Consider the following 46790-nt stretch of genomic DNA (forward strand, 5'->3'; position numbering starts at 1 on the left):
TTCAGGCCCCGTTATGACATAGATTTTACGGTGCCCTTTTTCAATCAGATACTCCATAGCTAACGCGGCCCCCGCTTTATTATCGAGCAGTACTTGATTCACATTCGAATGGTTCAGCTCACGGTCGAGCACAACCAGCTTATGTCCAAGCTCCGCATATTGAAGCAGCTCATCGCTGGAGAAAGAAGAGTCGAGCACAATGGCGCCGTCAATATTCCGTTCTGGCAGCAGACGGTGGGATTGCGCGCCGCTGCATACGATTAAGTCATAACCCTTTTTATTCAATACTTCTTTGATCCCCTGCAGCAGTTCCCCGTAGAATGCTCCGTTAAAATCCGTAAGAAAAGCCCCGATAATCTTAGTTTCCCGCTTTTTCAGAGATCTGGCAGCTGCATTCGGCATGTAATTTAATTCCTTGGCCACGGCCAATATTCGGCTGCTCGTTTCCTTCGTCACTTTGGGGTTCCCGTTTAACGCATAGGATACCGTGGAGATCGAGACCCCCGCTTTTTTAGCGATATCTTTAATACTAACCACAATAATTCGCCCCTAACGATCGATGCATCATTTCCCTTTACTATACCAATTTATCGGTGCCGCCGAAAGATCGCTGATTCCATTAGATGTAAATCGCAATAACATTATCTTCACCGTTTAACAAAATCTCCAATTGCTCGTGCCGCACTCTTGTTCCGCCATGGCGATAACGGTTTGGCATGACTTCGGTCTCTGCGACATGGCCATTAATCTCGATACGGGATTCCAATGACCCGTTGATATGATATTCGAATCTTACGGCGCGATTATTCCAGGCAAATTCGAAATGAAGCCCATCCATTTCATGCGGAAGCACGGGATCAATGATCAGATCTCCTCCGTCTTGGCGAATGCCGAGACAGTTGGATATGAGCTGGTTCATGTAGATTCCTGGTCCGCTGGAGTAGATTCTCCAGCCGCCTTTGACCGGAACTGTTCCTTCGAACAGCTCTTGGAATCGTTCCCCAGCATCATAACGGGTATTAAATTTCCCGTCTGAGCTGCTGAAGTAGGCATTGCTTTGGCGCAATTCAGCGTTCGGCACCACTTCCCGTAAGCCGATCGGATTAATCATGGCAAGACCCTGCCAAGCCTCGTCCACCTTGCCGAGCTTCGCCATTGCCTCCACGAAGCGGATATGAGCGTGCACATACTGCAGTCCGATTTCACGGCCAAAGTTCGCCGCTTGCTCCGCACGTTTGAAGTGCGTACTTACGCCGCCGGCATATCGTGCCGGGCGGTTCATCAAGCGGACGCCATCAGGGCAGTATAGCTCCTGCTTGATAAGCCGGTAATGCGATTCAGCCTGCTCTTCAGTCAGCAGCTCGGCGATCATGCTGCGCGTCATCGGCAGCAGGCGATATTGAATGCCCGTCTTCGTATCGGTCGGGTGAAGCATAAGCTCCGCTTCCCCCGGTTTCTCCATATAGACGAAGCCGGGAATGACATCCTTCTGCAGCATATATCGATGGAAGTCGGCTTGAATGCCAGCTGCCAGTTCATGCAGCTCCGCTGACAGCTCTTGGTATTCATCCGCTAAAGCAGTGGATAATTGATTCAGCACTTGATAAGTCAAGGCTACCGTCCAGCTGCTGATCATATATTGCTTGAGCTGCGCATTGGCTGGCTGGAGCGTATCGTCCCAGTCCCCGTCGCCATAAGCGGACAAATGAGTATCGTGAAGAAAATGATTCTTCATGTACGTCAATTGCTTCTGCACATGCTCAAGCAGGGTGGAGCATTCCTCAGTGAACTCGAAGCCTTCCCGCTCCGTATAAGGAATTCGTTCCTGAAGAATGCTGTAATCGTACGTAGCCGAGATATAATCGGCGATGACCTTAAGCGGCCATACAATGATGTCGCCATGGCTTTCTTCTTGTTGGATGCGGTAATATTGATCGAACATAAACCATTGCGGCCAGTTCCCGTCATCCTCATACTGATGGGCATATACGGTTTTTATAATTTCGCGCACTTGATCGTATTTCTGCGTTGCCATGAAGTATTCCGTAGGCCCTTGGCATACGTCTCGCGTGCCCCAAGCCGCTCCGCCGTATTGCTCCAGCCCGTGCGGCACGGAATAATGGACCAGCATATTATGGGTGTACCACCAGGCAAGAGCATTAACCTTATTTAGCGATTCCGTCGCTTCACCGCTGTGCGATAATTGGAAGCCATTCATTACTTTTCTAAAATACTCGCGGTATCGCTCTATTTCTAGAGCCGTATTCGGCCTCTCGAACGGCAGCTCGCCGCTGCGAATAAGTCCTTGAACCGTCAGGCTCCATTCCGAGCTAGCACTTAATTCGAGCACAACGAGCGAAGAGGATCCCGAATCAGCATGATCGGCTAGAGCTGTTTCGTCGGTCACGGTCACATCCGCTCCTGTAAGCTTCATACGGTAACACAGGTCTGGAAGGGTTCCAGCGTTATCTGAACCTTCGCACGAACGGAACACCAGAACATCGCCTTCACGTTCCATGAGGAATGGCACTCCGTATTCATTGTTATTCATGGATACTTGATTCGTAATTACATAGCGGTAAGGTTTTCCGCTTACGGATTGTACAATCAGATGAACCTCCGGCGTGTCCATTGCTGTGAGGTTCGTGACGACAATCGTGTCTTCAGCCGTTTTGTAGGTCCAACGTGCATAGTTAAAGCCAATCTCGTACATCGATGGCATCGTGAGCATCCGGAATTCGCCGTGCATCTCAACAAAAATCCTTTGACCTGACGTCTTCAGCACATTCAGCGCATTGCGGGCATTGGTCAGCATCTTGTTGGAGGATGTATTTCCCACCACGAGCTGCGAGTTAAATATGCCGTACATATAGGATGTGGTAGTAAGCACTTGTTCGTTCATGCGAGCGTTATCCCCTGTCATGAGGATATGTCCATGCGGACGCTCCACGAGCAGCTCTTTCTCCTTTAATACCACATGCTCGTGCCCCTCTGTGAAGAAAGACAGCAGAACCCCGTTATCCCACTCTTCTTGATGACGGCTAGGAAAGTCGCGCCCGATCTCCTCCATTGTCATAGATTCAACCTGTAGAGGATCGCCGATTCTGGGCTGAAGACTGACCGAATCCAGATATTCATCCCACTTTGTATCCAGTGTCTCCGCATATGTCCATGCTTCCTGCACTTCATCCTTGTAGGCCAAGCTTACAACTGCATCCGGATGGTGAGGTTTGAACAGACCGTAAAAAACAAATCGCGCCATTCCATCGACTGTCACACGCTTTGATTGTAAAGCTGTATAAGCGAATTCATATTGATAGATCTCGCTAGCCAGCTTGGCCTTAGTCAACGCCTCAGGCTTGTTCGTTGCCTTATAGGATAAACCGAAGAATTGGAACCCGTCCGTTGCGTATTCCGCTGCATTGGTTAAAGAACCCTGCTGCAAGTACGGGAATTGTCCCTGCTGCGGCATATTTTGACGAGAACAGACGACCCAGCCTATGACAGGGTCATGAAAAACGGAATGATCCATATATTGAGACAGATAGGCTTCATTTGATCGAACAGCACCTTGATCCGCAATGCCCACATCTTGCCCATAGACAACATCGATGTCCGCTCCATGACCATGGACCCGTACGTCCCAGAACCAGATCAATTGAGGAGTGAGAGTAAATATGACCTCATATTCAAGCTCATCAACATGACCCTTCCAAGAGATCTGGCTGTCAGTGCGACTGATTCGACTTGCAGAACGGATGCCAAGCAGCGGTACAAAGGATATCGATGATTCCCGGTGGATACGCAAATAAATATTGTTCATTGAACCGTCAATGGGGTTAGTTATCAGCTGATTGATCATCGTCTGATTGTAGGTAATCTTCCTGATATCCCCGCTGTTCATAAAAGTGAACGCCAACGCTCCATTTCGGATGCTAAAGTCTGTATCATTAGGTCTTGTCATGTCCTTCACTCTCTTTCTTATTCGAACTATTTAGGTGGAAAATTGTAAATCGAAACGTTTCTATTGGTATTAAACCATTATAAATAGCATTAGTTTTGGAGTCAACAAACAATTAAATAACGATGAAATTACCTATATGACCACTTCCATTCACAAAAATGCGTTTATCATCGTGTTTTTATCGAAATTACAAATTGAATCGAAACGTTTCTATTATGTCGAAGCGTAAACAAAAAGACAGCCTGAGCCCATGGTTGAACGGTTACCCGAAAGAAGCAAAAAAAGATGACTCCCTGCGAATACCGAATACAGGAGCCATCTTTATCAATTTGATCGATTTATTCGGCAAAACCCAGCTTGTTCATCTTGTTGTACAGTGTTGCGCGTGACAGACCGAGCCTTTTGGCCGCCGCCAACTTATTGCCTTTTTCCAGTTCCAAAGCTTTGATAATGATCTGTTTCTCATGTACTTCCAACTCCACCTGCAAGGTTTGGATCACATTCGGAATTTCCTCTTGGAGAGGAGGACCATCCTTATGTTTACTGGTAGTACTGGCATAGATGGACAGCGGCAGGTCATCTCTTTTCACCGATCCGTCCGCAGCAAAAACGACCAATCGTTCAATCGTGTTCCGCAATTCTCGTATATTGCCGGGCCAACTGTAGTGAAACAGATCCAATAAGACCTCTTGCGGGATATGCTGAATGAGTCGGTTATAGCTAATTGAGAATTCATTCAAGAAACAATGCGTCAGTTCGATGATATCTTCTTTTCTCTCGCGAAGCGCGGGAATGTCAATCGTAACCACATTCAAGCGGTAGTAAAGGTCTTCTCGGAACGACCCGTTTTTGACTTGAGCGTTCAAATCGCGATTTGTGGCGGCAATGATTCGAAAATCGGCCTTCAACTGCTTGGTTCCGCCTACGGCGTAATAGGTTCTCTCCTGCAGCACACGCAGAAGCTTGACCTGCATATCGAGCGGCATTTCACCAATTTCATCCAAAAATAAGGTGCCGCCCGTCGCAAGTTGTATTTTTCCCTTTTTGCCATTGCTGTCAGCTCCAGAAAAGGCGCCTTTTTCATATCCGAACAATTCGCTTTCGAATAAGGAAGGAGAAATGGCACCGCAGTTGATCGCGATAAACGGAGCGTCTGATTTTTCTCGCACGTCATGGATGGCTTTGGCGAATAGCTCCTTGCCTACACCGGTTTCACCGAGAATGAGAACCGTTGCTTTGGTTGTGCCAACTTTTTTGCACATGTCTATCGTTCGCTTAATGGCGCTGCTCGTCCCTTTGATTGAGCTGAATGGATCGGTCGATGGTTGAAACTGGGCCATTTGCTGCTGCAGTTGATGGACCTTGGAATTGGCGTTGAATAGCTCTTGATTCAACCTGACCTCACTGGTAATGTCAGTTTCTGCAACGACAGAGCCGATGATTTGCCCATTTAGGCGAATAGGGTTCGAGTTAATCAAGACATATAAATCGGGTCGCGGTTGGTGAAGCTTACGAAATACAGAATCGCCGGTTTTATGGGTTTTTAAGATTTGCAGCATGTCAGCAGGAAAATAATCGGCCATTGATTGGTTAAGAATGTCTTCGGCTTTGATAGAAAAGATTCGCTCAGCCCCCTTGGTCCACACGACCGTTCGTTCTTGATCATCAATCATGGAGATGGAGGCATCCATCGTGGCGATCATCGACTCGAAATAAGCTTCCAAAATTTGGTGCGCTTGATGAAAGGCAGTAAGCATATCGGCAGCGGTCACATAACCGATCGGCTGGTTGTCAGCATTTTGCACAAGGATGTAATCGGTTTCGTGAAATAGCGGGATGACAGCGTCTATCGGCGTCTTTTGAGAGATGGATACGGCGGTTTGCCAAGGCACATTCATCAAGCTCAGCCCGTTAACTGGGCGTTCTCCGACATAATAATAAAGCTGCAAGCCGTCTTTATAAAAAAGAACCGTTTTTTGATTCGGCTGCAAGGAGGATGTATATTGCGCAAACCGTGCTTCCACGTCTCCGTCTTTTTCTATGAAACAATAATTGTTCCGAATCAAATCGTCTAGGATAGGGGCTTTGTGCTTCATTGTCATGACCTCGCCTTATATGGGTAGCTTTTTTGTTAAAATTATACGCCTCATGTGAATAAGTGTAAATTTTTTTAGACACATGCGGCTCTATAATTTGGCATGAAAATTGCTTATATAAAATGTATGAGTGATGAATCTACATGTTGGAAAGGGAATATGTCTATGGGTGTGAATCATGCGGAAGTTGTCATTATTGGAGGTGGAATCGTCGGTTCAGCCATTGCTTATTTTTTGAGTAAACAAGGGTTGGACGTAACCGTGCTTGAGAAAGGGGAAGTGGCGAGCGGTACGTCATCTCGTTGCGATGGCAACATTTTGGCTATCGATAAAGATCCAGGCTTTGATAGTCAAATGTCGCTGGTTAGTCAACAGATCATTGATGAACTGAGCCGGGAATTGGCATGTCCGTTCGAATATAGGGCGCCAGGCAGCATTCTCGTCTGTGAAACGGAGGAAGAAATGGAGGCGGCGCAGTTGTGGGTGAATCGGCAGAAGGCGTTAGGCCTTCCGTTTCGGATGCTGGACCGGCAGGACATTCGCCAAGAGTCTCCGTTCCTTGCCGACGATCTTCACGGCGGATTCGAGTGCGGCACGGATTCAACCGTCAATCCTTATCTGCTTACTTACTCCTTATTTGATGATGCTCAAAAAAAATATGGTACCCGTGTCTGTTTGAAAACGGAAGTTACTTCCATTAACAAAGATCATGTTACAGGAAATTTCAAGATCAGGACGAATCGGGGAGATTTTACTGCTAAAAAAATCGTGAATGCAGCAGGTGTATGGGCTCCGCATATCGGCCGCATGGTCGGCTTGGATATCCCGATCGTGCCCCGGAAAGGGCATCTGATCGTTGCTTCGCGCCAAGTCCCTGTCGGCTTGCGGAAAGTGATGGAGTTCGGTTATTTGATCTCCAAATTCGGCGGTCGGCGGAAAGTCGATCCGCTCACGGAAAAATACGGCGTTGCACTGGTATTCGAACCTACGGAAAGCCAAAACTTTTTGATTGGCAGCAGCCGGGAGTTTGTCGGTTTTGATACCCATGTGAATATGGAAGTTGTCCGTTGTATGGCGAGAAGAACGCTTCGTTTTTATCCCAAAATCGGAGATTTTCAAATCATTCGCACTTACACCGGGTTAAGGCCCTGGACGAAAGATCATTTGCCGATCGTTTCTGCAGTCCATGAGGTGCCAGGCTATTATATCGCGGCAGGCCATGAAGGAGACGGCATCAGCTTAGCTGCGGTGACAGGGAAACTGATGAGCCAAATCATAACGGAGCAGTCTGAGACGATCATTTCAACCGATCCGTTAAAGTTTGAGAGATTTCAGGAAAGGGTGGACCCTGCGTGAAGAGCAAAAAAGTGTTTACAACTGTAGATACGCATACCGGCGGAAATCCTACGAGAACGGTGATCAGTGGACTTCCCAAGTTGGTAGGGTCAACGATGTCGGAAAAAATGCTGCATATGAAAACGGAGTATGATTGGATCCGAAAAATATTAATGTACGAACCAAGAGGACATGGCGTCATGTCAGGCGCTCTACTCGTGGAACCTTGCCATCCGGAGGCGGATATCGGTGTGATCTATATTGAAACCGGCGGTTATTTGCCGATGTGCGGCCATGACACCATAGGCGTTTGTACGGCATTGGTCGAGACCGGAATGATCCCCGTCACAGAGCCCACGACGTATTTGAAGCTCGATACACCTGCGGGATTAGTTGAAGCAGAGCTTACGGTGCAGAACGGGAAGGTGCAAAAAGTAGCCTTTCAAAATGTACCCGCATTTTTGTATAAGCATGTAAAGATAGAAGTGGAAGGACTTGGAAGCGTCTACTGTGACATCGCATATGGCGGCAACTTTTACGCGATCACGGATGCCCGGGTGCTGGGGCTTGAGATTACGCCATCCAACGCAGATACCATTGTGAAAATGGCCGTAAACTTGCGCAAAGCGATTAACCAATCTGTCAACGTGGTGCATCCGGAGGCTCCGTATATAAGGGGATTAACTCACGTTGAATTTTATACAGACCCGACGCATCCGGACGCCCATGTGAAAAATACCGTGATCGTTCCTCCTGGCGGAATTGACCGCTCTCCTTGTGGCACAGGAACATCGGCTAAGCTTGCGGTGATGTTCGCCAAAGGGGAAATTCGCATGAACGAGGAGTTTGTACACGAGAGTATTGTTGGTTCGCTGTTCCGCGCCAGGGTCGTCGGCACGACACAGGTAGGTCGCTTCCCGGCTGTGGTGACCAGAATCGAAGGTTCGGCTTGGATGACGGGGATGCACACATTTTTTATGCACGAGGACGATGAGCTTAATGAGGGATTTTTATTGATTCCGCCTGCAGAAGATCACTAAGAAAGAAGGCTAAGCAATGGAACTGAAGCAGTATTATACAACGATTGATGCGCATACAGGAGGAGAGCCTTTGCGTATTATTACAGGGGGGATTCCACCTTTAAAAGGCGTTACCATGCTTGCGAGAAGGCACTACTTTCGCGAACACTATGATTACATTCGGAAAGTTCTCATGTTTGAACCTCGAGGGCATCATGGGATGTACGGTTGTGTAATCACATCGCCAGTAAGTCCAGATGCCGATTTCGGCGTACTCTTTATGCATAACGAAGGATTCAGCACGATGTGCGGGCACGGTATCATTGCAGTGGTAACGGCTGCCATCGAAATGGGCTTTCTTCCCGCAGCCGAGGAACGCTCTCAGATCATCATAGATACTCCGGCCGGTAAAGTGATTGCGAAAGCCGAATGTGAAGGCACAGAGGTGAAGTCAGTTTCGTTCCTGAACGTTCCATCGTTCGTTTTCGCTCAAGATGTGCGAGTAGAGGCTCTAGGCAAATCTTTCACGATAGACATCGCTTTTGGCGGCGCCTTCTATGCGATCGTCCAAGCAGAGGACCTTGGCATCTCTGTTGACATTGCTGAGTTATCAATACTCCAAGAGTGGGGCTCTGTGATTAAAGCCTATATCGAGAGCCATATGACGGTTAGCCATCCCTTAGAGCCGCAGCTGCAGGGCATTTATGGTGTGATTGTTTCCGATTCTCCCCAGAAGGAAGGCTCGCATTTGCGCAATGTGACGATATTCGCCGATGCGCAAATTGACCGTTCGCCTTGCGGAACGGGAACTTGTGCCCGTATGGCAGCCTTGCATGCCCGTGGCGAGTTAGAGATAGGTCAAAACTTTGTACACGAAAGCATTGTAGATAGCCAGTTTACGGGACGCATCATGGAAACGGTGAAAGTGGATGAATATGAAGCTATCATCCCTCTTATCCAAGGTAGAGCTTTCATCACGGGGACACACCAGTTTATTGTTGACCCCTCTGATCCGCTCGGGGAAGGTTTCCTTTTGGGTTAATGAGCAGGGGGACTAAGGAGGATGAAGCGCAAATGTATACATATAGCGTAACCCAATGGATTTACGGAACCGAAGATTTGGAAACGAGTCTAGTTCGATTGAAAAAGTACGGTTATGACGGAGTGGAGCTTGCAGGTGAACCGGATAAAATGGACCTGAGCGCTGTTCAATCACTATTAAGCAAGTACGGTTTGGCATGCACCTCCATATGTGGAATCTATAGAATGGATCGCGATCTCTCTAGTCCTAATGCAGAAATACGGAGTCATGCCGTTCAATATGAACATAGCTCCATATCTGGCTCATGTCCATATCGCTGACAACACGAGAGAAGCGGCTGGTTTAGGCCAAACCAACTTTGAGGATGTATTTGAACTTTGCAGGAGATCGGTTACCAAGGGTGCATTGCCATGGAATTTATGCCGCCGGTATCTAATCCATATATGGCGGCTCAACAAAGCGAATCGGGTGCACTTCATGATACCTATACACAACAATCCTATCAAAAACGATCGCAGCAGCGCTTGTGGAGGTTGAACCAGGTGCTATGAGAGAACTGCATTGGCATCCGAATAACGACGAGTGGCAGTATTACCTTACCGGACAAGGGCGCATGACGGTATTTGATGGTAATGGGATAGCCCGAACATTTGATTATAGAGCGGGTGATGTTGGCTATGTACCATTTGCTACGGGTCACTATATTCAAAATACCGGTAATCAACCGTTATGGTTTCTAGAAATGTTCAAGAGTGACCGATTTGTTGACATATCATTGAATCAATGGATGGCGCTTACCCCTCACGACCTGGTTAGAAACAATTTGCATGTTGGACCCGAATTATTGGATGCGCTTCGCAAAGAGAAATGGCCAGTTGTCAAATATCCTGGATTTTCCTATTACCCCAAGTAAGGGCGAAATGGGCGAAGTTATATTTGCGAAAAAGGCATGCTGCACACGAGCATGCCCACCTGCCATTTTCAAGTCTCAGTCATTACGCCGCCATTTACATGCAGTACCTGTCCGGTAACAAAAGAGGAATCATCCGATGCCAAGTAGATGTAGGTCGGAGCAAGCTCGAACGGCTGACCGGCACGTTTCATCGGTGTCTCTGTACCGAATGTTTTTACGTATTCTGCGGAGTAACTGGAAACGATTAACGGGGTCCAAATCGGGCCCGGAGCTACCGCATTCACCCGGATTCCTTGTTTCACTAGCTGAAGCGAAAGCGAACGGGTGAACGATACGATTGCCCCTTTGGTCGATGAGTAATCTACAAGCAACGGCGCCCCCGCGTATGCAGTAACAGAGGCCGTGCTGATGATCGAGCTTCCTGGCTGCAAATACGGAAGCGCGGCTTTGGTCATAAAGAACATCGGGAAAATATTCGTTCGGAACGTATCCTCGAGCTGCTGGGTACTTATATTCAGGATGCTTTCTTGAGGAAACTGAACGCCTTGATTCAGCACTAGAGTATCGATTCTCCCGAAGAATTCCAATGTTTTTCGCACGATTTCATTGGAGAACTCCTCGTCTCTTAAGTCCCCTGCAATCGGAAGGCAGCGTCGGCCATAGCGCGATACCATTTCCACGGTTGCATTAGCGTCTTCATGTTCGTAAAGGTAAGCAATAACTACATCCGCGCCCTCTTTGGCAAAGCCGATAGCCACGGCTCTCCCGATCCCGCTGTCTCCCCCCGTAATAATAGCGACCTTTCCTTGTAATTTCCCGCTTCCAACATAGTCTGGATTGTCTGATATAGGTGCTGGTACCATTAAGTACTCCAAACCTGGTTGTCTGTCTTGATGCTGCGGCGGAAAGGTAACGGGTTTATTTTCGCACTTTGTTTCATAACTGTAATAAGGATATTTCGGGTACATAGCCATCCTCCATTCATTTTTACAACAGCATGATATTCACCCAGATCATGTATGGTTCTGATCAGGTTCTGATTACTGGAAAACTTGTAGGAGTTTTGAAAATGATGTCGAAATATAGGTAAGGAAATAAATACCAACATAAAAGGGGTAGAACGGATGAATCGCAAAAAAACGCTTTGGACATTGATTGTGTCGCAAATCGTGTACGTCTTGTTTGTAATCGTATGGCTGTTTGTCGCCGGAATGTCGGTCATGATGTTCGACCATCCTGATGCGGCAAGGGATGTGACGACTTGGCTGATTTTTTCTTATATTGTCATTTATCCGTTAGGACTTCTGGCCGCGCTAATTGCAGGATGGATTCTCTTTTCCCGCCGGAGGTATAAGGCTGCGCTGATCTGGAACTGCATCCCGCTGCTCTGGATCGTGCCCTTGCTGGGCTTTTTAGCTTATGCGAATTTATAAACACATAAGTAAATAGATAAAAAGACACCGCGCAGGTGTCTTTTTGCATGCCAGCTCCTTCCGACAGAAGGTGAGCAAGGCGATAGTGAAGCATTTGCTTCCGTCAAGCATGGCCCGCTGTAAGTTTGAGCCGCTTGGCCAATCCGGTTAAAAAGTATAAAAGCACGTGCATGCTAATCCGTGTCGTCCGGTCTCGCGTATCACGGTTCGGGTCCACACAAACCATGTCCATCGCGATGACGCGGTCCCACGCGCCGAGAACCTCTGCGCAATAAAACAAGTCGAGCGGAGAAAGGCCTCCCGGTCCGATCGCCGGTACTCCAGGAACATCCGACTGATCGAGTACATCGATGTCGAACGTCGCATAGACCACATCGACGTTCATCTTAAGCCTGGCGATTGCTTCTCCTAGAATCGTCTGCATACCGCGTTCTCTGACCTGCTTCGCCGTATAGAGGGTAACACCCTGTTGTTCGGCGTAGGTGCGGTACTGCTTGGAGTTGGCGAAGCTGCGGAGGCCGATGGTCACGACATCCTCGCCCCGCAAGACTCCGGTTTCCATAAGGCTGCGAACGGGAGTCCCGTTCGATCTGCCCCCGGAAGCGGTGTCCCGTACATCGAGATGGGCGTCGAATTGGATCAACCCGATCCGTTCTCCGCGAACGCGTTGTAGGCCGGTTAACGCTGGAAACGTGATTGAATGGTCGCCGCCGATCAAACACGGAACGACAGTCGGTAACCGTCTAGCCACTTCGTCGAAAGCTTGTTCAATATGATGGTGGCATTGCGGAATATCAGTCGTATGCATGACGATGTCGCCGAGGTCGCGCACGCGCAGCGGCAGCAAATCCACATCGTCTTCGAAGTTATAAGTCGTGAACGCGCTGAACAACTGGCGGAATACGGTCGGATGCATATGAGCGCCAGAGAAGCTGATTGAGCTCTTCGAAAGCGGTGCCCCGATAAGAGCCGCGTGAAACCGTTCGGCGCCGTCCCATTCGGTGATCCAATCGCTTAGCCGGGTCACGTTAGGATCTCCTTGACCGGGCGTATAAACGAGACTAGGCCGCTGGATATAAGGTATTTGATTCATCATGAATGCCTCCTATCTGGAATCGAAGCCGCTACTTGCTTCGGATCATTTGTTTTGCAGCACCTGGCTCAAAAATGTTTGCGTTCGCGGATGCGACGGGTTCGTAAAAATGTCCGAAGGGACTCCTTCTTCGAGGATAACGCCGCCATCCATGACGACAACCCGATCGGCCACGTCGCGGGCGAATCCCATCTCGTGCGTGACGATGATCATCGTCATCCCTTCTTGCGCCAGATTGCGCATCACCTGAAGCACTTCTCCCACCGTTTCCGGATCGAGAGCGGATGTAGGTTCGTCGAACAGCATCACCTTCGGCTTCATCGCAAGTGCGCGGGCAATCGCGACGCGTTGCTTTTGGCCGCCGGAGAGACTCGATGGACGGGCATTCGCCTTTTCCTCCAAACCGACCTTGCGGAGCAGTTCGAGTGCCAGAAGTTCCGCTACCTCTTTGTGCATGCCGCGTAATGAAGTTGGGGCCAGCGTGATGTTCTGCAGCACTGTCATGTGCGGGTAAAGGTTGAATGATTGAAATACCATTCCTACTTCCTGCCTCATCGCATTCAGTTCGTTTTGCGGCATTTCCCGGGAATGTCCGCCGGCCGAAATGCGGCCGATTGCCTTTCCTTCGATGAACACGTTCCCTTCTTCGAACGTCTCCAAATAGTTGATGCAGCGCAGCAGCGTGCTTTTTCCCGAACCGGACGGTCCGAGGATGACCACGACTTCCCCGCGATTCACCTGAAGATCCACACCCCGCAGCACGCGGTTGCTGCCGAACCTTTTGTGTAAGTCGTTAATTCGTATCATCGCATGTCATCTCCTGTGCTCAGACGTTTCTCCAGCTTCATCCCAATAAGTCCGATAATGTTGTTGACCACGTAATAAAGAATGGCGACAGCAATCAAAAATTCCAGCGTCTTGTACGTATCGGCGATCAGGATGTTTGCCTGACGGAACAGCTCCACTACCGTGATCGTGGACAGCAGCGACGAGTTTTTGGTCAGCGAAATCAGCTCGTTGGTCATCGGTGCAAGCATTCGGATAACCGCTTGCGGAATGATGATCTTCCGCATCGTTTGCGCGTAGGAGAAGCCGATCGATCGTCCAGCCTCCATCTGTCCCCGGTCGATCGATTGGATGGTGCTGCGAATGATTTGCGACGAGTAGGCGCCGCCGTACATCGCAAGGGCGATGATGCCGGACACCCAAGGGACCGTATCGATACCGAACAGGATCGGCAAGCCGTAGTATAAGAGGAAAAGCTGGACAAGCAGCGGCGTTCCCCGGAACCAGGAAAGATAGGCGAGGGACAAGAACCTTATCGGTCTGTTTTTGGCCATCTGCCCAAACGAAATGATCGTTCCGACCAAGATGCTAAGCGTAAACCCTGCTAGCGTGTAAGCAACTGTATACCATAACGACTGCAAAAGGAGACGAATGTTTTGCCATTCCGCCAGGATGCTAAAATCAAGATGCTGCATGGTCAACCCTCATTTCCTGTTTATTCAAACCATTTTTTGACGATTTCGTTGTATTTGCCGTTCGCTTTAATTTTCGCGAGCGCTTCGTTAACGGCTCTCTGAAATTCCGGACTATCTTTGCGGATACCGTACCCGTAAAATTCTTGCGTCAGTTCTTTAGGCAGCACCTTCACAGTGCCTTTTTCTTTCGCATACGTCTTGGCAGCAGGTCCACCGGTTACGACAGCGTCGACTTTGCCGGTCTCAAGTTCTAGAAACATTTCGGTGTTCTTCTCGACCTTCACCAATGGAATGTCCTTGTGGTTCTCTTCTAAAAATTTGACGGATTTAGTCCCGATTTGCACAGCTACTTTTTTATTTTTCAAATCTTCGATGCCTTTGATCTTGTCATTGTCCTTTTTGAGCATAATCGTCAGACCGCCCGGGTAGTACGTTTCGGAGAAATCGATGGTCTGTTTGCGTTCGTCGGTAATGTACATGGCGGAAACGATTAAGTCGAATTTCTTGGCCTGTAAGCCTGGAATCAGTCCCTTGAATTCCGTATCGACGAATTCCACTTTATCCGCACCCATTTCTTTGGCAACCGCTTGAATGAGCTCGATGTCAAAACCATCATATTTGTCGCCCGATTTGTATTCAAACGGCTTGAAGGTCGCATCCGTTCCGACTGTCAGTGTTTTGTTCTTTGCGATTTTTTGCAGCACTTCGTCCGTGCTGACTTTCGCTGCTGCATTCGCCGTTTTGGCCTGTTCGCTCGGTGCCGGATTCGCTTTCCCGCCACCGCAAGCGGTTACAAGAATCGTTAGTCCGCATAGAATCGCGAGAAGATTTACTTTTTTCATTTGGTGAGCCATTTTTTTTCCCCCATTGTGATTTGATAGTTGCTGCATATCTCTTAATAAGCAAATATCATGCCAATCATTTAATAGAGAGAAAAATAGGTGTATTTGTAAGGGGTTTCACAAAAAGCTGGAGATAGCGAGAGGTTTCGTTAGGAGAGACAAAAGCGGCAGTTTTTGCCGCTGCGGTGGATTTCGCCGCCTTTTGATCTACCAGATTTCAGGTGAAACTTAAGTATCTGATTAGGTTTGAGACAGACAAGGTGGACAAAACAAGAGGCTCCACCTGCATATCACAGATAGAGCCGCCTGTTTAAATTTATAAAGGTATTTTTGGATTGGATATGAAAAAAGCTTTGGGTTGAGTCGGCTGCTGCCCGATACTCAGCGCTGAATCAGCTCAGCGTGGTAAGTGCCTCCCGCGTGAACGGCAGCAGCTCATCGGTGCGGTCGTCGCGGATCTTGGCCGCCCAGGCCGGGTCAGTCAGCAGCGCGCGACCAACGGCGACGAGGTCGAACTCTCCGCGCTCCAGACGCTCGATAATGTTGTCGATGCCGGCAGCCTGCCCGCCCTTGCCCTCCTCGAAAAGGCTGGTGAAAACGGAGTCAAGGCCGACGGAGCCGACGGTAATAGCCGGCTTCCCGGTCAGCTTGCGCGTCCAGCCCGCCAAGTTTAAGTCTGAGCCCTCGAACTCAGGCTCCCAGAAGCGCCGCGTGGAGGCATGGAAGATATCGACGCCTGCCGCAGACAGCGGTGCGAGGAAGCGCTCCAGCTCCTCTGGACTCGCTGCCAGCTTGGCGCCGTAATTAACCGGTTTCCATTGGGAGAAGCGGAAGATAATCGGGAAGTCGGGACCGACTGCGGCTCGCACTGCCTCGATGACCTCCACCGCGAATCTGGTGCGGCCAACCAGGTCGCCGCCATAATCATCCGTGCGCATGTTGGTGACGTCCCAGAAAAACTGGTCAATGAGGTAACCGTGCGCGCCGTGGATCTCCACCGCATCAAAGCCGATACGCTTAGCGTCGGCCGCGGCCTGGGCATAAGCCTGTATGAGACCGGAAATCTCCTCGACCGTTAGCGGCTCTGAGACCGGCTCGCCGGTCAGGCTCAGGCCAGAAGGCCCGATCGGGTCGACATTCGAATCCGGGAATTTCTTCCTCTCGCGGGCAGTGCCGGTATGCCAGATCTGCGGAGCGATTTTGCCGCCGGCTTCATGCACTTCGCGCACGACGCGCGACCATCCTTCAAGAGCGTCCTCCCCGTAAAAATGCGGCACGCCGTGGTCAGCAGCCGCAGCCGGATGGTTAATGACTGTTCCTTCAGTGATGATGAGACCGACGGCGTTTTCCGCCCTCCGGCGGTAATATCCGGCCACGTCGGGACCTGGAACGCCTGTCGGCGAAAAGCAGCGGGTCATCGGGGCCATGACAATACGATTTTCAAGCTTCAGTCGGCCATTTTCAAAAGGCTTGAACAGAGCCTCTGCTGTTTTGGATGTGGTCATCTTATTCTCTCCTTCTGTATAGAAAAGGTTTGTTTTTTGTTTATTAATCTACAAATACAAATATATAGATGAATATATGAAAGTGCAAGCACTTCAGAGAAAACTTTTGGGGCTACTTCTTCTTGACCTGCAGCCCGGCCGCAAAGTCCTCCAAAAAAGCGGCAATCGCCTCTTCATTGCGCCTGTAATAAGTCCATTGACCATAGCGTCGGGACTCCAGCAGTCCGGTTTTCTGCATGGAGGACAGGTACGAGGAGATGACCGACTGCGTCAGACCGGATTTTTCCTGAATGCTTCCCACGCAGACACCCCCAGGGAACTCTTCTTTGATAACGTTCGGCAGATTCTCGTTCATCTTTTCCGGCTCCCGCAGCCAGCAAAGGATGTTGAGGCGTGTCTCATTAGACAAGGCCTTCAGCACAGCAAGCATATCTTCATTTTTCAAATCCTCGACACCCATTCCTAGTTGGTTTGTTCCAAGTATACCAAAAGTACCGCTCATGAGAAATATGATAACCACATTAGTATTTATTCAGAGTGTGCAATCCGTGAAAAAGGTTTTTTCTGGAAAAAAGCGAATGTATTTAGCAGGATGTCTTCATCATGGATAATCGTGAAGGAGGAGAGTTTTTTTGCAAAAGACGATAGCTGTTGAGTTAGTTGAAGTGGCGCCTTTCAAGGCATTGGCAGTACGGACGGGGATGACACCTGACAAAAACGGGACGCGGGTGGCGTGGAACAAGCTTACAGCGCAGGTCCCCCTTAAGGATGAGAGACTCACTGATGGGCCCTCTGCGTATGTGTTCATTCAACAGGATCAATGGAGCAAGCAAGTCGATACGCTCTGGGTCGGACTGGCGGTTCGCGAGTTCGGAGATGTACCGGATGGCATTGAGACTCTGGAGGTAGGCGGAGGGCTCTGTGCGAGCGCCCGCGTATACGGGAATGAGGTGCACATGTGGCACGTATATGATGCGATATTTGCGTGGCTAGACCAGTCGCCCGATTATGAGCTCGATCGTCGTGAAGGAGTATTCGGGATGGAGACGGTTCCGCTTGAACCGTTGAACGCTCTCACAATCCCTTATACGGAAATTGAAACATTCGACTTTACGATGCTTTACCCGGTGCGCAAGAAGTCAAATGGGGCATAATATTATAGTTTCCCATTATGGGATTCGTAATTTAAAAAGCAAAACTCGCCAATACTGCGGTGAGTTTTGCTTTTTAATATGCTTTTTCGCAGGTATAGTTATTCAATTGTGTTTTTCATTGCCTTGTACATATTTGCTACATGTTCGTCGACTTCATCTCGTGACATGCGTAAGCGATTCACAGAAGTACCATATCCAATTTCCTGTTTACCTTCTTCTAATTCTTTGAAAATTCCATCTGCGAAGGCATCTAATGGTTCCGCATGCGTATGCAACCCCGCCCCACCTAAATCTGTATTCACGGCCGGAGGAGCAACTTCAATTACTTCTACAGACGTATCAGAAAGTTGATGTCTTAGACTTATCGTAAATGAATGGAGCGCCGCCTTTGTTGCTGAATAAATCGGAGCAATCGCAAACGGTGTAAAAGCTAGCCCAGATGTCACGTTAATAATAGTTGCCTCTTCTTTTGTTGCAAAAAATGGAGCGAACAGCATAGAGAGATGGAAAGGTGCTTCAATGTTGGTTGTGATTTCTTTATTGAAATAACTCCAATTGTTCTTCGGATCCGCTTTTAACACATTAAAGCGTTGTTGGATCCCTGCATTGTTAACTAACACATTCACTTCTGGATAGTTCGCTGTTACCCAGTCAAACAATGCTACACGCTCGGATTCAATATCCAAATTACTTACACGAGTAATAAGACTAGGGAATTTTTCTTTCGCATTTTGAAGTACAAGTTCACGTCGTCCGCAAATAATGACTTTATTTCCAGATTTTATAAAACGCTCAGCAAAAGCTAATCCTATTCCAGCATTTCCGCCTGTAATAAGTATTGTATTTCCTGAAAGTTTCATTATAGTTCCTCTTCTCCATTATTTTCTTCACTCTTTTCTTTCCTGAGTGCGTTTCGTGTAACGTGTAATTTTTACGTCAATTCCTTTTATGGATTCTGTCATCAACGAAATCTCAGCTAGCACAGCTTGCTTGTGATTCTTCATCATTTCAAGTCGGAGATGGGTGGTGTTGTCTCCTTCTACGATCCAGTCTATATATTGCTTGATATCACTTATTGGCATGTGCGTGTTTTTTAAACAAATAACGGTTTTAAGTAGCGCCATTTGATCTTCTGAAAATAACCGCCTACCAGCTTTATCACGCTCGATTAATGGTAGTAGTCCTTTTTTTTCATAAAAACGTAACGTGGATTCTGGAATATTGAATTTGTCAGAAGCTTCGCTAATGGAACAATACTTCATCTGGAGGCCTCCAAATTTTATCTTTCATTGTCGACAAGACTATCATACGTCTTAAACCAAGGTTTAAGTCAACACATTAACCAAAAAATATTTTAGTCTATCCCAAGAGCGGGACGAGCTATCCTTTGTATTGAGGGACCGGGCTGTAGTGGAGTGAATCGTGAAATTTCCCGAATTAAGATATAATACTGACTATCCATGATAGAGAGGGGATGAAAGGATAATGCGCAAAGAGGGTCTTGTGACTAGCATTCCGCTTCTTTGTATGGCTTTTGTCATGTTTGTAGCAACTTTCTGTTTCCCGTTACTCTCTTCTGCAGCTGAAGGTACACCATCCGAGATTCGTCAAGTGATTCGCGTTGCCGGCGATAACAGGTTTCCACCCTTCGAATTTGAGGCCAATGGTACGTTTCAAGGTTTTAACGTTGATATGATGAACGCGCTTTCCATCGAAACCGGGATCAAATTTGAGTTTTATCCGATGCCATGGAGTGAAGCGCTAAAGGCGTTGGAAGCGGGGCGGGTAGATGCCATTCAAGGGATGAAATACAGTAAGGAGCGTTCGTCTGTATACGCCTACTCCGAACCCTATTTCACAAGTACGCAGGCGATTTTCGTGTTGAAGGACAATTATTCTGTGTTCTCTCTGGGCGACTTGCAGCATCGGAAAACAGCCGTTCAGGAAGGCGATATTAGCGGCGAAGCGCTGCAACGGCTTCAAAATGCTGTTGTACTCGCGGAGGAAAATCAGGACAAGGCAATCAAGATGCTGCTGGATCACAAAGTGGACGCTTTTATCGGCAATCAAATTACCGGTCAGTATTTGCTGCAATCGAATGGCCAGCAGGACAAGGTGAAACTCGTCGGCGATCCGATCTCGCCTACCGACTATGGCATGGTTGTCCTGAAGCGGAACGAACAGCTGCTTGAGCCGATCAACGTTGGGCTGCGGAAAATCAAAACAAACGGAACTTACCCGAAAATCGAACGCAAATGGTTCGGCGAATATATTTATCCGTCACCTCGCAATATACGCGGCCTGCTTACTTATTTTATTATCGGCCTTTTCGCCATAACCTGCGTGCTGCTCATCATTTTATGGTGGAATTTTACGCTGAAGAAAGAATTGAAGAAGCGCGTCGACACGTACAAAAAAACGCTGGACGAGCTTGCGCGTAAAGATAGGATGCAATCGTTAGGCCAATTAGTCGCAGGGATTGCCCACGAAATCCGCAATCCGATTACGTCCATTTTATCCTATGCACAACTCCTGCCAACCAAATACGAAAACAAGGAATACCGCGAGTTTTTTGCGCAGCATGTGACTGGGGAAGTGATGCGGTTGAACCGGATCGTCGGCGAACTGCTGGACTTCTCCCGTGACAAACCGCCTGAGAAAGCGACTTTCCACATCGGTGAAACCATTCAAGCCGTTGTGCTGTTGTTCCAGCAGTTGTTTGAAAAACAACGGATCGTCGTCCGGCTTGAAGTGCCGGAGACTTGCGTTGCTTGGGCGGATGCCCAGCAGATCAAGCAGGTGCTGATCAATTTGTTCAAAAATGCAATCGATGCCATGGAGGACGGCGGACAGCTGCAAATAAAGGCTTACAGCGATAGTCCTCATGTCATGATGACGATAGAAGATACCGGCCAAGGCATCGATCCCCAGGATTTGGCGAACATTTACGAACCTTTTTTTACGCGAAAAACCGGAGGGGTCGGGCTTGGGCTGTCGATTTGCTACCAGCTGATGACCGAGAACAATGGGGGGATCGAAGTGGTGAGCAGGAAGGGAACCGGAACCAAGGTGACGTTGAAATTACCAGGTGAGCAGGAGGAAAACGAGCATGCATAAACCGAATTTGCTTATCATTGATGACGAAATCTCGATCTGCAAATCGTTGTCGTTTATTTTGGAAGACGAATATCAAGTGTATACATCCGTCGATCCTGACGAGGCGGTCGCTTTATTCGCACATCTTTCGTTTGCGATCGTGCTGCTGGATTTGCGGATCGGCATGAGGGACGGCATCGAGGTGCTGCGGACGATCAAGCAGCTGTCGCCTAAGACGGTCGTCATCATGATGACGGCGTACGGCAGCATCGCTTCCGCCGTTGAGGCGATGAAGCTCGGCGCTTTCTATTACGTGCAGAAGCCGATCGATATGGAGGAGCTCAAGGTGCTGAGCGGCAGAGCGCAGGAGCAGTATCACCTTCAATCAAGGGTGGAATGGTTGGACGGAGAAATCCGCAAAGCCTACGACGTGCACGGTTTGATTGGTGAAAGCGATCGGATGAAGCACGTGTTTACGCTTATCGATAAGGTGAAGAACATCGATTCTGGCGTACTGATCCTGGGGGAAAGCGGGACAGGAAAAGAACTGGTCGCTCGTGCCGTTCATTTTGCAGGAGAGCGGCGGGAGCAGGTGTTTTCCACGATTAATTGCGCCGCGATTCCCGCTAACTTGATGGAGTCCGAGCTGTTCGGCTATGAAAAAGGCGCGTTTACAGGCGCAAATGTACGTAAAGCGGGTATTTTCGAAACAGCAGATGGGGGCACCTTGTTTCTCGACGAAATTGGTGAGCTCGATATCGGATTGCAAAGCAAGCTGCTGCGGGTGCTGCAGGAGAAGACAGTGACGCCAATCGGAGGGCATAAGGAGAAACGGATCGATGTTCGGATTATTGCCGCAACGAACCGGGATTTGAAGAAAGAAGTGCAGCAGGGCAAGTTCAGGGAAGATTTGTATTACCGGTTGAACGTTATTCCGATCCAGGTTCCGCCGCTCCGCGAGCGCAAGCAAGATATCCCGCTGCTAATCCGTCATTTTATGGATAAAATCGGCGGAAAAATGTCCAAGCAAATAAAGGGCATCTCGCAGGAAGCGATCAACCTGCTGAATGACTATCCTTTTCCCGGCAACGTGCGGGAGCTTCAAAACATTATCGAACGTTCTATCGCACTCGCCGACGGCGAACATTTGACGATCCGAGATATGCCGATGGACCTTCAGCCCCAGCGCGGGCAAACGGCAGACGGTCGGCTCGTTCCTGTTTATGTGGGCGATACGGCCCTCGAAGCGGAGAGAAAGCTCATTTTGGCAACGCTTCGAGAGCTTGGCGGAAACCGCCGCAAAACGGCCGAAATGCTGGATATTGGCGAACGTACGCTGCGAGATAAGATGTCTAAATATAAAGAGGAAGGAGCATTCCCATAGGCTGTGGGATGGCCTCTTAAGGATAGCGCGTGGGAAAAAAAACGGATGAATCCACCTCTTCGGTCGAATGATGTTGTAGAATGTACAACAATTTTGCCTAGATCCGGCTTTTATCCCTCTGATGTTGCATTATGTACAACAATTCAGCCCCCTACAGGCCATTTCGCGACAAATGGGGTTCGAATTGTTGTACAAACTACAACTTCAGCATACAAAAAAGCCTTTGGGCGTGTGAATTGTTGTAGAAACTACAACATTGGCAATCATGGTAGCCCATCTAAGCTGCTGAACGACTCCAAAATCGAAATTTAGAGTCGTTCAGCAGCTTTTTGAGGCGGCACAATGAATGAAAAGTCAGACCTGAGAACGGCTTTAATCACAAACTTAACAAAAAAGGGATCGCCATATCCGCAATGCGTCGATGACCAGTCTCATTCGGATGCAAGCCATCTGAAGTAAAGTGGGGCAGCGTCAGCTTATTAAGCCCGCTTTGTTCATAGAGATTAAGGACAGGAAGAGCGTACTGACGACCAATATGCTGAATAGCTTCGACATAATCGGATAAACGGTGCCCGGCAGCGTTGATGTAAAAGATGTCATACCCATCTTTATCACGCTGCAGCGGTGTCCACAAACTAAGGCGGCAGCGCGGATTTTTCGTCAAAATATCTTCGATAAGGGTCGTGTAGGCTCCATAAAACGTATAAATATTGTTCGAACCGATATCGCCAATCGGTTTATCCAAACGAAAATCATTCACTCCCGCGAAGATGGTGACGCAATCCAAGGAAGCATCTATCGATTTGCCCACATGTGTCGTGGCTCCGTAATCGCGGTCGCCTCCAGCCGTCATCGAACAGCCGCTTTTCCCATAATTGATCACGCTCGAAAAGCCAAGAGCAGATTGAATGTGAGGCTGATAGCCTCCTGCTTCTGTAATGCTGTCACCGAGTGTTCCCCAGGTTTTTCCTACCCACTTACTTTGCATTTCATGAATACTCCCTACACTAACATTCTTCATCAAATGTAACGGCACCTACGGCAACGGGTTGATCCGAATCAGCTTTACCCGGCCGTTCACCGAGCCATGCACCCTGCGCGATCAGCTTGTTCTGCAGTTCTAAGATCGGAACCTCGCGGAAACCTAGGCCGGCGAAGCTTGCCATAGCTGCCGCGACACCTGCGGCCTCTCCCATCGCAAAGCAGTTAGGCATGACGCGAAGCGAGCCTTGCACAGGACGATCGGACGAGACGGAACGTCCGGCTACGATTAAATTCGATTTGCCTTTTGGAAGCATGCAGCGATAAGGTACGCCATGGGATTTGCCTTTTGGCAGATGCTTGATCGTCATCGTGCTGTTGGCGTTTGCCAAATGGATATCGATAAAGTAAGAATTGCGTGCGATATCGTCTTCGAATGTCCGCATCGATAAGAAGTCCTCGACTACGAGGGTATAGTCCCCCTGGATTCGGCGAGTTTCACGGATGCCGATTTGGTCGCCGGAATGAACGAGGAAGATATGCTCAAAGCCAGGCACATATTTACGTAAAAAGCGGATTTGCGTGTCAATTAGCTTCCGGCCCTCGATCGCGGCACGGGTCAAATCCTCCGCTTTCGTGCCGTCAATGTTGAAGATATGACCGAAATTAAAGCCGACGATTGAATCGGAAATCCAGGCCATGCCTGATATCCGCTTGCGTCCCTCCGGGAGGTCGCCATTTCGCTGCGCTTCAATGACGATGTTCTCCAGCTGACTATGCGCTCCTGTCTCCTGAAGGAACTGCTCATAGCGTGCCTTGTCTGCACCAGTAACCACATAGCACATGGTACCAGGTTGAAGCTCCCCTTGCTCTCCTCCAACTTGAAAAGGAACGCCTGCCAACGCAGCAAGATCCGCATCTCCGGAAGCATCGATGTATAGTTTGGCTTGGACGACGGACCGTCCGGATTTATTGCTTATGACTAGTCCTGTAATCCGATCACCGTCCAGCAGTACCTGATCCGCCACAGTATGGAACAATACCTGCGCTCCGCTTGACTGTACTTCTGCGTCATATACGCGCTTAAGCGTTTCCACATCGATAGGAACCCAGTCCAGCTGCTCCTTGTAACGTCGCATAAAGTCATCACTGGCAGCGTGTTTCATCTTCTCGAGCAGATCAAGCCCGATGCCGCGAATGACCGGCTTTTCCCCATCGGTATAAGGGCAGAAGGCAGGAACTAGTGCAGCTGTCCCCATCCCGCCTAAGTAGCCTCTTTGCTCAATTAATAACGTATTAGCGCCATTGCGGGCTGCAGCAATTGCTGCTGCGATGCCTGATGCGCCGCCTCCAACGACAACCACGTCCGGGGTATAGCTAACAGGTAGGTTTTGTGATGGGATCGTAACGGTTTGCATGTTCAACTTCGTCATGTGAATGTTCCTCCTAAGGTTTTGCTTCTGCAAAACTGCATTTGTACTCATTTGCATTTGAACTCATCTGCATTTCATTTGCAAAAGCTCAGTATTGAGTGTCATTGCTTTCATTATAGATTCCTAGCAGGGAGGAACTAGTTTAATTTTAGTTTAATCAAAAAAGAGGACGTGATATGATTACTAAACGAATAACAAATCCGGACTACTATAGGATCGAGGTGCAGTCTATATGCCTACCCGCAAGCAAGTAACACTAAAAACGATTGCCAAGGAGCTTGGGTTGACTGTACAGACCGTGTCGAAAGCGCTAAAAGGAAAACCCGGCATGTCGGAAGCCACCAGACAGCTTATTGTCCACACGGCCGAGAAGCTGGGCTATTATACAATGGATCAGATTCGCAGCCTTAGGCTTGATCGCATTGCTCCTTATCCGAACGAAAGGAAGCGCTTCCTTTTGGTACAGACCGCAGAATCCGTGGCCTACAATCGCCTTTTGCTTCAAGGACTTCAAGATCGTTTCTTTTCCTTCGGCCATCGAATCGAGCTGCTCATGCTCCCGCAAAAGATAAAGAAAGAACATATGAACGGTTGGATCGAAGAGAGCGGAATGGCCTATGCGGACGGCATTTTCATCGCTCCAAGCATTGTGCCTAAGGCGTGGGAGCTCGCTCTGTTTGGACTGCAGCTGCCACGAATATTGCTCAGCTTTCCTCCTCCAGGCGTGAAAATAGACAGCGTGATCTGGGATGTTTACGAAGCTACGTTTCAAGCAGTAACCTATCTGCGAAGCCTAGGGCATGAGCGAATTATGTACGTGGGAGATATCCATTTGCAGCGTGGCTTTATTTTGCGCTGGCAAGCTTTCTGTCACGCGATGAATATGCTCGGTGTCGAGATCGACCCTTCTATGCATTCCATCGGTGAACGGACCAACCAAGCGCAGTGGCGTGAAGAGCTGCTGCAACAAATGGAACACTTTACGCCTAGCGCCATCATCTGTGGAATTGACCATGAAGTTCCAGTCGTATTAGAGTTGTGTAACGAGCTGAAATGGCGTGTGCCTGAGGATGTGTCCTTGGTCGGATTTTTGAATGAACAAGCGGAATCTCTGCCAACGTTCACAAGGCCGCTTCTTTCGATCCGAGAGACCGGTTATCGTGCTGCCGACCGGATGCTGTGGCGAATTGCCAATCCGACGCTGCCATTTGAACACATTCGCATTCAAGGTGATTTTTTTGTTGGGCGTACAACTTCAATGCCAGCAAACAGCCGTGTTTTTTCTGAATTCAAGTAAATATAGCACCAGAAATCATAAGATTCTCATATGTCCTTGGCTTTTTTGCAAGATATAATAAGATGATCTGCAGCTAAAGGGAGGCCGACACGAGATGTATAAATTAGTCATTGTGGACGACGAGCCGACAGTTCGTTTTGGGCTAAGTACCTATTTTGACTGGAATGCTTATGGGATTGAAGTTGTGGGTGATGCGGATGACGGTGACGTTGCGTTGGAGCTTATTGAGCGAGTAAAGCCGGATTTAGTGTTAACGGATGTACGTATGCCCAATATGGATGGCATTCAGATGTCGAATAGACTCAGCGAGCGATTTCCTCATATCAAAATTGTTTTTGTGAGCGGCCATGATGATGCCGAATATTTGAAATCCGCGCTTCTAGTCAAAGCGGTCGATTATATGTTTAAGCCCGTCAATTTAGGGGAATTGAGCGTGGTAGTTGAACGATTAGTTCGTGCCTTGCAAACGGAAAAGCAGGAACGAAAACTGATTGAGGACATGCAGGTCAAGCTCATTCAGAGCATGCCTTTGCTGCGGGAGAAATTTCTCATGTCATTAATTAGGGAAGGGATCACTTTTCCTGCACGAATACAGGATCGCATAGAGTTCCTTGGGCTTAATCTTCCGCTTGACGCAACATACTGGGTGATCGCGATTCGCATAGATGATGCGTCTGAAATTGCACAGAACCGTTCCGAGAGGGATCAGCAATTGTTATCCTACTCTGTCCTTAATATCGTGCAAGAGCTTATTGAGAAAGAGATTGGTGGATATGTCTTTGAAAATCAAATAGGCGAGTTCGTAGGCATTCTTCGACTAGTGGAGCAGGAAGATCAGGAAAATCTGCTGTTTACATTAGCCGAAGAAGTTCGCGAAAGCCTCTACAGCTATTTGAAAATTAGTGTGACCATCGGCGTGGGCGAGCGAATTTCAAGTCTTGCCAGCTTGCCGCAGTCATATTCGCAAGCAAGAGAAGCCGCCGATCAAAGATGGTATCTCGGTAAGAATCAGGTGATCTCCATGGATAACCTGGAACAAGGCAACGACAGCATGTACCGCTTTGATCCTGCGCAGAATGAGAGATTGATCTCTTCTCTGAAAGCTGCGGAAGCCGGCAAGGTGCAGGAGGAGCTTCACATGATTTATAGCGCTCTTTCACGCAATCGCGCGGAAGGCATGCCGTATGGGCGCAACTTAAGCTTGCAGCTGCTGCTGCTTGCAGGCCGGATTATGATTGAACTAAATGTTCACAGGCAGGGGCTGGAGGAGAAAGAGAACGAGCTGCTGGCTAAGGTTTTTCAGCAAGAAACATTAGGTGATTTAAGACGGCTTGTGGAATCCCATCTCATCGAAGTATGTGAGCGAATCGGTGAAAAGCGCAGCGGCAAAGCTAAAAATGTCATTGAACGTATTCGTTCCCTCATCGATAAACGATTCGCAGAAAACCTGCAGGTTGGGGATATTGCGAAGGAAGTGTACTTATCTACAACCTATCTATGCCTGCTCTTCAAACAGGAAACGGGCGAAACTATCAACGAATATATGACGAAAGTTCGGGTAGACAAAGCGAAGGAGCTCTTGAAAGATCCAGCCAACAAATTTTATGAGGTCTGCTATGCCGTTGGTTACTCAGATCCTAGTTATTTCAGCAAAATATTTAAGAAACACACGGGACATACGCCGAGCTCATTTCGTGATCATTTCATGTAAAGTCGGTAGAGGGGAATGAAGCATCTCATGAGTAGAGGTTGGAACTACCTATCGATGATCTTCAAGGGCGTTGTTGCAGCAAGGGTATGGCTGATCGCTTACATTGTGTTGATCCTGATTCCAGCTTCTGTATTACTATATGCTTACTCGCAAAGGTACTCCCGCATTTTGGAAGAAGAAGTGACTAGAACAATGCTTCAGACGCTGAAGCAGGCTGAAATCAATTTGAATCACCAATTTGATTCTGCCCGAGATATTTCAAATACGATTCTCATGAATCCTAAGCTGCATCAGTATTTAAGCACCTCATCATCGGATAGCGATCAGCTCGATGCTTTGAAGGAACTGCGCATTTTGGTTGATAATGCCAAAACGAATCCGATTGTGTTTCGCGTTCGATTGTATGTAAACGAATCCAAGCTTTTTTCCCATGAGAGAGTGAATTTCTTTCCGTGGGAAAGCATCAAAAACCGTCCTTGGTACACAGAGGTAGTGAATGCTAATGGCAATCTCGTGTGGACGGGAGCTTACTTGGAAAACTTTCTTGACGATGTGCAGAGCGCCCGTTATATTTTCTCGGGTATTAGAGTACTGCGGGATCCGGATAATTACGATCATTTGTCAGGTGTTTTATCTATTGAAGTCGCTGCTAAAACCATAGATAATATCCTATCCAATATCGAGTTGAACAAAGAGCAAAATGTATTCATGGTCGCACCGAGTGGCACCGTTGTCCTGCATAACGACAAATCCTTGCTTGGGACGAAGCTGAAATCAAGTAGCGTGCTTAGTGCTATAGAACAAAAGGATGAGGGTGTATCTGCCATTACGGAGGACAACACCCAGCAATATGTTGTCTATACGACGATTGGGTCGACGGGCTGGAAGTTGGTTGCGGAAGTGCCGAAGAATGGCATTAGCTCCCGTGCGGCCTCGTTGAATCAATTTTCAAGTGTGGCTACTTTGTCCGGTGTAACGATACTTTTCCTCCTCCTTGTTTTTATTCTGATTGCTTTTATCGTGCGCGGAATGAATCGCAAAGTGCAGACGGTGATAAGAGCCATAAAACGAGAAGGCATGGAGGGGCTGGATGAACGGAGCGGAACGTCGGAAGGCGATTTTAACCTGCTAGAAAAGAGCGTCGACCATCTGATCCATAGGGTCCGAGATTTAATGGAAGAGACTTATAAATCGAAGGTGCAGGAGCGTGAAGCGCAGCTTCGGGCTTTGCAAGCGCAGATTAATCCTCACTTCTTGTACAATACCCTAGATACGATCAATTGGATTGCAATTGGACATAATGCTCACGATATTAGCCAGATGATCGATGGTTTGGCCAAATATTTCAGGCTAAGCTTAAACAAGGGCAGAGATTTGGTCAGTGTGACCGATGAGCTTAATTTAGCGAAGGTTTACTTGGAAATTCAACAAACACGGTTTCCGAAGAGTTTTGAGGTTCATTTTGACATCGAAGAAGGCCTGGATGATATTGAAATGCCTAAGCTGACACTGCAGCCCATTGTGGAAAATGCCCTTTTGCACGGGATAAGGAAATCAAAGGGCAAGACAGGATCTATTATGATCAAGGCCAGGCAAGAAGAGGGAGTTCTGATCATATCCGTCACGGACGACGGCATCGGCATGGAGCCAGAGCTTATGCAAAGTCTGCTGACAGAGCCGCGTCCCTCCATGAAATCTGACGGTTCCGGAAGCTCGTATGGGTTGTACAATGTGAATGAAAGGATCAAGCTGTTCGCAGGAGATGCCTACGGACTAGAGCTTCTCTCCACGATTGGAGAGGGGACTATAGTTACGGTTCGAATGACTTATAAGCATTCATCAGATAAGCCGCCTCTATAAGAAAGAGGTGGTTTTTTGTTTGCTTAAATACCATAAGATTGCACCAGAAACAGAAATATTACCATCTACAAGTCGTTTCAGGGCACCTATATAATGAACCTATAAGAACACGGAGGTGAGCCTTACATGAGTGTTACACTAACAGAGCTTGAACAACAAAAAGCTCACGCCAAGCCCAAAACAAAAGGTAGTGGCCGTTGGAAGCTGATTCTAACCAATTATGATTTATATCTATTATTAGCGCCGGGATTACTTGTTCTGTTTTTATTCAAATATGCGCCTATGTATGGGATTATTATCGCTTTTCAAGACTTCAACATTTTTGATGGATTTGCCGGAAGTAAATGGGTAGGGCTGGATCAATTCGAGAAGCTCATACACTCCGAAGAGTTTTATCAGGTTTTCATGAATACCTTGTTGATCAGCGTTTACAAGATTGTGCTTCTTTTTCCGGTACCGATCATCATCGCGCTATTCTTGAATGAGGTTCGGAAGGCTTTTTTCAAGAAGACGATTCAAACCATTATATTTCTACCGCATTTCTTATCGTGGGTGATCATTTCCGGATTGTTTATTAATATCCTGTCCCCATCAGGCGGTCTAGTGAACAATGTGATTCAGTGGTTCGGCGGGACGCCGATTTCCTTCTTTCTGGACAACCAATTCTTCCGAAGTGTAGTGGTATTTACGGCAGGTTGGAAGGAATCAGGCTGGAATGCGATTATCTTTATCGCAGCCATTGCAGGTATCGAGCAGGAACAATATGAAGCCGCTTCCATCGATGGAGCAGGGAGAATAAAACAAATGTTCCACATTACATTGCCAGGTATTATGCCAACGATCATTCTGATCTTAATTTTACGCATGGGGTACTTGCTTGAAGCGGGTACGGAGCAAATTTTGACCATGTACAATTCGGTCGTGTATCAGTCCGGCGATGTCATCGGTACATTCGTGTATCGTCAAGGTCTTGGCCAACAGGATTATAGCTTTAGTACAGCGGTCGGATTGTTCAATTCTCTTGTTGGGTTCATCCTGATCATAGCTGGTAATGAGCTTAGCAAGAAGCTGATCAAGCGAAGCATATGGTAGGGGGTGGAAAACATGCATAAGAAAACGCTTAGTGATTGGTCATTAGACTTCTGTGTTTATCTTGTATTGCTGCTTTGCGGCTTAGCTACACTGCTGCCTTTGGCCAATATATTATCGAAATCGATTAGTGATGAGTCAGCAGTAGTTTCTGGTAAAGTTGGCATTTTTCCAGTAGGCTTCCAGCTAGATACGATGAAATATGTGGTGTCCTCCAGCCAATTTCTTCACTCGATAGAGATTTCGCTGCTCATCACAGTTGTTGGCACAGTGCTAGCGATTCTGGTAACGGCAATAACGGCTTATCCATTGTCCAAGAGGCATCTTCCAGGCATTTCGATGATTATGCTGCTGTTTATTTTCACGATGATGTTTAATGGCGGTATTATTCCAAATTACCTGCTAATGAAACAACTGCATTTAATTAATAGCTTATGGTCGCTAATGCTTCCAGCCCTCATTAGTGTGTTTAATATGCTGGTTATCAAAAGTTATTATGAATCCTTGCCTGAGGCTCTTGAAGAATCCGCCAAAATGGATGGCGCTCGTAACTTTACGATTCTTTTTCGCATCATTCTTCCTTTAAGTGTACCCGTTATTGCAACGATTGCTCTTTTCTACGCCGTGTACTTCTGGAATGACTACTTCCACCCCATGCTCTACATTAATGACGCAGGCCTTAAGCCTTTGCAGTTGTACTTGCGCGACATTGTTTTGAATGCCGACAGTTCCAACGCTTTGAACAAAAGTACGGACGACTTGATGAATACATCACCGGAGGGGGTTCGTTCCGCAACCGTAATTGCCTCCATTATTCCGATGCTGCTCGTTTATCCTTATTTGCAAAAGCATTTTGTCAAAGGCGTACTCATTGGCTCTGTGAAAGGGTAATTGTGCATTAACGCTCTGGATTTAAGCATCTAGGGTTTAATGATATAGTAAACACATACATTTAGGGAGGTCTACCCATGCTCAAAAAACACAACAAAGCTATGCTTCTAACTGTTGCAGCATGCTTGTCCATTTCGTCTCTTGTCGCCTGCGCTTCCAAAAATACGACCACAGGCGGCAGTGCATCCCCAGCCAGCACAGCAGCGGCAATTGCGACAACTGCTGGACCGAAGGCCGAGTTAAGATCATTGCAAATTTGGCAGCAAGAGGACTACAATACGTATCCGGTAGCTAAGTTCCTAGAAGAGAAAACGGGCTACAAAGTGAAATATGATATGCTTCCTCAGGATAAGCCCCAGGATAAGCTGAACATTCTCATTGCCTCCGGAGAGTCTTATGACGTGATCACTTCTCTTGGTGGGACAGAATTCAAAGCTTTATATGCAGACTATGCGAAAAAAGGCGCTTTAGTAGATTTAGGGCCGCTGATCGATAAATTTGGACCCAACATTAAATCGGCTGTAGACCCTGATGCTCTCGAAGCCGCTAAAGTGGATGGAAAATTGTACGCAATCCCTACCAAAAGTATACCGACCGCCTCTACTAGCCTATACATTCGGCAGGATTGGCTTGACAAAGTAGGAATGAAAGCGCCTACTACGTTGGATGAGTTGGTGGCTGTTCTCAAAGCTTTTAAAGAGAAGGATCCAGGTGGTAACGGAGATAAAAATATTCCATTAACGGTGAGAGGCGATTCGCCGTTCATTGACAACATTGTCGGTGCCTTTGGTATGCCGAACTTTTGGAATAATGTGAATGGGAAGTTAACACCGCGAATTCTAGACCCAGCTTACAAAGACTATATCAATTTTGCCCAAGATCTCTTTAAACAAGGCTTGATTGATAAAGAATTTGCTGCCAATAAAGATGCTACCGCGAAAGAAAAATTCACAAGCGGAAGAGCAGGAATCATTCTGATGAACTGGTCTGATGTGCCTGTTATTGCAGATGCATTAGTGAAAAACGTACCTACAGCTAAGGCGACATTTCTTCCAGCATTAAAAGGTAAGGATGGCAAAATAGGCCTATCTGCAAACCAAGGCTTTGATCGTATTTCTTTCATTCCTAAAGCATCCAAGCATCCTGAGGATGCTATCAAATGGATGAATGCTAAACTTGAAAAGGAAACGTTTAAAGGGATGGCCATTGGTGAAGAGAATAAGCACTTTACATTCAAGGATGGCACGTATACACCGATTCAACCTATCTTTACAGATGAGCGCAATAGAGCAAATAATTTCTTAATGGGCTCTGATGACAAAAATTATCCAACTTATTGGCAAGCACGTGTGCGTAAGGATTTACGCTTGTTTGAAGCTTGGAAGTTTATGAATGTGACGGAAGCGAATGTAAGAGTACTTGATCCATTGGGCTTCGCTCCTTACTTACCTGATTTCTCGAAAAACTTTCAGCAGTTGAACGTGATGGTGGGAGATTATACGACGAAGTTGATTTTTGGCGCGGAGCCATTAAGCGGTTTGGATGCGTTCCAACAGAAATTCAAAGCTTCCGGCGGAGACGCAAGCTTCAAAGAAGTCAACGATTGGTATGCAACTGCAAAGAAATAAGTATAAAATTCATTTAACTTAATCAGTTTGATTAGCAAATAGACCGCTATTGCGGTTTATTTGCTTTTTTCAATGTAGACCCCGTAAAGAAGTAATGCTAAGTTTAAAACAACGCCAACTCAACTATTGTCAATTACGTGAGGAGATAACTTCCATGAATACAGCGATCCGCCGCATGCAATCCTTGTTTTTCTACCCAAAAAGAAACCTCCGCGCGAAGCTGTTTCTATTTTTTCTAATTGTTGCCATTATTCCACTTAACATTCTCGGTTACTTGTCTTACGCCAAATCGTCGCAAATCGTACAGGCACAAATCGGTCAGTACGGGCAGTCCGCCGTCAATCAGCTGCAAGCACAGCTCGACACATACGCCAGCCAAATGCAAATGACCTCGCGCTATATTTATTCCTATTTGCTCGATCCGCTCAACAACACACTCCACGAAGAGGAGTCCAGCAGCTACGCGAGCTTTCTCGATCAAAAAAATTTCGAGCGGTTTCTCGATGCTCATAAGACGATGGAATCGACGGGCATATATCTCATCACGCAGTCGGGCTATTATTACGGCTCTCCGCAAATTAATGTCGACCGGCTTCGTCAGTCAGACTGGTGGAAGGCGATACCTAGCGGGCTGCACGGCGAATATTGGACGGGCTTCCACGCGCCGGATTATTATATCGCCCGTAATTTAAATTTGCCGGATCAGGTCATGGGATTCGTCTTTCCGCTAAGCAGTCAGTATGGGACATTTACAAACGGATTTATTTTCATCGAGGTTGATGCAACGAAAGTGCTCGATTCGTTTCGGATGCTGGAAGGGGAGCTGCATTCGTTCGTAACCATCCGTGATGCGTCCGGACGAGCAATCTACGATACCCCGCAAGCGGCAATGTCCAAAGCCGATGATCTTGTCTGGATGAAAACGCTCGAATCGAATAAATGGACGGTGGAAGTTCGAACGCCTTATGAGCAGGTGTACCGCTCCGTTAATGTCATTCAGCCGCTAACGGCGGCTGTTATAGCAGGAACACTTTTACTGGCTCTCATCGTATCTTTTCTATTTTCCTCGCAAATTACGAAGCGGATCAAGCGGCTCAAAAACAAAATGGAGCTCGTCGGCATCGGTAAGCTGCATTCGCGAATCGATCTCGGATCCGAAGATGAGCTTGGACGGCTAGGTAATAGTTTCAACAGCATGGTCGAGCAAATTCAGACACTTATTCAAGAGGTAACGAAGAAAGAACAGTTGAAGAAGGAAGCCGAGCTGCGAGCGTTTCATTACCAGATCAATCCCCACCTGCTTTTAAACACGCTGAACTCGATCCAATGGCAGGCCAAGCTCAAAGGGGACGATGAAATCAGACAAACGATTTATCATCTGACGAAGGTGCTGGAAGGCAGTCTCATTACGACTCAAGAGCTAGTCCCTCTGCATAAGGAGCTGCGTACGGTCGAGCATTATTTGAAAATACAAGAGGTGCGCTACGGAGGCGCGTTCGAATTTCAATCGAGCGTTGAGGAGGAACTGAACCATTATTTGATACCGCGCATGACACTGCAGCCCTTGCTCGAAAACTGTTTTTTTCATGGATTTGAGGATGGGGAGGGTACGATCAAGTTAACGGTCGCCAAACATAAAGGCGAGCTGATGCTCGTCCTTGCCGATAATGGTGAAGGGATACCGGAACAACGACTGGCGACGCTGCTTGACGAACAGATGCCGAGGTCGGGTCGAGGAGGACTAGGCTGTTTCAACGTGGATCAGAAGTTTAAGCTGCATTTTGGCGAGCAATATGGGATGAAGATCGAATCGCAGGAAGGGAAAGGGACTACGATTACGATTCGTTGGCCAATGAAAGAAGAAATCAAGGAAACCCCATAAATCACTTTCAAACAAAATGCCAGATGGGTCGGACAAAATGACACATGGCCCTGAAAAGTTCGAATAAGTTGGCACTACATTCCGAACAAACCGCCATTTTGAAACGCTTACAATCCTCGTATAATGAGAGCACAGGCAAGGGACATAAACAGGGGGAATGTAAAGTGAAGAGAAATAAACAACTCACGCTCGCAGCTCTTTGCACGGTGGTTGGGCTAACGACTGTGCTTTCCGGCTGTACCAGCTCGAAGCAGCAAGTTGAAGTAGGCGGTTCCGGTGAGAAGACGAAAGTTGTTGTCTGGATTTGGGAAGATGCCAAGAACGTGATCGATTTGAACATGCCTGCCTTCAAGCTTAAGTACCCGAATATCGATGTCGATCTACATGTGCTGGCACAGGCGGACGTATATCAGAACTTCTTGATCGCAGCGAGCTCCGGCGACGCCGTTCCGGACGTTGTGAATTTGGAAACGCTGCGTTTGTCACAAATGGTGCAAACGGGCGGACTGCTCGATATCAGCAGCAAAGTAGCGCCGTATAAGGATAAAATGAACGCCTACAAGTGGGCGGATGCAACGAAAGACAATAAAGTTTACGCGATGCCGTGGGACAGCGGCCCGGTCGTCATGTTCTACAGGAGCGATATGTTCAAGATGGCGGGACTGCCGTCCGATCCGAAGGAAGTTGCGTCGCAACTGCAGACGTGGGACGACTACATGCGGTTTGCCAAACAGCTGAAGGAAAAAACAGGCTATGCGATGATGGCCGATTCCAAGACGAAGACTGACGCCACGTTCTTCGGGCAAATGCTCTGGCAGCACGGACTCTGGTATTTTGGACAAGACGGTTCGGTACAGCTCGACAATCCGGAAGTCATCAAGATGGGGCAATATTTCGTCGATATGGTGAAACAAGGGTACGTGTATGAAGCGAAACCGTGGAGCGATGCTTGGTACAACTCGTTTAAGGAAAACAAATTCGCCACAGTTGTAGGCGCTTCTTGGTACGATGCTCTGCTTCCGACGCAGATCGATCCGGACGGCAAAGGCAATTGGTCGGTCGCTCCGATGCCGAAATGGTCGAAAGACGACAAATACGCAAGTGCCATCGACGGCGGCTCGAACTTAGCCATCAACAAAAACTCCAAGCACCCGGAAGAAGCCTGGAAGTTTATCGAATTTATGCTCGGGAGTTCGGACTCTCAGCTGAAAATGATGAAGGAAGGCGGACTGTTCCCTTCGCTTGAAACAACGTACAGCGATCCTATTTTCCAGGAAAAAGTACCGTATTTCAACAATCAGCCGGTCCGTCAGCTTTATGTAGACGCGGTGAAAAAGGTAGCGCCGATCGTATACACCAAAGATTATCCACTAGCTAATGAAATGGTCATCAACGCCTTTGCTGAAATATTCCTCGACAACAAATCGGTGGAAAGTGTCTTTCAGAAAACGGCTACGCAGCTTAGGCAAAAAACAGGCCGTAAGTAATTCGGCGGCAGCATAGTATATCGCAAAAAAATGTATAAGCATCAGCCTTCGCTCCGTGAAAGACATCATGACATACGACAAATAAACGGAGATGAAGGCTCTTTGTTGTACAAAGATAAACGCTTTCAATTAAATGCTTGCGAAGTCAGTTTGGCTGCGTAACGCAAAACGCTTAGGAGGAGGCACGATGCAAAGTCCGTATTGGAAATGGCAATTGAAAACCGCGCCATACGCGTTCGTCGCTCCGTTCGTGGTCAGTTTTTTGCTATTTACACTATCGCCGTTTGTGTATTCGATTTACTTAAGCTTTACGAAATGGCACGGCCAAGCAGAGAAGGAGTTCGTCGGCTGGACGAATTATATCAACGTGCTGCAAAGCGGCGATTTTTGGTATTCCGTGTTCAACAGCGTGATCATTTTCATGCTTTACGTCCCGATCATGCTGCTGCTTGCGCTCGTTTTTGCCGTATGTCTCAGCAGCGGTTTGATGAAAGCAAAGGGTTTTTTTCGCACTGTCTTTTTCATTCCGAATATTACTTCGGTCGTCGCCATCTCGTTTGTCTTCCTGCTTATTTTCAACACGAACAATGGTGTGCTTAACCAACTGCTGCTATCGGCTGGACTGATCGATTCACCGATTCCATTTCTGGAGACACCGGGGTGGGCTCGGATTTCAGTCGCTTTGCTCGTCATTTATCGTTGGACGGGGTACAACATGATTCTACTGCTTGGCGGCTTGCAAAATATCCCGAAATCACTCTATGAGTCGGCGAAGGTGGATGGAGCGAACGCGCTGCAATCGTTCATCTACTTGACAGTGCCGATGATGAGAAAGCTGCTCGCCTTCTGTACCGTTCTTTCAACACTTGGGACGTTCTCGCTGTTTACGGAGCCGTTCATCTTAACGAACGGAGGACCGGCCAAAGCGACAACAACACCCGTCGTGTTGATTTACAAGGAAAGCTTCCAAAATTTGAATTTTGGATACGCATCAACATTAGCGATGTTTTTCTTTATTCTAATGTTGATTATTTCGGTGGTTCAGCTGCGGCTGTTCCGCGATAACGATTAAGAGGGGAGGGTGCATGACATGAACAAAAGGCAAACGGCCCTCTCTGGCCTCTTGTTTGTGCTGTTTCTAGCGATAGCGGCTTTGTTTCTATTTCCGTTTGTATGGATGCTCAGCTCGTCACTCAAGGCGAGGAGCGATATTTTCGTTACACCTCCGGTGTGGATTCCTAGTGTTCTGCATTGGGAAAACTACACGCAACTTTTTACGGAAAAACATTTCGGAAATGTCATCCTGAACAGCTTGTTTACGGCGATGACGGGAACGGCGGGCGCGCTCTTGTTTTGCTCGCTGGCGGGATTCGCATTTGCCAAATATAAGTTTCACGGCAAGGGTCTGCTGTTCGGCCTGGTGCTAGCTTCGCTGATGGTGCCGATGGAGTCGGCGATGATTCCCCTGTTTATGATTTACCGTAAGCTGGGACTAATCGACAGCCTTTGGGGCGTTCTTTTGCCCAGACTGACGAGTGCATTCGGTATTTTTTACATGCGGCAGTACTGTGCTTCTATCGAAAACGAGCTGTTGGAAGCAGGCAGGATCGACGGTTGCTCCGAGGTGCGGATGTACTTCCGCCTCATCGTTCCGATCCTTATACCTGCGTTCGCATCGCTTGGCATCATTTTTTTCGTGGAAGAATGGAACAATTTTCTGTGGCCGACGGTTTTACTGCGCTGGCCTGAGCATTTGACGATCGCCGTTGCGATCCGCTCTTTGGAGGCGGGTGTACGCACCCCGTACAACCTGATCATGGCAGGCTCGGTCATCAGCATCTTGCCGATGCTTGCGATTATATTCATTTTCCAGAAGCAGCTTATCTCAGGACTTATGGACGGCTCCGTGAAAGGTTAAAATAGTGGTAGCAATCCGTTTGGACTGTATAGGAGGCGACACTATTGGCAGATAAATCGATCAAGGTGCTTATTGTAGACGACGAACTTATTGTTCGCAAGGGGCTTCGCGCAACAATCCCTTGGGAACGTTTCGATATGGAAGTGGTGGCGGATGCAGCTAACGGCCTGAAAGGTTGGGAGGCGTTCGTGGCGTATAAGCCAGATGTCGTGATTACGGATATCGTGATGCCCAAGCTGAATGGGTTGGAGCTGGCATTGAAGGTGAAGGAGGTCGCTCCTGAGACAAGTGTGCTGCTGCTCAGTTGCCACGAGGACTTTGCTTATGCGAAACAGGGACTCAAGCTCGGCGCATCTGGTTATGTGCTGAAGACAGACATGGACGAAGAGGAAATGGAGTCATACCTGAGACAGTTTCAGGAGCTTTTTCACAAGAGGCAGCGACAGCAGGGTGAACAGTCCGAAGATGCCGCCTTGGATGCGAAGGACCAGATCGCCTATATTGGTGCGTGGCTTGGCGGTTTTTATTCTGCCGAGGAGATGGAGAAGCAGCTGCGAAAGTGGCTTGATGGCGACTGGGCCTGGATGAAAACAGGCTGCGTGGTTTATGGGGTTGTCGGCGAATTAGAACGGATGCAGGACAATGAATGGGAACCAGCGCCGGGACAAAGGCACATCCGCATCCCATGCGGCTCGGAAAAGCAGTTGTTCGTTTGCAAGGAAGATACGCACGGTGCACTAGAACTGAAATGGAAGGAAGCGAAAAGTCGGATCGGATCACTTAGCTGGACGCGAAGTGGTCCGGTTACCGATTCGCACAGTTGGATGAAGGCTGTAAGCGAGACGTATGCGGATATGCAGTCAAATTCGCTGTACGATCAAGCGGCAGGGAGCTGGCCCGAGCCGATCGCCAAGGCGGTACAGCTTCTTACGTCCGGGGAATCCGTAACCTGGTCGGTTGCTGAGCTGGCATACCGGGTTGGGCTTAGTCGGAGTCATTTTAGCACGCTGTTCAAAAAGTCGGTAGGTGAAAATTTCATCGACTTTCAAGCCAAATACAAGCTGCAGAAGGCAGATGAGCTGTTACTTAACACCGGGCTTACGGTGAACGATATTTCCGATCAGCTCGGAATGATCGACGCAAATTATTTTAGCAAATGGTTCAAACGGTGTACAGGTATGACGCCGAGCCAATACCGAGCGAACAAAAAGACGAATTTGACAGGACAAAAAGGCACCTAAAGGGCGAGACCAAGTTCTTGTGAACGACATTTTGACACATAAATGGCGTTAGAATTCCGTTCTTTTACTTGCTGATTCCCTTTATACTAACAGCAAATCTAAGCGCAACATAGATAGAATACCATCATGACAGGGGGCGAGGACGTTGAAAACCGGAATTCGAGCGTTAACGAACGATTGGGAGAACTTGCAGGTACTGCAGCGAAATAGGATGAAGGCGCGCAGCTACTTTCAATCTTATACGACAAGAGAAAGCGCTCTCACCTATGAGAGAGGGAATTCTCCCTGGTATCGTTTGTTGAACGGGACGTGGAAATTTGCGTACGCGGAAAGCCCGGCGAGCGCGTCGGAGTACTTTTATACGGAGCATTACGAGGATGACGCCTGGGATCGGGTGGAAGTACCGGGCATGTGGCAGCTGCAAGGCTATGGCAAACCGCATTACACGGATTTGCATTATCCGTTCCCCGTAGACCCGCCATATGTGCCTTCGGATAATCCGACAGGCTGTTATCGCAAGTCTTTTCATGTTCCGCAGATGTGGGACGGCAGGCAAATCGTGCTCCGATTTGAGGGCGTGGACAGCGCGTTTCATCTTTGGGTGAACGGGCAGGAGGTCGGCTACAGTCAAGGAAGCCGTTTACCGTCGGAATTTGATATTACGTCGTTTGTACATTCCGGCTCGAATACGCTTGCGGTGCGGGTCGTTCAATGGTCAGACGGCAGTTACATGGAAGATCAAGATATGTGGTGGCTAAGCGGAATTTTTCGCGATGTTAGTTTGTTTGCAAGACCGCAAGTGCAGATTCGGGATTTTACGATTCGGACGGATTTGACGGAAGGGTATTCGCACGGTTTGTTAGCCATCAAGGCAAGTATCGCGAATTTACTTGAAACAGAGCTGGCTGGATACATGCTGAGTGCGCAGCTATTGGACGCATCGGGCGCTGCTCAGATTGGCGCTGTGCGGACGAACAGCGTAACGGTGCCCGGCGGGGCAGAGCAAGTCGTGGAGCTTCAACTGGATGTGGCGAATCCACACCTGTGGTCGGCGGAGGATCCGCAGCTGTACAATCTGTTGCTCACGCTGACTAATGCGGACGGACAGGACATAGAAATCGTTCCGCAGCGCGTCGGTTTCCGTCAGGTTGAGCTGAAGGACGGCAACTTTTATGTAAACGGCGTTGTCATCATGCTTAATGGGGTGAATCGACACGACCATCACCCGGAGCTCGGACGCATCACGCCTTACGAGACGATGCTGCAGGACGTGCTTCTGATGAAGCAGCATAACATCAATGCGGTACGGACAGCGCATTATCCGAACGATCCGCGCTTTTACGACCTGTGCGATGAGTACGGCTTGTACGTAATGGATGAGGCAGATCTGGAGACACATGGATTCGAACCGCTGGGCAACATTAGCCGCATTAGTGACGATCCGGCATGGAAGGAAGCCTACGTGGATCGGGTGCAGCGGATGGTGGAGCGGGATAAGAATCACGCCTGCATCATCTTCTGGTCGCTCGGCAACGAATCCGGCTTTGGCTGCAATTTCATGGCGATGGCCGATTGGTGCAGGGCGAACGATCCGACGAGGCTGATTCATTATGAAGAAGATCGAGAGCTGAAAGCCGTTGATGTCAGCAGCACGATGTATTCATCGGTCGAAAAGCTGACCGCACTTGCCGAGGAAGAAGGCTATGCCCTGCCGCATGTTATTTGCGAATATGCACATGCGATGGGCAACGGTCCAGGGGGACTGATGGAATACCAAGAAACGTTCCGTAAGCATAAGCGCCTGCAGGGTGGCTTCGTGTGGGAATGGATCGATCATGGACTGAAGCAGACTACGGAAGACGGCAAAACGTATTATGCGTGTGGCGGCAATTTCGGTGATGTGCCGAACAATGCTAACTTTTGTTTGGATGGACTTATTTTCCCTGATCGTACGCCTTCGCCTGGCCTGCTTGAATACAAGAAAGTCATTGAACCGGTACAAGTAAAAGAGGTCGATTTGAGCCTCGGTTTGTTGGAAATTACGAACTTATACGATTTTATATCTCTAAATGGACTTGAACTGTTCTGGTCGGTGTACGGGGATGGCAAGCTGCTGGACAGCGGTTCCCGCGAATTGCCGCACATTCCGGCGCAAGGGAAAGCAACGATTGAACTGCCGATTGCTAATGGATCGCGGACTTCGGAGGCGCACGCGGATTGTCAGCTTACACTGAGTTTTTGCTTGAACAAGGATGTCTCCTGGGCGAAAAGGGGTCACGAAGTGGCGACAGCGCAATTTCAATTGACGACAGGGACGCAATTAAACCGTCAGCAGGATGTGTTCGATAGCACCGAGCTTATGGCGTATGATGCCGAGCCGTTAATGTGTACGACATCAGGACACTTGCTGGCGATTACTGGACCGCAGTTCGAGCTCGTATTCGACCTGCTGAAAGGGACGATTCAGGCGTGGAAGCACGAAGGTACGGACGTTATCGCGACAGGAAAAGGCCCTGTTCTAAGTTTCTGGCGGGCGCCGATCGACAACGATATGTACATCGTGGAGGAATGGCGCAAAGCGCATCTCGACAGACTGCAGCATCGCGTAGAGCGGGTGGAATGGGAGCAATCAGGAGCTTCGACGGCCATGGTTCGAACATACGTTCGAATTGCTCCGCCGGTTCATGATTATGGGTTCCGCTGCACGTATCGTTATACGGTTTCCAGCAGCGGTGAAGTCCGCATTGAGGTGGAAGGGGAGCCCGACGGACCTGGGAAGCTGCCGAGCATGCTGCCGAGAATCGGCCTTCGGTTGGAGCTGCCAGGTAATCTCGACTGCGTGAACTGGTACGGCAGGGGACCTGGCGAATGCTATAGCGACAGTAAGCGGGCCAATTTGATTGGGCTCTATCAAGCTTCCGTTGATGAACTGTATACGCCCTACGTATTTCCACAGGATAACGGCAACCGGACGGATGCTGCTTGGGTGTCGATTACTAACGTTCGCGGCATTGGGCTGCTTGCAGTCGGACAGCCGCAGCTTGAGTTTTCCGCTCATCGTTATAGGGCCGAAGACTTCGAACAGGCCAAGCACAGCACGGAGTTGGCGCCGAGAGATACGATTACACTGAACCTGGACTACCGGCAAAATGGACTCGGCAGCAACAGCTGCGGTCCTGCCCAGCTACCTGATTATGCATTGAAGGCTGAGAAGTTCCGATTCGAACTGGCGATCACGCCTTATCATAAAGAAATGATATCACCAACCGCTTTAGCGAAAAAAGGAGCCACGACAAAATGAACAAAACATGGGACGCACTCAATTTGACAGGGAAAGTAGCGGTCGTGACGGGAGGTGCTTCGGGAATCGGATTAGCAACAGCCACCATGCTCGCCGAGTTCGGTGCGAATGTCATGCTTCTGGACATTAATGAGTCGCAAGGACAGGCCGCCGCGGCAAGTATCGCGGAAGGCGGCGGGAAAGCTGCGTTCTATTCGTGTAACGTGACCTCTGGGGAAGACTGCAAGCGAACAGCCGAAGCCATTATGCGCGACCACGGCCATATCGACATTTTGTTCAACAATGCGGGTGTCATTCGCCGAAAAACGGTCGTTGAGTTAGAGGAAAAGGATTGGGATCTTGTGATTGATGTCTCACTCAAGGGAGTGTATCTGCTCTCTAAATATATGATCCCGTTCATGGCGCAAAGCGGCGGCGGAAGTATCGTAAACACCGGCTCCGGCTGGGGGCTCAAAGGTGGAGATAAGGCGGCCGCCTATTGCGCTGCAAAAGCTGGCGTCGTTAATCTGACGAAGGCGATGGCCATCGACCATGGCCAAGACAACATTCGTGTGAATTGCGTCTGCCCAGGAGATACAGATACGCCACTCTTACGGGATGAAGCGAAGCAGCTCGGACAAGAGGAAGGCTCGTTTCTCGTATCGTCAGCGTCGGGACGCCCGCTTGAACGGCTCGGAACCCCGCGCGATATCGCAAGTTCCGTGCTTTTCTTAGCTAGCGACTTATCCACATGGGTAACGGGGAGCGTGCTTGTTGTTGATGGCGGCGGTTTGGCGTAATACAAACTCAAAAGGAGGCAGCTATAGATGAGTACGAACGATAGAAAGCAAGTACATCCTTATATTCCTAACACAGTACCTGACGTGCAGCGGCAAATGTTGGATGAAATAGGTGTACAACGTATCGAAGATTTATACGATATCATACCAGATTCGCTGAAATTGAACCGAATGATGGACCTGCCCCCGGCTCTAGGGGAATATGAGCTGCAGCGCTACGTGGAAGGATTATTGGCTAAAAATAAAAGTGTCAAAGATGTCGTCAGCTTTCTTGGCGCTGGCTGCTGGCCGCATTTTATCCCAGCGGTTTGCAATGAGATCAATCAGCGTTCCGAATTCGTGACGGCCTATGCGGGTGAACCGTACGAAGATCATGGCCGTTTTCAGGCGCTGTTTGAATACCAAAGCTTAGTTGCGGAGCTAGTTGATATGGACGTCGTTAACGTTCCAACGTTTGACTGGCCGCAAGCGGCTTCGACTTCCTTGCGGATGGCTGGTCGAATTACGGGCAGGAAGCACGTTTTGATGCCGCGTAATATGGATGCTGAGAAGCTGATGGTGATTGCGAATTACATTCATCCTGATTTGTCCTACAGCTTCGTAGATTACGTCGGCGAGACAAGCGAGCTGGATTTGGCCGATCTGCAAAGCAAACTGAACGAAGACGTAGCAGCTGTATACTTTGAAAATCCAACCTTCTTTGGCGTTATTGAGTCACAAGGGCAGCAGATTGCAGACCTGGCGCATAGCGTAGGCGCGCTGTGTGTCGTCGGTGTTGACCCCAGCTCGCTCGGCGTGCTAAAGCCGCCAAGTGGGTACGGCGCGGACATCGTCTGTGGGGAATTGCAGCCGCTCGGTATGCATATGAACTATGGCGGCGGTCAAGCCGGGTTTATCGCGACACGTGATGAAGAAAAATTCGTTATGGAATATCCCTCCCGCTTGTTCGGGATAGCTCCGACGATCGTTGAAGGTGAATACGGCTTCGGGGACGTAGCTTACGACCGTACTTCTTTTGCCTTGCGCGAAAAAGGAAAAGAATCGGTTGGTACGCAAACCGCGTTGTGGGGCATTACCGCAGGCGTCTATCTGGCGCTGCTCGGACCTCACGGCATGCAGGAGCTTGGCCAGACGATTATGCAAAAGTCGCAGTACGCGGCAAAGCTGCTCTCGGAGATCGAAGGAGTTGCGGGGCGTTTTGGGTCACCGTTCTTTAAAGAATTCGTCGTTGATTTTACGGAAACGGGCAAGAAGGTTGAAGATATTCATCGCGCTCTGCTAGCACTAGGCATACAAGGCGGCAAAGACTTGTCGGGCGATTTTCCCGCGCTTGGCCAGTGCGCCCTTTACTGTGTGACCGAGGTGCACACGCAAGAAGAGATTGAACAGTTAGTTAGCGCGATTTCTGCTTGTGTAGCATGTCCGGTTGAAGGAGTGATGTCCGTATGAAACGTATACGCAGAGAAAGTAAGGTAAGAAACTTTCATCAGGCTAAATGGGATGAACCTGTTATTTTCGAGCTCCATAAAGAAGGCGAGCGCGGGGTACAAGTGCCGCAAATCGAAGCGGCGATTGCCTCGGCGGTAGGTGACGGAGTCTCGTCTATCCCTGCGTCGATGCGCAGGACGGAGCTGCCGAAGCTGCCGGAAATCGGTCAAGCGAAGGTGCTTCGCCACTATTTGCGGCTTTCGCAGGAAACGATGGGCTCCGACTTTAACGTGGAAATCGGGCAGGGCACATGCACGATGAAATACATCCCGCGCATCAACGAGATGATGATCCGCACGCCGAAGCTGGCGGAGCTGCATCCGCTGCAGGATGTTAGTAACGTTCAGGGTATTCTGGAAGTGTTCTACAAGTTGGATCTCGCCATGCGCGAAATTTCCGGCATGGACAAATTCTCATTCCAGCCGAGCAGCGGCACGCAGGCGCTGCTAGCGATGGCTTCCATCGTCCGCAATTATCACGAGTCTCGTGGTGAAGGAGATCAGCGTGACGAAATCATTACAACGATCTTCTCTCACCCGTCGCAGGCGGCAACCGCTGCGGTGAAAGGTTACAAAATCATCACGCTTTACCCTGACGCGGACGGCTTCCCAGATATCGAGGCGCTCAAGAAGGTCGTTTCTGATCGAACGGCGGGCTTTGTCGTTGCCAATCCGGAGGACACCGGTATTTTCAATCCGAGAATCAGAGAGTTTACGGATATCGCTCATGCCGCAGGTGGTATTTGCTATTACGACCAAGCGAATGCGAACGGGCTGCTCGGCGTGACACGGGCGAAGGAAGCGGGTTTCGACATGTGCTTCTTTAACCTGCACAAAACGTTTGCGGCACCGCATATGTGCGGAGGTCCAGCGACGGGAGCGCTTGGCGTCGTGAGCGAGTTGATTCCTTTTATGCCAGGTCCTGTTGTGGAGAAGGAGGACGGCGCGTATGTGCTGAACCGGACGGGCGACAACAGCATCGGCAAAGTGCGTATTTTTCATGGCGTCTCACAGACTGTGCTAAGAGCCTATGCATGGATTCGCGCTCTCGGAGCGGAAGGCTTGCTGAACGTGGCGCAGACGGCTGTCCTCAATAACAACTATTTGTGGCTCAACCTCAAAATCAGTGCTTGAATATTTAGCTTGAAAGTCGATGAAGATTACATTCAACTAAAATGCCCGCTTTGTATCGATCTGGGTTACGCAAGAAATAATGACGTCGTTGAAATGCTTTAATACGGTTATGACGACCTTCTACAGTAGCATTTGTCCAACGGCAATGGTGGTAATTGAGGATTTCGTCCTGCCAGTTACGCATCGTTTTCAGCGCACTTTTGACAGCTGTGTGAGCGATTTGTTCACCCTGCTCAAGCCAACGATTAAAACCATGCGTTGCGACTTCGACATTCGGAGAATAATCATACCAAGCGGTAAAGGTTTCTTTCCAT

38 protein-coding genes and 2 pseudogenes (1 of these 40 cut by a window edge) are annotated in these 46790 nt (G+C 48.5%); 25 read left to right on the forward strand and 15 right to left on the reverse strand.

Features of this window, described 5'->3' with window-relative positions; genetic code table 11:
* The 3 genes from G519_RS0105725 to G519_RS0105735 all read right to left on the reverse strand — a co-directional run.
* A protein-coding gene (locus G519_RS0105725) for a LacI family DNA-binding transcriptional regulator (protein ID WP_029193867.1) crosses the window boundary here: on the reverse strand, window positions 1–537 show its 5' portion. The gene continues 429 nt to the left of window position 1, outside the view; only the first 537 of its 966 coding nucleotides appear in the window; its start codon is at window positions 535–537; its stop codon lies off the left edge, out of view.
* A gap of 82 nt (window positions 538–619) precedes the next feature.
* Window positions 620–3964: a GH36-type glycosyl hydrolase domain-containing protein gene (locus G519_RS0105730; protein WP_029193868.1), complete on the reverse strand. Its 3345-nt coding sequence runs from the start codon at window positions 3962–3964 to the stop codon at window positions 620–622.
* Between the two features lie 338 nt (window positions 3965–4302).
* A complete protein-coding gene (locus G519_RS0105735; protein ID WP_029193869.1) occupies window positions 4303–6060 on the reverse strand; it encodes a sigma-54 interaction domain-containing protein in 1758 nt (585 codons plus the stop codon).
* 171 nt (window positions 6061–6231) lie between these two features.
* On the opposite strand from G519_RS0105735, the gene G519_RS0105740 reads away from it, so the two are divergent.
* From G519_RS0105740 to G519_RS41895, 6 genes and pseudogenes are all read left to right on the forward strand, one after another.
* A complete protein-coding gene (locus tag G519_RS0105740; protein ID WP_029193870.1) occupies window positions 6232–7416 on the forward strand; it encodes an NAD(P)/FAD-dependent oxidoreductase in 1185 nt (394 codons plus the stop codon).
* Window positions 7413–8435: a proline racemase family protein gene (locus G519_RS0105745; RefSeq protein ID WP_029193871.1), complete on the forward strand. Its 1023-nt coding sequence runs from the start codon at window positions 7413–7415 to the stop codon at window positions 8433–8435. Before G519_RS0105740 ends, G519_RS0105745 begins: the two co-directional genes overlap by 4 nt.
* Window positions 8436–8451: 16 nt before the next feature.
* The gene (locus G519_RS0105750; RefSeq protein WP_029193872.1) at window positions 8452–9456 is read left to right on the forward strand and encodes a proline racemase family protein; all 1005 of its coding nucleotides are present in this window, start codon (window positions 8452–8454) and stop codon (window positions 9454–9456) included.
* Window positions 9457–9488: 32 nt separating this feature from the next.
* Window positions 9489–9776: an apurinic/apyrimidinic endonuclease family protein gene (locus tag G519_RS0105755; protein ID WP_029193873.1), complete on the forward strand. Its 288-nt coding sequence runs from the start codon at window positions 9489–9491 to the stop codon at window positions 9774–9776.
* A 90-nt stretch (window positions 9777–9866) separates the two neighbouring features.
* Window positions 9867–10007, forward strand: coding sequence for a hypothetical protein (locus G519_RS49950; protein ID WP_154669541.1), 141 nt, complete (start codon window positions 9867–9869; stop codon window positions 10005–10007).
* A pseudogene (locus G519_RS41895) lies at window positions 9956–10369 on the forward strand (cupin domain-containing protein); the annotation flags it as partial. The gene G519_RS49950 and the pseudogene G519_RS41895, both read left to right, overlap by 52 nt.
* Before the next feature lie 68 nt (window positions 10370–10437).
* On the opposite strand, the gene G519_RS0105765 reads toward G519_RS41895, so the two are convergent.
* On the reverse strand, window positions 10438–11337 hold the full coding sequence (locus tag G519_RS0105765) for an SDR family oxidoreductase (RefSeq protein WP_029193874.1): 900 nt from the start codon (window positions 11335–11337) through the stop codon (window positions 10438–10440).
* 156 nt (window positions 11338–11493) lie between these two features.
* On the opposite strand from G519_RS0105765, the gene G519_RS0105770 reads away from it, so the two are divergent.
* Complete coding sequence (locus tag G519_RS0105770; RefSeq protein ID WP_029193875.1) at window positions 11494–11802, forward strand: hypothetical protein; 309 nt, start codon at window positions 11494–11496, stop codon at window positions 11800–11802.
* A gap of 103 nt (window positions 11803–11905) precedes the next feature.
* On the opposite strand, the gene G519_RS41900 is transcribed toward G519_RS0105770, so the two are convergent.
* The 6 genes from G519_RS41900 to G519_RS41905 form a co-directional block, all read right to left on the reverse strand.
* Window positions 11906–12898 (reverse strand): agmatinase family protein, encoded by a 993-nt coding sequence (locus tag G519_RS41900; protein ID WP_244280026.1) that lies wholly within the window; start codon window positions 12896–12898, stop codon window positions 11906–11908.
* A gap of 42 nt (window positions 12899–12940) precedes the next feature.
* Window positions 12941–13702 (reverse strand): amino acid ABC transporter ATP-binding protein, encoded by a 762-nt coding sequence (locus G519_RS0105780; RefSeq protein ID WP_029193876.1) that lies wholly within the window; start codon window positions 13700–13702, stop codon window positions 12941–12943.
* Entirely contained in the window at window positions 13699–14376 is a 678-nt protein-coding gene (locus tag G519_RS0105785) for an amino acid ABC transporter permease (RefSeq protein ID WP_029193877.1), read from the reverse strand. Before G519_RS0105785 ends, G519_RS0105780 begins: the two co-directional genes overlap by 4 nt.
* 20 nt (window positions 14377–14396) lie before the next feature.
* Window positions 14397–15230: a transporter substrate-binding domain-containing protein gene (locus tag G519_RS0105790; RefSeq protein WP_029193878.1), complete on the reverse strand. Its 834-nt coding sequence runs from the start codon at window positions 15228–15230 to the stop codon at window positions 14397–14399.
* A 380-nt stretch (window positions 15231–15610) separates the two neighbouring features.
* Window positions 15611–16723 carry an NADH:flavin oxidoreductase gene (locus G519_RS0105795; RefSeq protein WP_029193879.1) on the reverse strand — a complete coding sequence of 371 codons (1113 nt, stop codon included), beginning with the start codon at window positions 16721–16723 and terminating at the stop codon, window positions 15611–15613.
* A 112-nt stretch (window positions 16724–16835) separates the two neighbouring features.
* Window positions 16836–17153: an ArsR/SmtB family transcription factor gene (locus G519_RS41905; protein ID WP_127527744.1), complete on the reverse strand. Its 318-nt coding sequence runs from the start codon at window positions 17151–17153 to the stop codon at window positions 16836–16838.
* A 202-nt stretch (window positions 17154–17355) separates the two neighbouring features.
* Between G519_RS41905 and G519_RS0105805 the strand changes: the two genes are divergently transcribed.
* Complete coding sequence (locus G519_RS0105805) at window positions 17356–17877, forward strand: GyrI-like domain-containing protein (RefSeq protein WP_029193880.1); 522 nt, start codon at window positions 17356–17358, stop codon at window positions 17875–17877.
* A gap of 98 nt (window positions 17878–17975) precedes the next feature.
* On the opposite strand, the gene G519_RS0105810 is transcribed toward G519_RS0105805, so the two are convergent.
* Together G519_RS0105810 and G519_RS0105815 are read right to left on the reverse strand one after the other, a co-directional pair.
* Window positions 17976–18737, reverse strand: coding sequence for an SDR family oxidoreductase (locus G519_RS0105810; RefSeq protein WP_029193881.1), 762 nt, complete (start codon window positions 18735–18737; stop codon window positions 17976–17978).
* A 27-nt stretch (window positions 18738–18764) separates the two neighbouring features.
* On the reverse strand, window positions 18765–19139 hold the full coding sequence (locus tag G519_RS0105815) for a MerR family transcriptional regulator (protein ID WP_029193882.1): 375 nt from the start codon (window positions 19137–19139) through the stop codon (window positions 18765–18767).
* A 223-nt stretch (window positions 19140–19362) separates the two neighbouring features.
* Between G519_RS0105815 and G519_RS41910 the strand changes: the two genes are divergently transcribed.
* Both G519_RS41910 and G519_RS0105825 read left to right on the forward strand, forming a co-directional pair.
* A complete protein-coding gene (locus G519_RS41910; RefSeq protein WP_051253123.1) occupies window positions 19363–20994 on the forward strand; it encodes a transporter substrate-binding domain-containing protein in 1632 nt (543 codons plus the stop codon).
* The gene (locus G519_RS0105825) at window positions 20987–22357 is read left to right on the forward strand and encodes a sigma-54-dependent transcriptional regulator (RefSeq protein WP_029193883.1); all 1371 of its coding nucleotides are present in this window, start codon (window positions 20987–20989) and stop codon (window positions 22355–22357) included. The genes G519_RS41910 and G519_RS0105825 overlap by 8 nt, the downstream gene beginning before the upstream one ends.
* Before the next feature lie 376 nt (window positions 22358–22733).
* Here G519_RS0105825 and G519_RS0105830 read toward each other — a convergent pair whose 3' ends face one another.
* Complete coding sequence (locus tag G519_RS0105830) at window positions 22734–23345, reverse strand: SGNH/GDSL hydrolase family protein (RefSeq protein ID WP_161632904.1); 612 nt, start codon at window positions 23343–23345, stop codon at window positions 22734–22736.
* 19 nt (window positions 23346–23364) lie between these two features.
* Window positions 23365–24771, reverse strand: coding sequence for an FAD-dependent oxidoreductase (locus G519_RS41915; protein ID WP_051253125.1), 1407 nt, complete (start codon window positions 24769–24771; stop codon window positions 23365–23367).
* Between the two features lie 232 nt (window positions 24772–25003).
* Between G519_RS41915 and G519_RS0105840 the strand changes: the two genes are divergently transcribed.
* The 15 genes and pseudogenes from G519_RS0105840 to gcvPB form a co-directional block, all read left to right on the forward strand.
* Window positions 25004–26068 carry a LacI family DNA-binding transcriptional regulator gene (locus G519_RS0105840; RefSeq protein ID WP_029193885.1) on the forward strand — a complete coding sequence of 355 codons (1065 nt, stop codon included), beginning with the start codon at window positions 25004–25006 and terminating at the stop codon, window positions 26066–26068.
* A gap of 94 nt (window positions 26069–26162) precedes the next feature.
* Complete coding sequence (locus tag G519_RS0105845) at window positions 26163–27779, forward strand: response regulator (RefSeq protein ID WP_029193886.1); 1617 nt, start codon at window positions 26163–26165, stop codon at window positions 27777–27779.
* 27 nt (window positions 27780–27806) lie between these two features.
* Window positions 27807–29639 (forward strand): sensor histidine kinase, encoded by a 1833-nt coding sequence (locus G519_RS41920; protein ID WP_051253127.1) that lies wholly within the window; start codon window positions 27807–27809, stop codon window positions 29637–29639.
* A gap of 126 nt (window positions 29640–29765) precedes the next feature.
* A complete protein-coding gene (locus G519_RS0105855; protein ID WP_084160041.1) occupies window positions 29766–30731 on the forward strand; it encodes an ABC transporter permease in 966 nt (321 codons plus the stop codon).
* 12 nt (window positions 30732–30743) lie between these two features.
* Window positions 30744–31619: a carbohydrate ABC transporter permease gene (locus G519_RS0105860; protein ID WP_029193888.1), complete on the forward strand. Its 876-nt coding sequence runs from the start codon at window positions 30744–30746 to the stop codon at window positions 31617–31619.
* Between the two features lie 77 nt (window positions 31620–31696).
* Window positions 31697–33247: an extracellular solute-binding protein gene (locus G519_RS0105865; protein ID WP_029193889.1), complete on the forward strand. Its 1551-nt coding sequence runs from the start codon at window positions 31697–31699 to the stop codon at window positions 33245–33247.
* A 154-nt stretch (window positions 33248–33401) separates the two neighbouring features.
* Complete coding sequence (locus tag G519_RS0105870; protein WP_244280027.1) at window positions 33402–35129, forward strand: sensor histidine kinase; 1728 nt, start codon at window positions 33402–33404, stop codon at window positions 35127–35129.
* Window positions 35130–35293: 164 nt separating this feature from the next.
* Complete coding sequence (locus G519_RS0105875; RefSeq protein WP_029193891.1) at window positions 35294–36616, forward strand: ABC transporter substrate-binding protein; 1323 nt, start codon at window positions 35294–35296, stop codon at window positions 36614–36616.
* Between the two features lie 187 nt (window positions 36617–36803).
* Entirely contained in the window at window positions 36804–37688 is an 885-nt protein-coding gene (locus G519_RS0105880) for a carbohydrate ABC transporter permease (RefSeq protein ID WP_029193892.1), read from the forward strand.
* An 18-nt stretch (window positions 37689–37706) separates the two neighbouring features.
* A complete protein-coding gene (locus tag G519_RS0105885) occupies window positions 37707–38534 on the forward strand; it encodes a carbohydrate ABC transporter permease (protein ID WP_029193893.1) in 828 nt (275 codons plus the stop codon).
* 44 nt (window positions 38535–38578) lie between these two features.
* Window positions 38579–39775, forward strand: a complete 1197-nt coding sequence (locus G519_RS0105890) for a response regulator transcription factor (RefSeq protein WP_029193894.1) — start codon at window positions 38579–38581, stop codon at window positions 39773–39775.
* 145 nt (window positions 39776–39920) lie between these two features.
* The gene (ebgA, locus tag G519_RS0105895; protein ID WP_029193895.1) at window positions 39921–43076 is read left to right on the forward strand and encodes a beta-galactosidase subunit alpha; all 3156 of its coding nucleotides are present in this window, start codon (window positions 39921–39923) and stop codon (window positions 43074–43076) included.
* A complete protein-coding gene (locus G519_RS0105900) occupies window positions 43073–43855 on the forward strand; it encodes an SDR family NAD(P)-dependent oxidoreductase (protein ID WP_029193896.1) in 783 nt (260 codons plus the stop codon). The genes ebgA and G519_RS0105900 overlap by 4 nt, the downstream gene beginning before the upstream one ends.
* A gap of 27 nt (window positions 43856–43882) precedes the next feature.
* Entirely contained in the window at window positions 43883–45304 is a 1422-nt protein-coding gene (gene gcvPA / locus G519_RS0105905) for an aminomethyl-transferring glycine dehydrogenase subunit GcvPA (protein ID WP_029193897.1), read from the forward strand.
* Window positions 45301–46452 (forward strand): annotated as a pseudogene (gcvPB, locus tag G519_RS41925) (aminomethyl-transferring glycine dehydrogenase subunit GcvPB); the annotation flags it as partial. The gene gcvPA and the pseudogene gcvPB, both read left to right, overlap by 4 nt.
* A 28-nt stretch (window positions 46453–46480) precedes the next feature.
* On the opposite strand, the gene G519_RS0105915 reads toward gcvPB, so the two are convergent.
* The coding region (locus G519_RS0105915; protein ID WP_029193898.1) for a transposase at window positions 46481–46790 on the reverse strand (310 nt) is incomplete at its 5' end.

The organism is Paenibacillus alginolyticus DSM 5050 = NBRC 15375, assembly GCF_000422905.1.
Classification (GTDB): Bacteria; Bacillota; Bacilli; order Paenibacillales; family NBRC-103111; genus Paenibacillus_E; species Paenibacillus_E alginolyticus.

Coding starts and splice junctions, on each gene's coding strand:
- G519_RS41910 (WP_051253123.1), top strand. CDS start 19,363: ATGCGCAAAGAGGGTCTTGTGACTAGCATTCCGCTTCTTTGTATGGCT.
- G519_RS0105880 (WP_029193892.1), top strand. CDS start 36,804: ATGCAAAGTCCGTATTGGAAATGGCAATTGAAAACCGCGCCATACGCG.
- G519_RS41900 (WP_244280026.1), bottom strand. CDS start 12,898: ATGATGAATCAAATACCTTATATCCAGCGGCCTAGTCTCGTTTATACG.
- G519_RS0105825 (WP_029193883.1), top strand. CDS start 20,987: ATGCATAAACCGAATTTGCTTATCATTGATGACGAAATCTCGATCTGC.
- G519_RS0105870 (WP_244280027.1), top strand. CDS start 33,402: ATGAATACAGCGATCCGCCGCATGCAATCCTTGTTTTTCTACCCAAAA.
- G519_RS0105860 (WP_029193888.1), top strand. CDS start 30,744: ATGCATAAGAAAACGCTTAGTGATTGGTCATTAGACTTCTGTGTTTAT.
- G519_RS0105815 (WP_029193882.1), bottom strand. CDS start 19,139: ATGAAGTATTGTTCCATTAGCGAAGCTTCTGACAAATTCAATATTCCA.
- G519_RS0105855 (WP_084160041.1), top strand. CDS start 29,766: ATGAGTGTTACACTAACAGAGCTTGAACAACAAAAAGCTCACGCCAAG.
- G519_RS0105735 (WP_029193869.1), bottom strand. CDS start 6,060: ATGAAGCACAAAGCCCCTATCCTAGACGATTTGATTCGGAACAATTAT.
- G519_RS0105730 (WP_029193868.1), bottom strand. CDS start 3,964: ATGACAAGACCTAATGATACAGACTTTAGCATCCGAAATGGAGCGTTG.
- G519_RS0105765 (WP_029193874.1), bottom strand. CDS start 11,337: ATGTACCCGAAATATCCTTATTACAGTTATGAAACAAAGTGCGAAAAT.
- G519_RS41920 (WP_051253127.1), top strand. CDS start 27,807: ATGAGTAGAGGTTGGAACTACCTATCGATGATCTTCAAGGGCGTTGTT.
- G519_RS49950 (WP_154669541.1), top strand. CDS start 9,867: ATGGAATTTATGCCGCCGGTATCTAATCCATATATGGCGGCTCAACAA.
- gcvPA (WP_029193897.1), top strand. CDS start 43,883: ATGAGTACGAACGATAGAAAGCAAGTACATCCTTATATTCCTAACACA.
- G519_RS0105830 (WP_161632904.1), bottom strand. CDS start 23,345: ATGCAAAGTAAGTGGGTAGGAAAAACCTGGGGAACACTCGGTGACAGC.
- G519_RS0105795 (WP_029193879.1), bottom strand. CDS start 16,723: ATGACCACATCCAAAACAGCAGAGGCTCTGTTCAAGCCTTTTGAAAAT.
- G519_RS0105785 (WP_029193877.1), bottom strand. CDS start 14,376: ATGCAGCATCTTGATTTTAGCATCCTGGCGGAATGGCAAAACATTCGT.
- G519_RS0105865 (WP_029193889.1), top strand. CDS start 31,697: ATGCTCAAAAAACACAACAAAGCTATGCTTCTAACTGTTGCAGCATGC.
- G519_RS0105790 (WP_029193878.1), bottom strand. CDS start 15,230: ATGGCTCACCAAATGAAAAAAGTAAATCTTCTCGCGATTCTATGCGGA.
- G519_RS0105755 (WP_029193873.1), top strand. CDS start 9,489: ATGTATACATATAGCGTAACCCAATGGATTTACGGAACCGAAGATTTG.
- G519_RS0105780 (WP_029193876.1), bottom strand. CDS start 13,702: ATGATACGAATTAACGACTTACACAAAAGGTTCGGCAGCAACCGCGTG.
- G519_RS41905 (WP_127527744.1), bottom strand. CDS start 17,153: ATGCTTGCTGTGCTGAAGGCCTTGTCTAATGAGACACGCCTCAACATC.
- G519_RS0105840 (WP_029193885.1), top strand. CDS start 25,004: ATGCCTACCCGCAAGCAAGTAACACTAAAAACGATTGCCAAGGAGCTT.
- G519_RS0105885 (WP_029193893.1), top strand. CDS start 37,707: ATGAACAAAAGGCAAACGGCCCTCTCTGGCCTCTTGTTTGTGCTGTTT.
- G519_RS0105750 (WP_029193872.1), top strand. CDS start 8,452: ATGGAACTGAAGCAGTATTATACAACGATTGATGCGCATACAGGAGGA.
- G519_RS0105810 (WP_029193881.1), bottom strand. CDS start 18,737: ATGAAACTTTCAGGAAATACAATACTTATTACAGGCGGAAATGCTGGA.
- G519_RS41915 (WP_051253125.1), bottom strand. CDS start 24,771: ATGACGAAGTTGAACATGCAAACCGTTACGATCCCATCACAAAACCTA.
- G519_RS0105900 (WP_029193896.1), top strand. CDS start 43,073: ATGAACAAAACATGGGACGCACTCAATTTGACAGGGAAAGTAGCGGTC.
- G519_RS0105845 (WP_029193886.1), top strand. CDS start 26,163: ATGTATAAATTAGTCATTGTGGACGACGAGCCGACAGTTCGTTTTGGG.
- G519_RS0105770 (WP_029193875.1), top strand. CDS start 11,494: ATGAATCGCAAAAAAACGCTTTGGACATTGATTGTGTCGCAAATCGTG.